The sequence below is a fragment of the Pseudomonas aestuarii genome, from assembly GCF_027988105.1.
GTDB classification, from domain to species: Bacteria; Pseudomonadota; Gammaproteobacteria; order Pseudomonadales; family Pseudomonadaceae; genus Aquipseudomonas; species Aquipseudomonas aestuarii.
This window is the reverse complement of record NZ_JAQJZJ010000016.1, coordinates 1-56364: the sequence shown is the minus strand read 5'-3', so window position 1 is coordinate 56364 and position 56364 is coordinate 1. Positions and strand designations below refer to the sequence as shown.

Genomic DNA, 56364 nt, shown 5'->3' with positions numbered 1-56364 from the left:
CCTGGTGCAGCAACTGGTGGTAGGCATGCTGGCCGTTGCAGCCGACCCCGCCCCAGATTACCGGGCCGGTGGCGCAACGCACCGGCTGGCCGTCCTGCAGCACGCTCTTGCCGTTGGACTCCATGTCCAGTTGCTGCAGGTGTTTGGTGATATTGCGCAGGTAATGGTCGTACGGCAGGATCGCCTGGCTCTGGGCGCCCCAGAAGTTGCCGTACCAGATGCCCAGCAGGGCCAGCAGTACCGGCATGTTGCTCTCGAAGGGGGCGGTCAGGAAGTGCTGGTCCATGCTGTAGGCACCGGACAGCAGCTCCTTGAAGTTGGACATGCCGATCGACATGGCGATCGGCAGGCCGATGGCCGACCACAGCGAATAACGCCCGCCGACCCAGTCCCACATCGGGAACACGTTCTCTTCGTGGATACCGAAGGCCACTGCCGCCTGGGTGTTGCTGGAGACTGCAATAAAGTGCCGATACAGCTCGGCCTCGGGGCCGCCCTGGGCCAGGTACCAGCTGCGCGCGGCCTGGGCGTTCTTCAGGGTTTCCAGGGTGCTGAAGGATTTCGAGGAAACGATGAACAGGGTGGTTTCGGCGCGCAGCTTGGCGGCCAGTTCGTGGAAGGAGCTGCCGTCGATATTGGCCAGGTAGTGGCAGCGTACACCGCGCTGGGCGAAGGGCAGCAGGGCTTCGGAGACCAGTTGCGGGCCGAGGAAGGAGCCGCCGATGCCGATGTTGACCACGTCGGTGATCGGCTTCTCGCTGTAGCCACGCCACAGGCCATCGTGCACCCGCCCGACCAGTTCGGTCATCTGATGCAGGACACGCTGGACCTCGGGCATCACGTCGTCGCCATCGACCAGCACCTTGTCGCCGATTGGCCGGCGCAACGCGGTGTGCAGGGCGGGACGTGCTTCCGAGGCATTGATCGGCTCGCCGTCGAACTGCGCCCGTATAGCCTGCTCCAGTCCGCATTCCTTGGCCAGACTGACCAGCAGGTCGCGGGTTTCAAGGGTGATCAGGTTTTTCGAGTAATCGAGAAACAGGCCACAGCTACTCAGGGAGAGGTGTTCGAAACGCTGTGCGTCCCTGTTGAACGCCTCGCGCATGCTGAAGCTCTGCATGCCGGCTCGGTGCGACTCGAGGGCCTTCCAGGTGGGCAGGGCGGTGACATCGAGGGGGTGCTGATAGTACGCCATGTGAGGTGGCTTCCTTGTGCTTGAGCAATCTTGGGTGAATCGACGCCAGGGTAACGAAAAGGCGATGCCCGTATTGGCGGTTGCCCTAACTGAATAGTCAGAATACGCCGTCTGTAGGGGCCGTCGGGCGGCGTTCCGCTGTCGCCCATGCACTACAAGACTGCTGCATGGTCAACAAACAGCGCAAAAACCCGGCAAGAGCGGGCCTCAGTGTAACTGGCGTGAGCCTGGATAAGGCAAGCGCTAGCGCAGCGACTTGCCGCCGGTTAGCCAGGCGGCAGGCTAGCGCGCGTCTGCTGCCGCGGCCCATCGCAGGCTCACGGGGGCGTCGCTCACAGCGTGGGGTCGAGGTCGAGCGTCAGGTTGTCGATCAGGCGGGTGCTGCCGAGAAAGGCCGCACTGAGAATCACCAACTGGCGATCGCTGGCGGTTGCCGGGCGCAGGCTATTTGCTTCGCGAATTTCCAGGTAGTCCGGGCGCAAACCCGCGGCCAGCTGTTGCTGACGTGCTGCCTCGACCAGGCTGGCGAAATCGCGCTCACCGGCGCCAAGCGCAGTGGCGATCTGTTGCAGGCTGCGGTACAGGGTCGGCGCGGCGGCGCGTTGTTCGGCATTCAGGTAGCCATTGCGCGAAGACAGCGCCAGGCCATCCTCGGCACGGATGGTCGGCTCGCCGATAATCTGCACCGGTATGTTCAGGTCATGCACCAGGGTGCGAATCACCGCCAGCTGCTGGAAGTCCTTCTGACCGAAAACTGCCAGGTCCGGCTGTACCAGGTTGAACAGCTTGGTCACTACGGTGGCGACGCCGTCGAAATGGCCGGGCCGACTGGCGCCGCACAGCCCCTCGGAGACACCTTGCACGCTAACCTGGGTCTGGCTGGCCATACCGCCGGGGTACATCTCGTCCACATCAGGGTTGAACAGCAGGTGACAGCCGGCATCAAGGAGTTTCTCCTGGTCGGCTGCCAGGGTGCGCGGGTAGCTGCTCAGGTCTTCGCCAGGGCCGAACTGCAACGGATTGACGAAGATGCTGGCAACCACGAAGTCGGCGCGCTGGGCGGCTTTCTCGACCAGGGCAATATGCCCGGCGTGCAAGTTGCCCATGGTCGGGACGAAACCGATCTGTTTGCCTTCGGCGCGAGCCAAGGCAACGGCTGCGCGCAGTTCGCGGATGGTTTTAACCGTGTTCATGCAGAGAATCCGTGTTCGCTGGCTGGGAAACTGCAGTCCTTGACTGCCTTGACGTAGGCGCTGAGCGCATTCTGGACGCTGCTTTGCCCGGCCATGAAATTCTTCACGAACTTGGGCATGCGCCCACTGAGGGACAAGCCGAGCATGTCGTGCAGCACCAGTACCTGGCCGTCGGTGGCGCCGCCGGCACCTATGCCAATGACCGGGATCTTCACCGCCTGGCTGATTTCCGCCGCCAGTTCACTGGGTACGCATTCGAGCAGCAGCATGGCCGCGCCGGCTTGTTCCAGGGCCATGGCGTCGGCGCGCATCTGGCGCGCCTGGGCTTCCTGGCGGCCCTGGACCTTATAACCGCCGAGGATATTCACCGCTTGCGGGGTCAGGCCCAGGTGCGCGCAGACCGGTACGCCGCGCTCGGCCAGCTGGCGGATCGGCTCGGCCAGCCAGGCGGCGCCCTCGAACTTGACCATGTGAGCGCCGGCTTGCATCAGCAGCGCGCAGTTGTGCAGCGTCTGCTCGGTGGTGGCGTAGGCCATGAAGGGCAGGTCGACGAGGATCAGGGCGCCCTGGTTGCCGCGTTTCACGCAGGCGGTGTGGTAGGCCATGTCGGCGACACTCACCGGCAAGGTACTGTCGTGACCCTGCAACACCATGCCGAGGGAGTCGCCAACCAGCAGCACCTCGACTCCAGCCTGGCAGGCAGTCTGGGCGAAGGTGGCGTCGTAGCAGGTCAACATGGCGATTTTCTCGCCACTCTGCTTGAGGCTTTGCAGGGTGGTCAGGGTAATGACAGGCATAACAATCGTCCTCACTCAGGCGTTCAGCAAGCAATAGGGCTGCTTCAAAGTGGCCTGCATTGGCCTCGGTGTGCACCGGTGCGGGGCAACGGGACGCCTATAGTCATGATGGGGACGCGCGAAGTCAATTGCAGGTGTTACCGACCTGTTACTGGCGTTACCGCCAATTTGCCCACCTGGGGGCTTGCCGTGGGGGCAATCCATTGCGCAGTCGCGGTCTACTCGGGCAGGCGTTCCAGGCCTTCGAAGGGGCAGGCGGCGAGCAGATCCGGCAAGGCACGACCGTCGGGCAGGCGCAGGTCGGGGGCCAGTTCGGCCAGCGGGTAGAGTACGAAGGCGCGGGCGTGCATGTGGTAATGCGGCACGCGCAGGCGCGGCTCGTCGAGCAGCAGGTCGCCGAATAGCAGGATATCCAGATCGAGGGTGCGCGGCCCCCAGCGTTCGGCCTTGCGCTCACGACCCTGATTCAGCTCGATGGCTTGCAGGGCGTCGAGCAGTTGCAGTGGGGGCAGTGCGGTCTCCAGCGCCGCCACGGCGTTGACATAGCGCGGCTGATCGGCCGGGCCGAGCGGGTCGCTGGCATAGAAGGAGGAGGTGCCGACCAGCTGCGACTGCGGCAGCGCGGCCAGCGCCGCGAGGGCGCCGCGCAGTTGCGCGAGCGGCTCGGCAAGGTTGCTGCCGAGGCCAAGGTACACCCGCTGCATTATTCGCGGGCAGTAGGTTTGGGCGCACCATCGGCGCCTGGCGCGCGTTTGCGCTTGCTGCCACTGCGCCGCCGTTTGCGTGGGGCATCGCCACTGGCCTCCTGGCTGAGGTCGCGGATCATGCCGCGCCGATCGCTGTCGCTGGCGTCCTGATAGGCCGTCCACCAATCGCCGAGCCCGCCGGTTTGTTCGCCGGCGCTTTCGCGCAGCAGGAGGAAGTCGTAACCGGCGCGAAAGCGCGGGTTTTCCAGCAGCAGGTCGGAGCGCTTGCCACTGCGTCGCGGCAGGCGTTCCTGCATATCCCAGATCTCGCGGATCGGCATGGTGAAACGCTTGGGGATGGCAATGCGCAGGCACTGTTCGCTGATCAGTTCGTGCGCTGCTTCCTGCATCGCCGGGATCGCCGGCATGCCACGGTCCTGCAGCTTGATCACGCGTGCCGGCAAGGCGGGCCAGAGCAGGGCGGCGAACAGGAACGCCGGAGTTACGGTTTTCTTCTGCTGAATGCGCAGGTCGGTGCTGATCAAGGCGTTGCGGATCAGGGCGTCGGTATAGTCCGGGTCGGCCTTGAGCGCCGCGGCGCTGGCCGGGAACAGTTCACCGAACAAGCCGTAGTCGACCAGCAGTTCGTAGGTGAACTCGGCATAACCGGCGAGGAACAGCTTGAGCACTTCTTCGAACAGGCGCGCCGAGGGGATTTCCCGCAGCATCGGCGCCAGCTTGTAGATCGGCACGGCGCTGTGCTTCTCGATATCGAAGTCCAGCTTGGCGGCGAAGCGCACGGCCCGCAGCATGCGTACCGGGTCTTCCTGGTAACGCTGGGTCGGGTCGCCGATCAGGCGGATCAGGTGATTGCGGATGTCGTGCACACCGTTGGCGTAATCGAGAATGCGCTCGGTAGCCGGGTCGTAGTACAGCGCATTGATGGTGAAGTCGCGGCGCTGGGCGTCATCTTCCAGGCTGCCATAGACGTTGTCGCGCAGGATGCGTCCGCTCTCGTTGCGCGAAGACAGGTTGCTGTTCTCTTCCTCGTCGCCCTCGGGGTGATTGGCGCGGAAGGTGGCGACTTCGATGATTTCGCGGCCGAAGTGCACATGTACCAGCTTGAAGCGGCGGCCGATGACCCGGGCGTTACGAAACTCGGCACGCACCTGCTCCGGTGTGGCGCTGGTGGCCACATCGAAATCCTTGGGGTCGATGTCGAGCAGTAGGTCGCGCACGCAACCGCCCACCAGATAGGCCTGGTAGCCAGCGTGTTGCAGGCGCTCGACCACGCTGGTGGCGTAGCGACTGATTTCCCCGCGGTTGATCGGGTGCTGGCTACTGCTCAGCACTTCGGGAGTGCTGTGCGGGTGTTTGCCACGGCGCAGGGGCGAGCGGAGAGACTTGAACAGCTTTTTCAGCATGGGATGCACTGTTTGACGAAATGACAGGCCAGGATAAACGCTGACCACTGGAATGGCGCGGATTCTAGCATTGTGTCGGGGGATGGTGTAGGAAGCAGCAGGAGAGAGGTGTTTTGCACAAGCTACTGGGGGAGCCGAAGCTCCCCCCCAAGTAGGTGCGTGCTTTGTTTTTATTATTATGGCGGGCTTGTTGTTTTTGTTGAGTTGCCCGTTCCATCCAGTCAACGACTGTCTGGAATCCTCCTAAGCCAGGAGTCAATAGCAAACGGATTGTTTTGAATGCTGACGCTGCCATGATCGTGTTGTGACCCAACCAGTACGGGATCTGCCTCGAGGCAGTTTTGTTGTTCTCTGTCTGGTTGCGGGGCAAGCCCCAACGGCAATTACTTTCCAAAAGAATCAGTTAGCTGCGCCTCCGCCGTGTTGTTTTTATTGTGCTGGAGTCGGTACGTCTTGTTTTTATTATCGGGTGCAGTACTTGTTATTGTTGTTGTCCAATACATAAAGCATGAGCCGTGCCAGGTTTTGTGAATCCCAGTAATACAAGGGCTTAAGCCGATTCACGGGTGGGCGTTCGGGATGAAAATGCCATGCGCTCGTTACCTTAAGCCCCGGACTTTGTTACGCGGTGTTGGGGCGGTAACAGCGAGGGGAACCTTGCGCTCGACAATCGGTCTCCGTGTTTTGGCCGGCAGCTCGGCTAATCTGCGCTCGCAGTCATTCTCGCGCAGGTGCTGCGGCCCATGGCTCACCGGTTGCTCAAGGTAATCGCGATCGGGCTTTTGTAGGATGGGCGTAGCGATACCCATCGACCGGTTGCATGCCGCCGGGCTGGTTGAGTGGCCGCCCATCGTTGTGATGGGTATCGCTGCGCTGAACGCCACGGCCTGGGTGTCGCTGCGCTCAAGCCTGCGCGGCCCGCGCCATCCTGCGGATGGCGGGCGCAGGCGGGGGCGCGACCGCTTTGTGCTTGGCCGGCTAGCCGGTGGCCGCGCCGGTCTTGCGCCGTGGAATACCCAGGCGCTGGCGGCGCTCCCACAGGCACTTGCGGCTGATGCCGAGCTTGCGCGCCAGTTCGGTTTCGGTCATGTGATCCTGGTGTTCGAGGACGAAGTGCTGGAAATAGTCTTCCAGCGAAAGATCCTCGGTCGGCTCGTGGCTAGTGCTGCTGGACTGTGACGGCAGGCCGATGAAGTCGTCGTCATCCAGGTCGTCCAGCTCGATGTCGATGCCCAGCAGCTCGGCCGAGATCGCCGAGCTTTCGCAGAGGATGACTGCGCGCTCGATGGCGTTCTCCAGTTCGCGCACATTGCCTGGCCAGGTGTAATGACGGATTGCCTGTTCGGCATCCGCGGCGAAATGCAGGTCCTCGCGGTCCATGCGCGTGCATTGACGCTTGAGGAAGGCATGGGCGATTTCACTGACGTCGCTGCCACGCTCGCGCAATGCCGGGAGTTTCAGGGCGATGACATGCAGGCGGTAATACAGGTCTTCACGGAATTGGCCGACCTTGGACAGGCCTTTCAGGTCGCGGTGAGTCGCCGCGATCAGCCGCACATTGACTTTTTGCGACTGCACCGAGCCGACCCGGCGGATCTCGCCTTCCTGCAACACGCGTAGCAAGCGGGCCTGGGCCTCCAGCGGCAGCTCACCGATCTCGTCGAGGAACAGGGTGCCGCCATCAGCCGCTTCGACCAGACCGGCGCGTCCGGCACTGGCGCCGGTGAAGGCGCCTTTCTCGTGGCCGAACAGTTCGGACTCGATCAGGCTTTCCGGGATGGCCGCGCAGTTCACTGATATCAGTGGGGCCTTGGCGCGCTTGGACAGGTTGTGCAGGGCGCGTGCGACCAGTTCCTTGCCGGTGCCGGACTCGCCCTGGATCAGCACGTTGGAGTCGGTCGGTGCGACTTTGCGGATCTTGCTGTACATCTCCAGCATGGCCGGGCAAGAGCCGATGATGCCGATCTCGCCATTGCTGTTGTCGACGACTTTTTCGCTGCTGCGGCCAGGGGTGGCGCTGGCCGGTGTATTTGGCGCCTGCCTGGCTTCCTGGCGGTCGCGCAGGATGCGCGCCACGGCCTGGAGCATCTCGTCATGGTCGAAGGGTTTGGCGATGTAGTCGACCGCACCCATCTTCATCGAGTCGACGGCAGAGCGCAGGCTGGCGTAGCTGGTCATGATCAGCACGGGCTTGCCTTGGGCGAGCTTGATCAGCTCGGTGCCGGGGGCGCCGGGCAGGCGCAGATCGCTGACGATCAGGTCGAAGCTGGGAATGCTGAAGCGCTCTTGCGCTTCCTGGACCGAGCCGGCTTCGCTGACCTGGTACTGGTTGCGCTCGAGCAGGCGGCGCAGGGCAGAGCGGATAATGGTTTCGTCTTCGACGATCAAAATATGGGGCATTAATTCGGTCTCTCGACGGTCTCAGGTCGCTGGTTCAATTCGCTATGGACGTCGCTTCGACATGCCGCGGCAGCGTCACCCGGATCCGGGTGCCGCGTTGGTGCTCGGGGTCGAGCGGGCTGTCGATTATTATTTGGCCATAATGCTCTTCCACAATGGAATAGACCAGCGCGAGGCCAAGCCCCGTGCCTTTGCCTGGGTCTTTGGTGGTGAAGAAAGGTTCGAACAGACGGTCGATGATCGCCTTGGGAATGCCACTGCCTTCATCTTCCACGATAAGGTCGACGGTGTGCTCCGAGGCTTCGGTTCTGACCCGGATCGCGGCACCGGGTGGCGAGGCATCGCGGGCATTGGATAGCAGGTTGATCAGCACCTGGGCGAGGCGTTGCGGGTCGCCCTCAACCCAGTGGTCGGCGTCGCACAGATTGAAGAATTCCACTTCGACGCTGCGCCGATTGAGCGACAGCAGGCCGATGGCCTCCTGCGCCACCTGGGCTAGGCACACCGGTTCGTCGGCCTGTTGATGGCCGCCCGAATGGGCGAAGCTCATCAACGACTGGAGGATGCGCGAAACCCGCTTGGTCTGCTCGAGGATCTGGCCGCTGATCTCGGTCAGCTCGCCGTCGCCTTCGCGTTCCTCGCGCAGGTTCTGCGCCAGGCAGGCGATGCCGGTGATCGGGTTGCCGATCTCGTGGGCGACCCCGGCCGCCAGGCGGCCGATGCTGGCCAGGCGCTCGGAATGCACCAGCTTGTCTTCCAGGTACTGGGTTTCCGTGAGGTCTTCGACCAGCAGCACCAGGCCGCTGTTGCCCGGTGTCAGCGGTTCGTCGATTGCCGCCTTGTGCAGGTTGAGCCAGCGGGTCTGGCCGTCCAGGCCCAGGCGCTGCTTGTGCAAGTGCTGGTCGGGCAGTTCGATGAAGTGCTGCAGCAGTGCGCGCCAGGGTTCGCCAAGCGCCGACAGGCGTGAGCCGACGATGCGGTGCGCCGGAATCTCGGTCAGTTCCTCCATGGCCTTGTTCCACATCAGGATTTCCTGATCCTTGGCCAGCGAGCAGACGCCCATCGGCAGCTCCTGCAGGGTCTGGCGGTGGTAGCGGCGCAACGCGTCGAGCTCCGCGGCCAGGCCGGTGAGGCGCGAATGGTAGTCCTCCAGGCGGTTCTCGATGAAGTGGATGTCTTCGGTGACGAAGGTTTCGCTGCCGGCTTTATAGGGTAGAAAGGTCTCGGCGATGTCCTGGGCCACGCTCGGCCCCATCAAGCCGGAGAGGTTGGCCTCGATGCGGTCGCGCAGACGGCGCAGGGCATAGGGGCGGCTTTCGTCGAAGGGCAGGTGCAGGTCGCGCAGGGCCTGCTCGACTTCACGCTGGGCGGTCTTGGCGCCGAGCGGTTTGGCCAGTTGGGTGGCGAACTCCTGGGGCGATTGGGCCAGCAGCTCGCGCCGTTGCGGGCGCCGCACGTTATCCACGGCGCAGGCTTCGGCGGCACTCTTCTCCTCGGCACTGGCTTCGGTGAACAGCGAGACCAGGGTGAATACCAGGACGTTGGCGGCCAGCGAGGCGATGGCCGCCAGGTGCCAGCTGCTGTCGTCCAGCACATAGACCAAGTTGAGTGCGGGGATGTAGAAGCCTTGCAGGTTGCCCAGCATCGGCAGCAGCATGCTGACGGTCCAGACGCTGATGCCTGCCAGCAGGCCGGCGATATAACCGCGGCGGTTGGCTGTCGGCCAGTACAGCACCGAGAGTACGCCGGGGAGGAACTGCAGGGTGGCGACGAAGGCGATGATGCCCAGGCTGGCCAGATCCTGTTTGGCCCCCAGCAGCAGATAGAAGCCGTAGCCGGCCATGATGATGGCGAAGATCAGGGCGCGCCGGGTCCACTTCAGCCAGCGATAGATATTGCCTTCGGTGGGCGGCTGATAGAGCGGCAACACCACATGGTTGAGCACCATGCCGGACAGCGCCAGGGTGGTGACGATGATCAGTCCGCTGGAGGCCGACAGGCCGCCGACATAGGCGATCAGCGCCAGGGTCTGGCTGTTGACCGCGATGCCCAGGCCGAGGGTGAAGTATTCCGGGTTGGTGGTGACGCCCAGCTTGAGGCCCGCCCAGAGAATCAAGGGCACCGCCAGGCTCATCAGCAGCAGGAACAATGGCAGGCCCCAGCTGGCGCTGACCAGCGCCCGCGGGTTGAGATTTTCGGTAAAGGTCATGTGGTACATGTGCGGCATGACGATGGCCGACGCGAAGAACACCAGCAGCAGGGTACGCCAGGGGCCTTCCTGCAGCGGCGTGTGCAGGCTGGCCAGGGCGGCCTGGTTCTGCACCAGCCAGCGCTCCAGGTCCTGCGGCCCATCGAACACGCCATACAACGCATAGATGCCGATGATGCCGATGGCGGTCAGCTTGACCACCGACTCGAAGGCGATGGCAAACACCAGGCCTTCGTGTTTCTCGCGGGTGGCGATATGGCGGGCGCCGAACAGGATGGTGAACAGGATGATCAGTCCGCAGTAGGCCAGCGCCACCCGTTCCTGCACCGGCTCGCGGGTGAGGATGCCGATCGAGTCGGCCACCGCCTGGAACTGCAGCGCCAGCAATGGCAGTACGCCGATCAGCATGAATACGGTGGTCAGGGCGCCGGCCCAGGTGCTGCGGAAGCGGAAGGCGAACAGGTCGGCCAGCGACGACAACTGGTAGGTGCGGGTAATGCGCAGGATCGGATAGAGCAGCACCGGCGCCAGCAGAAAGGCCCCGGACACCCCCAGGTAGCTGGCGAGAAAACCATAGCCGTACTGATAGGCCAGGCCCACCGTGCCGTAGAAGGCCCAGGCGCTGGCATAGACGCCGAGGGACAGGGTGTAGGTGAGCGGATGGCGGATGATCGCGCGCGGGATCAAGCCGTGTTCGCTGGCCCAGGCGACGCCAAACAGCACCAGCAGGTAGGCGGCGCTGATCAGGATCAGCTGGCTAAGGCTAAAGCTCGTCAGCATCACGTTGACCCTGCGAAAAAAGGTGAATGGCGGTCATTTGGCCCTGGGTTTCGCCGGCAGGGATCAGAGTTCATCGGCATCGCGTTGACTCTGCAGGATAAAGGTCACCACGATGAGGATCAGCCAGAGCAAATAGGGCCGGTACCACGCGCCGTTGGGGTCGATCCACCAGTCCATGATCGCTGGGGAGAACAGGTAGATCCCCACTACCAGGATCAGAACCAATCGATAGATATACATGCCGCATCTCTTTGCGTGAGTGGCGCGATGGTAACGGATGTGCGCCGGCCTGCGTAGGCCGGTGCCACTTGCCAGAGCAAGGCGGCAGCGTTCATCCGGCTAAATGATCACGCTAGCGAAGGCCTATGCTGCTTGAGCTGAGAGCGGCAGAAATAATATCTTGACCACTGCATCAGGTGCCTGCGAGAGTCTTCGCAGGATTGATGCACACTGCAATTACCTGCCAAGGAAAGGCCGATATGTCACCCAAAGAACAGCAGCTCAGCGAACTCCTCGCCCACACCTCGCGCAGCCTCACCCACCTGACCGCCGCGATAACCTCCCTGTCATTCGACCTGATGCGCAGCGCCGACATCAGTGTGCGCGGCGCCGGATCGCGGATGATCATCAGGCTGGAGGCGGTCAGCAAGGAGCTCGACCAGCAGTGGGCACTGATCAGCGAGCTGACCGAGGAGGTGCAGCCTGCCCGTGCCGATGCCGTCGAGGAAGTCCAGCTGCATTCGGCGCTCTAGCAGCCCTCAGTCGGGGTCGCGCTCCGCCCACTTGGGCTCGCCGCTCGGTTGCCAGCTCCGCAATAGCTGCAGCAGTTCGGACGGCGACTCGCCGAGTTGCAGCATGGCGCGGTGCTGGGCGCGCACGAAGCGTTCGCTGACCAGGTGATCGAGGAATTCGCCGAGTTTGCCGTAGAAACCGCCCGCATCGAGCAGGCCGAGCGGCTTGTGGTGATAGCCGAGTTGCCCCCAGGTCCACACTTCGAACAATTCTTCCAGGGTGCCGAGGCCACCGGGCAGGGCGATAAACGCATCGCTGAGTTCGGCCATGCGGGCTTTGCGCGCATGCATGCCCTCCACCACTTCCAGGCGGCTCAGGCCTTGATGGCCAATTTCGGCGCGTTCCAGGCTCTGCGGGATGATGCCGATGACTTCACCGCCGGCGGCCATGGCCGCATCGGCGACCACCCCCATCAGGCCAACCGCGCCGCCACCATAGATCAGGCGCAGGCCCTGTTCCGCAAGATGACGCCCGAGGTCTGCCGCCGCCTGGCGGTAGATCGGCTGGGCGCCGGGGCTGGCGCCGCAGAACACGCAAATTGAACGCAAAGTCATGCTCGCTTCCTGGCAGTGAAAGGCTGCACAGGTTAGCCAGTCTGCGCGCGTCTACCAAGCGATAAGGCTGTTCATTCGGCGCTGCTGCCGCAGGCGCCTGCGGCATAGGCGACGAGCAGGCTGCGTAGCAATTCATCCAGATGCATGGCTTTTCTCCTGTTGCCTGGTAATCAGGCTACAACCCTGAAGGGGGTTCAGGCTGGTTGATTGTCTCGATGATGACGATAGCTTCCGGGCGGCGCAGGGCAAGTGGATAACTATTCCAGCGAGTTGCCCACAAAGACTGTGGAGCGAGCTGTGGATAAGGTGGGTGTAGACGTGTGCAGGCCTAGTTGCGCGGCTGTCCAGGCTGCTTGTGTGTTTTTTGACCAGTCTGGTTTTTATTGTGAAAACAGATGCTTGGCTGAGTTATCCAAGGGCTGGGGATAAAAGCACAAAGTTGTCCACGACTATTGTGGGTAGGCCTGTGGGTAACTCTGTATGCCTGGCCGAAGGCCTTGCTAGTCCTGGCTTTGCGCGGATTGATCAACTTTTGATCAATCCAGTCGGGTACCCCGAGAGGGCATGGCCCGCCGCTTCTGGTCAAGGAATAATCCAGTCATTTCAGGGAATTGTCCGGCGTACCAGGTCCATCCAGGATAGTTATCCAGTGCAGCTGTGGAGCGATCTGTGGATAAGCTGAGCGCGCTTGTACCCAGGCCACACAGGACTAGGCATGGCACTAGTTGCTGGTTTTTTGCTCAATTGCAGCCTGGGTTACCGATCCAGCGCACCGCGCTGCGTCGAGCGGCCGAGCAGTTGCAGGGCGCGGTCGGCAAATCGCTGATCAGACGCTGGTAATCGTCCTTCGCAGTTGGTGGATGGAAAGCGTCATCCACCCGCTGTTGCAGACCTTGCCCAGGGATATAGGCGCTACGTGGCCAGGAGCCATACGCCGGTGAGCGCCGAGGCGCCACCTGCAAGGCGCAGCAGTGGCGCCGCCGCTTGCGGCAACATGCGCACCATGAGGTAGCCACCGGCGTGCAAGGCGGCGGTGGCGATGACGAACCCGAGCGCGTAACCCCAGGGGCTGGTCAGGGCCGGCAGTTCCAGGCCGTGTGCCACGCCGTGGGTCAGGGCGAACAGCGCGGTCAGGCCGAGTGCCAGGGCCATCGGCAGGCGTACCGCGACCGCCACCAGCAGGCCGAAGGCCAGTACCGAGCCGGCGACGGCGGTTTCCATCAGCGGGATGTGCATGCCGGCGAAGCCGAACAGGCCGCCGAGCAGCATGCTGACGACGAAGGTCAGGGGCAGCGCCCAGCGCGCCGCGCCAGTCTGCTGCGCGGCCCAGAGGCCGACGGCGAGCATGGCCAGCAAATGGTCGAGGCCCAATAGCGGGTGGGCCAGACCGGCCAGCACGCCGGCATGCTCATGTCCGCTGTGGGCGAAGGCCGCGGTCGGGCTGAGGAACAGGGCGAGGGCGAACAGCGATGTGCGCAGGGTCATGGGGGTCTCCTTACGGGGGGAAGTGGCTCGGCTCAGGCGACGTTAAGCATGCCGTGACGTTCGATGAAGGCGATGATCTCGTCGAGACCCTGGCCGACTTTCTGGTTGCTGAAGACGAAGGGCTTGGCGCCGCGCATCTTCAGGGTGTCGCGTTCCATCACCTCCAGCGAGGCGCCGACCAGGGGGGCCAGGTCGATCTTGTTGATCACCAGCAGGTCGGATTTGCAGATGCCCGGGCCGCCCTTGCGCGGCAGCTTGTCGCCGGCCGAGACGTCGATCACGTAGATGGTCAGGTCGGACAATTCCGGGCTGAAGGTGGCCGAGAGGTTGTCGCCGCCGGATTCGACGATGATCAGGTCGAGGCCGGGGAAGCGCCGGTTGAGTTGGTCAACCGCCTCCAGGTTGATCGAGGCGTCCTCGCGGATTGCCGTGTGCGGGCAGCCGCCGGTTTCCACGCCGATGATCCGTTCGGGCGCCAGGGCCTGGTTGCGCACCAGGAACTGGGCGTCTTCCTGGGTATAGATATCGTTGGTCACCACGGCCAGGTTGTAGCGCTCGCGCAGGGCCAGACACAGGGCCAGGGTCAGGGCGGTCTTGCCGGAGCCGACCGGGCCGCCGATGCCGATACGCAGGGGTTGGCTGTTCATGTTTTTTTCCTTATCAAGAGCGGAACAGACGGCTGTACTGGCGCTCGTGCGCCATGCTCGCCAGGGCCAGGCCGAAGGCGGCGCTGCCCCAGCGTTCGCGAGGCCGTTGGGTGGCTTGCTGCTGCGCCAGTTCGAGCACCGGCAACAGCTCCGAGGTCAGACGTTGCGCGGCCTGCTGGCCGAGCGGCAGGGTTTTCATCAACACCGCCAGTTGGTTCTCCAGCCACCCCCACAGCCAGGCCGCCAGGGCGTCCTGGGGGCTGATCTGCCAGGCCCGGGCGGCCAGCGCCCAGGCGACGGCCAGGCCGGGTTCCTGCAGGTCGGCAAACAGCGCGCGGGCAGCCGGGTCCAGCTCGGGCAAGCCGCTCAGCAGTTGCTCGAGGGAGTAGCCCATCTGCCGGCTTTCCTGGCGCAGTTCGCGGGTTTCGCGGCTGGCGCGCTGCTGGGCGGCGAGGCTTTGCAGGGTCATCCAGTCGCCGGCGACTGCAGCCGTGCAGTGGGCCAGCAGCAGCGGCGCCTCGAAGCGCGCCAGGTTGAGCAGGAGTTGATCGGCGATCCAGGCTTTGGCGCTCTCGGCGTTAGTCACCTGTGCTTGCTCGACCGCCATTTCCAGGGCTTGCGAGTAGCTGTAGCCACCGATGGGTAATTGCGGGCTGGCCAGCCGGAGTAGCGCCCAAGACTTATTCACCGGGGCACCTCGCGCTGAAGCAGGCGCGCTGCGCTGGGAGCGGCAGGCAATGTGCTGATTGCGGGTAGGCCGGCCCGAGCAGAACCCAGACCTCGTTCACTTGCGCGCCCCGAACTGATGCAGGCGCGGCGCGTAGCTGAATTCGGCATCGCCGGCATGGGAGTGGTGGTGACCGCCGCCGTAGGCGCCTTGCTCGGGCTGGTAGGGTGCCTCGATCGGCGCGACCTTGGCGCCCAGTTGCTCGAGCATGGCCTTGAGCACGTAGTCGTCGGGCAGGCGCAACCAGCCGTCGCCAAGCTGCAGGGCGACGTGGCGGTTGCCCAGGTGATAGGCCGCGCGCATCAGCTCGAAGGGATCGGCGCAGGTGACGTGCAGCAACTGTTCGCTACGGGCGCAGACGCGCACGATGCGGCCGTCTTCGGCCCTCAGGCATTCACCGTCGTGCAAGGGCGGCTGGCCGCGTTCGAGGAACAGGCCGACGTCTTCGCCACTGCGGCTGAAGCAGCGCAGGCGGCTTTTGCTGCGGGCCTCGAAGGTCAATTCGAGTTCCGCGTCCCAGTGCTCCTGGGCGGCGATGCGTTGGTGGATCACCAGCATGGGGGCAGTTTCCGGCAGGATGATGCCGCTCTACAGAGCAAGGGCCTTGCCAAGCGGCGCGGGCCCAGGCCGGCAGCGGCCTGCGCGGCGAATGGCGGGCGGAATTGGGGCGTCAGGCGGGGTTTTTTGGTGCGCGCCTGGGATGCCCGCTTTGTTTTGGTGCGATTAGCGCTGGCCTGTCCAGGCGCTGGCGCTTTTCTCGGCGGCCGCCCGGCACGCTGCCCTGGCTTTTGCCGCGGATTATGTGCGCCAGCGGCGCGAGGTTGCGTCAGTCACATGGGCCTGGGAAATGCCGCAAGCCCTTGGGGAGCTGGGGCGGGCCTGCTGCACGGCGCGGGCCTGCGCTCTGTCGTAAATCGCCAGGCGCGCGGGTATGCTTGCGCGCCTTCAAAGTGAGCGTCGGCGGTTTGCTCGCGCGGTTCGGGAGTATCTGTAACTATGCTGGTTGTGCTGGCGATTCTGCCGATCTTCGTGTTGATCGTACTGGGCTACCTGCTCGGCTGGCGCCAGTGGCTGAGCGCCGAGTCGGCGGCCGGCCTGGCCAACATCACCTTCAAGCTGTTTATGCCGACGCTGCTATTCGCCGGCATCGCCAGGGCTTCCCTGGGCGATGGCCTGTCGCCGATGCTGCTCTTGGCCTATTACCTGCCGGTGCTGCTGGTGTTCGGCCTGGTCAACCTGTTCGCCCACAGGCAGCGCGGCACGGCTACGCCGCTGGGCCTGAGCGCCGCCTTTTCCAATAACGTGCTGGTGGGCATTCCCCTGGTCACCAGCCTGATGGGGCCGGAGGGATTGGTCTATGTCTTCGCCATCCTGGTGTTCCACAGCCTCACGCTGTTTTCCATGCACAGCTTCTACGCCGCGTTCGGTGGACAAGAGCGGGTCAATGGCTGGGCGCTGCTGAAGAATCTGGCCAATCCGATGATCATCGGCTTGTTGCTGGGCGCGCTGCTCAATCTGTCCGGCTTGCGGGTGCCAGAGCCATTGTGGCGGGTGGTCGAGTGGCTGGCCCAGGCGGCGCTGCCTTGTGCCCTGATCGTGCTGGGCGCCAGCCTGTCACGTTATCGCCTGCGCCCCAGCCGCACGGTGCTGGGGCTGGCGTTGGCCAAGCTGCTGCTGTTCCCGGCCATGGTCTGGTGGTTGAGTGCCCAGTTGCCCGGGCTGAACGAGGCGGCGCGCAGCGTGCTGGTGCTGCTGGCCGCGTGCCCCAGCGGGGTCAATATCCTGGCCTTCGCGAAAACCCCGGAAGACACTCGCAACGTCAGTTCGGCGGTCTTTCTCTCCACCGTGCTGGCGGCGCTGACGCTGCCGTTGTGGATGCTCGCGGTACTCTGAGCCGCGTGACTCAGCCGCGGTGCCGCTGCTCCAGCAGGCGCGTGGCAGCGCCTGCGGCGACATGGCGATCCTGCGGCCGGGTTTCTGGCTGACTGTCTTTCGCTTCACCGAGCAAGGGCATCGGGTGCTGATTAGGCAATGCTGCCGCATTGCCGGCGAACAGGCCCAGCAGCAGGCTGATGAGGATGATGCGTTGCATGATTGGCTCCTCCAGGTGGGGATCAAGGGCTACGGGAGCCAATACTAGGGACCTGGCTGCGAATAAGAAGTTAAGCGCTCTGATAGTGGCCATCGATCCTGCTGATTGTGGCGCCGGTGCCCTGCCTGCATGTTTGCGCCGACTTCGGGTTATGGTTGGCTGCACCTTGCGCACCTATCGGCGTTGCTGCCCGCGGCGCCGATCCATCTGTTTCAAACAGGGATGATCAGTTATGTCGACTACCGCTGCGCCACGTTACCCCCTGGTGTTGGTGCCGGGCTTGCTCGGCTTCATCCGTTTGCTCGGTTATTCCTACTGGTTCGGCATCATCGCGGCGCTTCGCCGCGAGGGCGCCAGGGTCTTCCCGGTGCTGGTGTCCGCGGTGCACTCCAGCGAGGTGCGAGGCGAGCAACTGCTCGAACGGATCGCCCGGATACTCAAGGAAACCGGTGCCGACAAGGTGCACCTGATCGGTCATAGCCAGGGCGCGCTGACTGCGCGCTACGCCGCCGCCCTGAAGCCCGAGTGGGTGGCTTCGGTGACCTCGGTCGCCGGTCCCAATCATGGTTCTGAACTGGCTGACTTTCTCCAGCGCAAGGCGCCCCATGGCAGCTGGCGCGAGCGGTTCCTGGCCGCCGTGCTACGCGGCGTGGCCCGGTGCATGGCCTGGCTGGAGACCGGCTACCAAGGCCCGCGCCTGCCCGTCGATGTCGCCGCCGCCCAGCAGTCACTGACCACCGAGGGCGTCGCCGCCTTCAATCGGCAGTTCCCCCAAGGTTTGCCGGCCACCTGGGGCGGCGAGGGTGCGGCCGAGGTCAATGGCGTGCGCTATTACTCCTGGTCCGGCACCTTGCAACCGGGCATCACCGATCGTGGCGGCAACCGCTTCGACGGACCAAACCGTGCCTGCCGAATATTCGCCCGCACCTTTCGCCGCGAAGCCGGGCATTGCGACGGCATGGTCGGGCGCTACAGCTCGCACCTGGGCACGGTAATCGGCGATGACTTTCCGCTCGACCACTTCGATATCGTCAACCAGACCTTCGGCCTGGTCGGCAAGGGCGCCGACCCGGTTGGGTTGTTCGTGGCGCATGCCCGGCGCCTGCACGACGCCGGGTTGTAAGGGCGCGAGGAGCCTTGCCGCGCCAGGGTAAACCGGGCTGTCAGGCTTCCGCTGCAGGCAGATTGCCCCGTTAAAGTTGGCTTTATCGAATGTTCAACTAGAGTTTCGGAATAACCAATCTTTTGCGGGTAGGTGGCATGCCTAAGGCCATACGGGGGTTCGTGCGAGCGGTGGACGCGATGAATCGGGTCATCGGCCGCTTCGCCATGTACCTGATTTTCGCCATGCTGGCAGTGCTACTGTATTCCTCGGTCAGCAAGACCTTCGCCGATCCGGCGATCTGGACCCTGGAAGTCGCGCAGTTCCTGATGGTCGCCTACTTCCTCCTGGGCGGTGGCTACTCCATGCAGCTCGATGCCCATGTGCGCATGGACCTGTTCTATAGCCGTTGGTCGCCGCGCACCGCCGCGATGATGGATGCCATCACCATTGGTTTCCTGATTTTCTATCTGGTGTTCCTGCTCTATGGCGGAATCTCCTCCACGGCCTATGCCCTCCAGTACGGCGAAACCAGCTACTCGGCCTGGTCGCCGTATATGGCGCCGATCAAGATCATCATGACCTTCGGTGTGGCAATGATGCTGCTGCAGTCTATCGCGACCTTCTTCAGGGATCTCGCCGCGGCCCGCGGGGAGACGCTTTAATGAGTTACGAACTCATCGCGCTGTTGATGTTCTCCACGATGATGCTGCTGCTGCTCACCGGCAAGCGGGTGTTCGGTGCCATTGGTTTCGTCGCGGTCGCCGCCGCCCTGCTGCTGTGGGGCGACGGTGGTGCCGAAGTGGCCTTCAGCGCCGCTATGAAGTTGATGAAGTGGTACCCGCTGCTGACCCTGCCGATGTTCGTGTTCATGGGCTACATGCTCTCCGAGTCCGGGCTGGCCGATGACCTCTATCGCATGTTCCACGTCTGGATGGGGCCGTTGCACGGTGGTCTGGCCATTGGCACCATCGCCCTAATGGTGGCGATCTCGGCGATGAACGGGCTGAGCGTGGCCGGCATGGCCATCGGTGCCAGTATCGCCTTGCCCGAGTTGCTGCGCCGCGGGTACGACAAGATCATGGTCACCGGGGTGATCCAGGCCGGCAGTTCGCTGGGCATCCTCATCCCGCCCAGCGTGGTGCTGGTGCTGTACGGCATGATCGCCCGTCAGCCGGTGGGCCAACTGTGGCTGGCCGGGGTCTTTCCCGGGCTGATGATGGCGAGCATGTTCGTGCTGTATATCGTCATTCGTTGTCGTCTGAACCCGGCGTTGGGGCCCGCCCTGCCCGAAGAGGAGCGCCAGCAGATCAGCTGGGGCGAGAAAGTGCGCTTGCTCAAGGCCGGCATCGCACCGCTGTTTATCTTCTTCTCGATGACCGGCTTGTTCCTGATGGGCATCACCAGTCTGGTCGAGAGCTCGGCGGTGGGCGCGGCGGCGGCCACTCTGGCCGCCCTGGTCAAGCGCAGGCTGACCGCCCAGGTGATGGAGGAAACCCTGCGCAAGACCCTCGGCATCACCTGCATGTTCATGTGGATCATCCTCGCCGCCCTGTGCTTCGGCGCGGTATTCGATGGCCTTGGCGCGGTGAAGGCCATCGAGGGGTTCTTTATCGACCGCCTTGGCCTGGGTCCATGGCAGGTGCTGATCATGATGCAGTTGTCGTTCATCATCATGGGCATGTTTCTCGATGACACCGCCATGCTGGTGATCGTTGCGCCGCTCTATGTGCCGTTGGTCGGCGCCCTGGGCTTCGACCTGATCTGGTATGGCGTGCTTTACACCATCACCTGCCAGATCGCCTATATGACCCCGCCCTTTGGCTACAACCTGTTCCTCATGCGCGCCATGGCTCCGCCGGAAGTGACCTTGAGGGACATCTACGTCTCGGTCACGCCCTTCGTGCTGGTGATGATCCTGGCATTGATACTGGTGATGGCGTTTCCGCAACTGGCGCTGTGGCTGCCGCAGTGGCACTACGCACGTTGAACCCACGAATTCAGGAACGGCAGTAAATAACGATTGGAGTGTTACGACGAACCACCCCGGTACAGCCACCCATGAGGATCAAGTTGCCCACCTGAAACGCTGCACCGACCTAGCCGGGTCGCAGTGGTGCTATGCGGATGCATGACATCTGAATCGACACTATTGGAGATAACCGCATGAGTACGAGACGCAGTTTCCTCAAGACCGCCGCGGTCACCACTGGCGCGGTGGGGGCCACCGCTCTGGGGTCGGCGCACATCTATGCCGACGAGCCGAAGAAGATCACCTGGCGCCTGCAAACCTATGCCGGCCCGGCCCTCGGCGAGCATGTGATCAAACCGTCCATCGATGCCTTCAACCAGGCGGCCAACGGCCAGATGGAGATCCAGCTCTACTACGCCGACCAACTGGTGCCCACTGGCGAACTGTTCCGCGCCATGCAGCGCGGCACCATCGATGCGGTGCAGAGCGACGACGATTCGATCGCCGCGCCGGTGGATGTTTCGGTATTCGGTGGCTACTTTCCGTTCGCCACCCGCTACAGCCTGGACGTGCCGGTGCTGTTCGAGAAGTACGGCCTGCGGCAGATCTGGGAGGAGGCCTACGGTGAGGTTGAGGGCGTCACCTGGCTCGGTGCCGGTGCCTGGGACCCGTGCCATTTCGCCACCGTCGAGCCGATCAGAAGCCTGGCCGACCTCAAGGGCAAACGCATCTTTACCTTCCCCACCGCCGGTAAATTCCTCTCCCGTTTCGGCGTGATCCCGGTGACCCTGCCCTGGGAAGATGTCGAGGTGGCGGTGCAGACCGGCGAGCTGGACGGCATCACCTGGTCGGGCATCACCGAGGACTACACCGTCGGTTGGGCCAACGTGACCAAGTACTTCCTCACCAACAACATCTCCGGGGCCTGGATCGGCTCCTATTTCGCCAACTCGGAGAAGTGGGCCGAAGTCCCCGAGCACCTCAAGACCCTGTTCAAACTGTGCATGGACAGCTCCCACTACTACCGCCAGCACTGGTACTGGGGCGGCGAGGCGCAATTGCGGGTCGAAGGCGGCAAGCTTGAGCTGACCACCATCCCCGACGCCGAGTGGGCCACGGTCGAGGCCGAGGCACACAAGTTCTGGGACGAGATCGCCAAGAGCAGTCCGCGCAGCGCCAAGGTGGTGGAGATCTTCAAGAAGTACAACGCGCTGATGGCCAAGGCCGGCCCGCCCTATCGCTACTGAGCCACAGGCCATTGCGCCCGCACCCCTGCCGACGAGGGTGCGGGCGTGATGCGTTACGGGGCGGCATCGCTGGCGCAGGCCAGGATGCTCGGACCCAACCAGCCGACAGTGGAGGTCGGCAATAACAAGACCAAGGGGTGCATATGCTCAATCCGCGGGATGTAAAAACCAGCGAGGACGCCAGGCGCATCGTCGAGGAGCGCGGTCTCAGTCACATCAAGGTCGGGGTGTTCGATAACGACGGCGTGATGCGCGGCAAGTACCTGAGCCGCAGCAAGTTCTTTTCCGCACTGGACTCAGGTTTCGCCTTCTGCGACGTGGTGCTCGGCTGGGACGTCAAGGATCAGCTCTACGACAACGCCAGCTACACCGGCTGGCACACCGGCTACCCGGACGCTCCAGTGCGCGTTTTGCCGCATACCTGCCGCGACATTCCCTTCGAGAATGGCATGCTGCTGTTTATCTGCGAGTTCGCCGAGGCCGCCGAGCAGGTCTGCCCCCGCGCCACCCTGCGCAGGGTGATCGAACGTTGTCAGTCTATGGGTTTCGATCCCTTCGCGGCGCTGGAATACGAATTCTTCATGTTCGATGAGACCCCGGAGTCGGCGCGGGAAAAGGGTTATCGCAACCTCAAGCCCTTCACCCCGGACTGGTTCGGCTACTCGATGATCCGCAACTCGGTGCATGCCGAGCTGTACCACGAAATTCTCGAAATGGCCGAGCAGATGGACTTCCCCATCGAAGGCCTGCACACCGAAACCGGCCCCGGCGTGCTGGAAGCGGCCATCGCCTATGACCATGCCGAAGCCGCAGGAGACAAGGGCGCGCTGTTCAAGACGTTCATGAAGGTGCTGGCCCAGCGCAACGGCCTGATGGCTACCTTCATGGCCAAGTGGTCGGGCAAGTACCCGGGGCAGAGCGGGCATATCCACGTGTCCCTGCGCGATCGCGCCAGCGGCAAGTCGGCCTTCCATGACCCCAGCCAGGCGCACAACATGAGCCTGGTTCAGCGTCAGTTCCTGGCCGGCCAGCAGCGCCTGATGCCGGAGTTCCTGTGCATGGTGGCGCCCACCCTGAACAGCTATCGGCGGATGATTCCCGGTTTCTGGGCGCCGACCGACGCTACCTGGGGGGTGGAGAACCGCACCGCGGCGCTGCGGGTGATTCCCGGTAGCGACAAGTCGCAACGTCAGGAATATCGCCTCGGCGCGGCGGATGGCAATCCCTACCTGACCCTCGCCGTGGCCATCGGCTCCGGCCTGTACGGGGTGATGCAGCAGTGGCAACCGAGCGACCCGGTGGTTGGCAATGCCTACGCCCAGCAGCATCCGCCGGAGCTGGCCCTGCCGCGCACCCTGTGGGATGCGGCGCAGCGTCTGAAAGCCTCCACCGCGGCCCGCGAGTTGTTCGGCGATCCGTTCGTCGAGCATTTCGCCGCCAGCCGCGAATGGGAGGAACGTGAATACCGTCGGCATGTCAGCGATTGGGAGCTGGATCGCTACTTTGAAATCATCTGAATCACCGGGCTGCATCCGCCGCCCTGGTGGCGCTGGGTGCATGCCCGGGTGATCCGTTCTGGAGTGTGGTAATGAGCAAGCTGCAATGCATATCCCCCATCGACGGCTCGATGTATGTCGAGCGCGAGCTGGCAACGGGCAGCGAAATCCAGGCGGCCCTGGCCACGGCCGCATTGGCGCAGAAGGGCTGGCAGCAGACCCCGCTGGTCGAGCGGGTGGCCATCGGCCGCCTGGCCATCGCCGCCTTCGCCGCCAGGGAGGAGCAACTCGCCGAGGAACTGTGCTGGATGATGGGCCGACCGATCCGCTATGCCGCGGGCGAGATCCGCGGCTTCGTCGAGCGCGCCAGCTACATGGCCGATATCGCCGAGAGCGCCCTGGCCGATATCCAGTTGCCCGATCAGCCCGGCTTCACCCGCTTCATCCGCCGCGAACCGCTCGGCGTGGCCCTGGTCATCGCACCCTGGAACTATCCCTACCTGACGGCGGTGAACGCGGTAATGCCGGCGCTGCTGGCCGGCAATGCGGTGCTGCTCAAGCACTCGGCGCAGACCCCACTGTGCGCCGAGCGCATGGTCGAGGCCTTCAGCGAAGTCGGCCTGCCGGAGGGGGTCTTCCAGTACCTGCACCTGAGCCACGCCGATACCGAGCAGCTGATCCAGGCACCGGCGATCCAGCATGTCTCCTTCACCGGCTCGGTGCCGGGCGGGGCCATGGTCGAGCGCGCGGCGGCGGGGCGCTTCATCAGTGTCGGCCTGGAACTGGGCGGCAAGGATCCGGCCTACGTGCGTGCCGATGCCGACCTGGCGCATGCGGTGGCAACCACGATCGACGGCGCCTTCTTCAACTCCGGGCAATCCTGCTGCGGTATCGAGCGCATCTACGTGCACGAGTCGCTGTACGACGCCTTCGTCGAACAGGCGGTGGCACTGGTCAGGCATTACAAACTGGGCCGCTCCGACGACCCGGAAACCACCCTAGGGCCGCTGGTGCGCGCCGAGGCGGCAGATTTCGTCCGGCGGCAGATCAACGAGGCCGTGGCCCAGGGCGCGCTTGCCCATATCGACCCGGCCGGCTTTGCCCTCGATCGCCCCGGCTCGGCCTACCTGGCGCCGCAGGTGCTGACCGACGTCTATCACGGCATGCGGGTGATGACCGAGGAGTCCTTCGGCCCGGTGGTCGGCATCCAGAAGGTCAAGGATGACGAGGAGGCGCTGGCGCTGATGAACGACAGCGAGTTCGGCCTCAGCGCCGCCATCTTCAGCCGCGACGTCGAGACCGCCCTAGCCCTGGCCGAGCGGGTCGAGGCCGGCACCGTGTTCCTCAATCGCTGCGACTACCTCGACCCGGCCCTGGCCTGGACCGGGGTGAAGCACTCCGGGCGCGGCTGCAGTCTGTCGACCATCGGTTACGAGCACCTGACCCGACCGAAATCCTTCCACTTCAAGACCCAGTTATGAGGCGTCCCATGGACCTGAATCAATACCGCATGAACTGGAATTACCCGACCTCGATCCACGTCGGCGCCGGGCGCATCACCGAACTGCCGCAAGCCTGCCGCAGCCTCGGCATGAGCGCGCCGCTGCTGGTCACCGACCCCGGCCTGGCCGCCCTGTCGATGATCGATCACGCCCTGCTGCAATGCCGCGACGACGGCCTCAAGGCCGGGCTGTTTACCGCGATCAAGAGCAATCCCACCGGGCAGAACGTGACTGACGGTGTCACCGCGTTCAAGGCCGGCGGCCACGACGGTGTAATTGCCTTCGGTGGCGGCTCGGCACTGGATGCCGGCAAGGCCATCGCCCTGATGGTCGGCCAGAGCCGCCCGCTGTGGGATTTCGAGGACATTGGCGATAACTGCAACCGCGTCGACGTCACCGGCATGGCGCCGCTGGTGGCAGTGCCGACCACCGCCGGCACCGGCTCGGAAGTCGGTCGTGCGTCGGTGATCACCGACGAGGCCGAACACATCAAACGCATCATCTTCCACCCCAGGATGCTCCCGGCCCTGGTCATCCTCGACCCGCAACTGAGCATCGGTCTGCCGCCGAAGATCACCGCCGCCACCGGCATGGACGCGCTGTCGCACAGCCTCGAGGCTTACTGCTCGCCGCTGTTCCACCCCATGGCCGAAGGCATCGCCCTCGAAGGCATGCGCCTGGTCCAGCAGTACCTGCCGCGCGCGGTGGCCAAGGGCAGCGATGTCGAGGCCCGCCTGCAGATGCTGGTGGCCTCGACCATGGGCGCCACCGCCTTCCAGCGCGGCCTCGGCGCCATGCATGCCCTGGCCCATCCCCTCGGCGCGCTGTATGACGCCCACCACGGCCTGCTCAACGCGGTGTTGATGCCCTACGTGCTGCAAGCCAACCGCGCTAGCATCGAGCCACAAATGGAACGCCTCGCGCGCTACCTCAACCTGCCCCGGCTAGGCTTTATCGGCGTACTCGACTGGGTGCTGCACCTGCGCAACGAAGTCGGCATCCCCCACAGCCTGGCGCAGATCGGCATCGACGACAAACGCATCGAACAGGTCGGGCAAATGGCCGCAGTCGACCCCTCGGCGGGGACCAATCCGATAGCCTTTAGCGCGAGCGAGTACAGTCGGCTGTTCGAGAAGGCGTTGCACGGGAGCCTCTAGCACAACCGCCGCAGGCCTGGCTGGGCGGCTTATGCGCCATCGCGTTTTGCGCACTGCAATGCCAGCGTGCAGGTGGTTTCGGTGCCTGCCTTCGATAACTGCAGGGGCTTAACGGAGGTTCGTTGCGCCCAGAAAATATAAGGCTATCTTGTTGTTTATTAAGGGGTTACTCGTCAGTTGCCATTGCTGGCTGGCCGCCTGGTCGTGCAGGGATAACAGCGAACTATAATTATTACACCTCTGAAGCAAATCTCTCCAACGGGAGAAGGAGGTGACAAATGGCCATTCAAGATACCTACCGGGAAATTGAACAGACCCTAGGTCGGGTACCCGAGTGGATCAAGCAGATGCCGGAAGGTGGTGCGAGCGGATTCTGGGGCGTGGCCCGGGACTTCTGGCTGGCGGAGACCAAGATTCCCAATAAGTACAAGGAATTGATTGGTCTGGCAGTGTCCGGTGCGACCCGTTGCAGGTATTGCACCCTGTTCCATACCGAAGCCGCGCGCTTGTTTGGCGCGAGCGAGGAGGAGATTGCCGAAGCCAGCTTGATGGGGGCGGTGACCATGATGGGCAGCACCTTTATCAACGCCCAGCAGATCGATTACGAGCAGTTCCGCCAGGAAACGCTGGATATCGTCCGGTATGTCAAAGATCACTCGCAATCCAAGGCCGCTTAGGCCGTTGCGGGAACGAGCCCTTCGCCAGCTCGCGAAGGATAAGCTGCTTGCCATCACCGCCGATGGTCCGAGGACCACCGCGCGGTGGCAAGCGGCTGTCATGCGCGTCATCGGCGAGTTGATGCAAGACGGCAATAGCGTCGGGGAGGAAAACCAGGACCTGCGCATTCCCTTCGCCAAGGCGCTGAATGACCTCTACGCCGGGCAGCGGTCCGAGGACGAGTTAACGGAAATGGTATTGCTCATGCTGGAGGTGGAAACCGCCGGCTGGCGCCGGGACCCGTCTCATCCGCGCATGGAATCCGGGGAAGGCTGACGCTCTTGTCCAGGGGCTGTGGACGGCGGTGCTTGTAATCGGCAGACTTTAGTGCCGCGGGCTACAGACGTTCGGCAAAGCGGTGCAACGGTTTCGACGAGGTGGAGTGGGGTACCGTCGCTGCCGCTGATGCTACAAGTGGACATGCCGGTTTTCTCTGCACTAGCCGCCTGACGATCAAGCTCGTCGCCGCGACGCCTCGGGTTTTGCTTCGGCGGGGCTTGGCGCAAGGGTACGTCTGATCGAGCGTGGCAACGCGAGAACAAGTGTAGCCGTCAACGGCGGCTTGCCTGCCTGCACCGGGTTGGATGGGTCGATCCGGCGCTTACTTCGGCGGCTTGGGCGGCAGCGACTGGACAAACCGATGACACCTGGCCACCCAGGCCGCGAGGTCCGCATCGTCTGCGAAACCGGGGGGCTCGACAAAGACATAGCCTTTCATGGCTTTGCCGGTGAAGTCCATTTCGCGCACATGGGGCAGGGACAGTGCCTGTGCATAGTCCACGGGGCCTACCCGGGCCATGAGTTCATCCCCGAGAATGCCAACGAACATATAGCCCTGGGACAGGAAGGCCAGGCCGCCAAACATCTTCTTCTCGACGATCCCGCGGTGCTCTTGCAGTGACTCTCGCAGCCGTTGTGCAAGACCTTCGTCATAGGGCATTGGGGTTTCCTCTGGCTGCGCTAGCAGGCCGACGCGGCTTGAGTCTGGTTTCGTCGCCGGATCAGCCTAGGCTGATCAACATACGGGCTATGGCCGTATGAACAAGGGGTAGGGGTTGATCGCCGTGCCTTTCCACCACTGCTTCTCGGGCCCCAGTTCGAAAATGGCGAAATGCAGGTGCGGTGCAAGCGGGTTGGCGTTGCCGGTGGCACCGACGTAGCCGAGCAGGTCGCCGCGCTTGAGTTCCTGGCCCTCCACCAGGTCGGCGGCGTAGCTGTCCAGGTGCGCGTAGTAGTAGGCGAAGGTGCCGCTGGCATCATATTGGTAGACGGTGAGGCCGCCGGGCACGCTGGTGAAGAGTTTCACCACTTTGCCGTCGTCGACCGCGACTACCGGGGTCTTCAGCGGTGCCATGATGTCGAGCGCTTCATGGATGCGGTCGGTGCCGCGCTTGTCGTTGAAGGTGTCGCTCAGTTGCGCCGAGACTATGCCGGTCACGGGAATCAGCAGCGCGCCGGGATGCACCTGCAAGGATTCAGCGGGCATGCTCTGCACGCGGGCCTCCTCGATTGCCGGGCGTAGCGTGCTCGGCTGCTGCGCAATAGGGCTGTCGGCCGGGGGCTCGGTGGTCGGCGCTAGTGGCATCTCGATGGGCATCGTCTCGGCGCTGGTGCTTATGGCACTCGCAACCTGAGCCATCGCCGGTGCGACCAGCGTGACATCGGGCTCCTGCGTGGTGGGCGCCACGGCTGCCGGCGCAGACGGCACGTATTCGCCAGGGCTGGGCTGGGTGATCACTGCCACGGCAGGGGTGGCCAAGTCGTTCTGCAGGACATAGAACAGGCCTGCGGCGCCGGCCAGGGCGCCTGCGGCGAAAATCAGCATGCTCTTCATGGCGGCGTCTGGTTACTCTTGCAGGAGGGCGGGGAGCCCAGGCGATACGGCATGGCCCATCGCCGTGACGTTCCAGTTGGTGAGGCGGATGCAGCCGTGCGATTGGGTCTTGCCGATCTTCGACGGCTCCGGTGTGCCATGGATACCGTAATGCGGCTTGGACAAGGCGACCCAGGCGACGCCGACGGGATTGTTCGGGCCGGCCGGGATGGTCGCCTTGGCGTGCGCGGGGTTGGCGTCCCAGAACAGCCCGGGGTTGTATTTGAACACCGGATCTCTGGCCACGCCGAGGATCGTCCAGTCACCGAGCGGCAGCGGGTCGCGACCGCTACCGGTGGACGCGGGGAATTGCGCGATGATGGCATCCGCGGCATCGAAGAGGGTGACGGTCGAGTCGGACTTGTCGACGACCACCCGTGCCGCCTTGGGCAGGGGCGCGGCGTCGGCGAGGTTGGGGACGACGATGGCCTCGCCGGCGCGACTCAGATCCTTGCCCGGATTCAGTTGTGCCAGCAGCGCGGGGCTGGCGTGAAACCGCTCGCCGAGCGCTTCGGTCAGGTTGCGATAACCCAGGGTTTCCAGCGCGGCCTTGTCCATCATGTCGGCAGGGATCTGCTGGAAGGGCCCGGCGGCATCGGCGTCGGTGATGGTATAGGTCACCAGTACTGGTTCGACGTCGGCGTTGAGTGCAACCCAGGTGGCTTCGTCCATGACGCCGCTGACGGGCAGGCCGTTGTTTTTCTGGAAGCCGCTGATGGCGATACGGGTGTTTGAGCCGAAACTGGCGTCGATTTCACCCGGAAAGAAGCGCGCACGGTCGAGCAGGATCTGCGCGCGCAGCACGGCGACGTTGTGCTGCTTCGGGCCGACCTCGCCGCGCAGGTTGGCGTCGTTGGCGAACTCGGCGGTGAGCGGCGACGCAGCGACGCTGACCTCGGTGCTGAGTGGTTCGGCGCCAGCGAAGGCGAAGGGTACGGCCGCTGCCTGAATAGCCAGGGTGATAGCGCAGGTAAGCAGGGTTGTGGTTTTCAAGATGCGATCCTCAGACGAACGAGCAGGGCGAACTTCGGCGTGTCTGAGCAAGCTCGGCACACATTCAGCGTGTTGTGGGGAATCGACCCGCCATTAATGCACGGTAATGGCGGTTGCAGGCGTGAGCGGTAGTGAAAAACGTCCGGCTGCTGCTCAAGACCCTCGCATTCCTCACATATAGCGGCATATGGGGGGGGGCGAGTGAGGTGTTCATCGACAGTCATTGGATCAGGCCAGCGCGGATGAGTTCCCTACGGGCCGTTTGCGTGGCGATGACGCGAGCGGCTCAGCCTACTCGGACTGCGCGGCTTTCATCGATTCATAGGCCGGTGCGGCGTAGATGCCGATTGCCACGGCCAGCTCCAGCACTCGCTCGAGGTCGCTGCGGTAAACCAGCACGGCTTGCAGTTGCTCATCCAGCGGCTCGCTGAAGTCCACCAGTACATAGCCGCCGGTTTCCGGCGACAGGCTGCCGAGTTGCACCTGGATGCGGTTTAGCGCCTTGAGCGGCTCGACCTTGACCAGCTGTTTGGGCTTGAGCACGAAGCTGACTTGCTGGCCGAAGGACTCGACGATCTGCTGGAACAACTGGTCGTAACTGTCGGCCTGGAACAGCACGGTATCCGGCAGGCTGCCGACCACTACCCATTCGCCGAGCGGGATCGGGAAGCTGTCGTCGTAGTTGATGTCCGGGTTGGCGGCGAGGAAGGCCTGCGGGTCGGCGTAGGCCTGGGCCGCCTCGTCGGCGATGCGTGCGACGTCTTCGGCCAGCATGCAGCCCGAGCTTATCTTGCCAATCAATTCTTCGAGCTGGGCTTTCATCGGTGCGGTCCTGTAGGGCGGTTGGATAGTGGGCGCAAGGATAAGGGCAATGCGTCGTTTCGACGTAGCGAAAAATAGCCTGGACGCTAGCCGCGCTATGGCTCTCGGGCATTTCGTCGGAGCGGTGGGGGCAACCAGTTCCAGGGTCGCGATAGCGCGCGCCCGCAAAAAGCATCGGGGCATGCTCCGCTGCTACGCTCGGTGAGGAGTGCACATGAATATAGGATCTATGGCCCGCCAGTTCAGCGCAGTTGCGCCTCGGCCAGGGTGCGGCTGTGCGGGATGCGGCCGACGTCCCAGTGGCTGACCGCCCAGGCCAGCAGTTCGGCCGGGCGGGCCTGCTCCAGTTCGCCGGGGAGCGCTTGGCCCAGGGCGCGTAGCGCGCGAACCAGCAGCGGCGCGGCCTGGTCGGTGGGCAGCGGTGGCGAGCGGTAGGACTTGCCCAGTTTGTGGCCGTCCGGCTGGATGATCAGCGGCACGTGCAGGTAGCGCGGTTGGGCCAGGCCGAGCAACTCCTGCAGGTACAGCTGGCGCGGGGTGGAGTCGAGCAGGTCGGCGCCGCGCACCACGTCGGTGACGCCTTGCCAGGCATCGTCGAGCACCACCGCCAGTTGGTAGGCGTAGAAGCCGTCACGCCGGCGGATGACGAAGTCGCCGATCTCGCGCCCCAGGTGCTGGTGGTACTCGCCCTGCACCCGGTCGATAAAACCGTAGCTCAACTCTGGCACGCGCAGGCGAATCGCGGCGTTGTGTGGCGCATGCCCGGCGTCGCGGCAGGTGCCGGGGTAGATGCCGTGGTAGCCCTGCAGCTGCTTGCGCGAGCAGGTGCAGGCATAGGCCAGGCCCTGGTGCAGCAAGCGCTCGACCAGCGCCTGGTACTCGGCATGCCGCTGGCTTTGCCGCACCAGTTCACCGTCCCATTGCAGGCCGTAGCTCTCCAGGGTTCTGAGGATTGCGTCCTGGGCGCCGGGTACTTCACGCGGCGGGTCGAGGTCTTCCATGCGTAGCAGCCAGCGACCGCCCACCGAACGCGCGTCGAGGTAGGACGCCAGCGCCGCGACCAATGAGCCGAAGTGCAGGTAACCACTGGGAGTAGGGGCAAAGCGACCGATATAAGCGGGAACGTTCATACGGGCGACTATAGAGGCATATGCGGGGACAGGAGAAGCCGCCCGGGCGTTGCCGCGCAGGGTCGGTGGGGATAGCGCAGAGAAGCAGAAGCAACACGGGGCGCCGAAGCGCCCCGTGGGTCAGGTCAGGAACCGACCTGTTTTTCCTTGATTTCCGCCAGGGTCTTGCAATCGATGCACAAGGTGGCGGTGGGGCGGGCTTCCAGACGGCGGATGCCGATCTCGACGCCGCATGAGTCGCACCAGCCGTAATCGTTGTCGTCGATCAGTTGCAGCGTTTCGTCGATCTTCTTGATCAGCTTGCGCTCACGGTCACGAGCACGCAGTTCCAGGCTGAATTCTTCTTCCTGGCTAGCGCGGTCGGCTGGATCGGGGAAGTTGGCCGCCTCGTCCTGCATGTGGTGCACGGTACGGTCGACTTCCTGCATCAACTCTAGCTTCCACTTGTTGAGGATGCCGGTGAAGTGGGCGCGCATAGGATCACCCATGTACTCCTCGCCCTTTACTTCTTTATAGGGTTCGAAGCCACGAATCAGTTGGCTGCTTTTTGCTTTTGCTTTTGCTTTGGTGGGCATGGATGACCGCCTCTCACTCTCTCTAATCCACTGCGCAGGATGTTATCCATTGCCGGAAATGCTCGGCCCTGCGGCTGCAAGCGGGCGAACTTACCAGAACAACACCAGCGGCGCTACTCCCGGTTGTCGTGGTTGCTGCCGTTTCGCGCAAGGCTTGGGTAGAATCCGCGCCTCAACCTCTCACAAGGCAGGTCCATGGCCCAGTCCTACAGTGCGCGCAGCCGCGCTATCGAACCCTTTCATGTCATGGCCTTGCTGGCCCGCGCCAACCAGTTGCAGGCCGCCGGTGTCGATGTAATCCATCTGGAGATCGGCGAGCCGGACTTCACCACCGCCGCGCCGATCGTCGCCGCCGGCCAAGCCGCCTTGGCGGCCGGGCATACCCGCTATACCGCTGCGCGAGGAATACCGGCGCTGCGTGAAGCGATTGCCGGCTTCTACGCACAACGTTATCGACTGAGCATAGACCCTGAGCGGATTTTGATTACCCCGGGTGGCTCCGGTGCGCTGTTATTGGCCACCAGTCTGTTGGTCGACCCGGGCAAGCACTGGCTGCTGGCCGACCCGGGCTATCCGTGCAACCGGCATTTTCTGCGTCTGGTCGAGGGCGCCGCGCAACTGGTGCCGGTGGGCCCGGAGGTGCGTTATCAGCTGACCGCGGACCTGGTCGCGCGCTATTGGGACAAGGACAGCGTCGGCGCGCTGGTTGCCTCGCCGGCCAACCCGACCGGTACGCTGTTGTCCAGGGAGGAGCTGGGCGGGCTGTCCCGGGCGCTGAAGGCGCGCGGTGGTCATCTGGTGGTCGACGAGATCTATCACGGCCTGACCTATGGCGTAGACGCCAGCAGCGTGCTGGAAGTGGACGACGAGGCCTTCGTGCTCAACAGCTTCTCCAAATACTTCGGCATGACCGGCTGGCGTCTCGGTTGGCTGGTGGCGCCGCCGGCGGCGGTGGCGGATCTGGAGAAACTGGCGCAGAACCTCTATATCAGCGCGCCGAGCATGGCCCAGCATGCCGCGCTGGCCTGTTTCGAGCCGGCGACCCTGGAGATCTTCGAGCAGCGCCGGCATGAGTTCGCCCGTCGTCGCGACTTCCTGCTGCCGGCGTTGCGCGAGTTGGGCTTCAAGGTTGCCGTTGAGCCCGAAGGCGCCTTCTACCTCTATGCGGACATCAGCGCCTTTGGCGGCGATGCCTTCGCCTTCTGCCAGCACTTCCTGGAAACCGAACATGTGGCCTTCACCCCGGGCCTGGATTTCGGTCGTCACCTGGCCAGCCAGCATGTGCGTTTCGCCTACACCCAGGATCTGCCGCGCCTGCAGCAGGCCGTCGAACGGATTGCCCGTGGCCTGAAAAGCTGGCGGCCCGATGCACTTTGAACCGGCGCTGGAACAGGGGCGACTGCTGCGCCGCTACAAACGCTTCCTGGCCGATATCGAAACGGCCAGCGGCGAGCTGCTGACCATCCATTGTCCCAACACCGGCTCGATGCTCAACTGCATGAGCGAAGGCGCGCGGGTCTGGTTCAGTCGTAGCAATGATCCCAAGCGCAAGCTGCCGGGCACCTGGGAAATCGGCGAAACGCCGCAGGGCCGCCTGGCGGTGATCAATACCGCACGCGCCAACAGCCTGGTCGAAGAGGCGCTGCGCGGCGGCTTGATCACCGAGTTGGCCGGCTTCAGCGCCTTGAAGCGCGAGGTGCCCTATGGCCAGGAGCGCAGCCGCATCGATTTCCGCCTGGATTACCCGCACGGCGCCGCGTTCGTCGAAGTCAAGAGCGTGACCCTGGGCTATGCCGACAGCCGGGTGGCGGCGTTTCCCGATGCGCGCACCGAGCGCGGCGCCAAGCACCTGCGTGAACTGGCGACGCTGGCGCGTGATGGGGTTCGTGCCGTGCAGCTGTATTGCGTCAACCTGACGGAGATCGATGCGGTGCGCCCGGCCGAGGAGATCGATCCGGCCTACGCCGCGGCTTTGCGCGCCGCGGTCGAGGCGGGTGTCGAAGTAATGGCTTACGGCGCGGATATCAGCCCGCAGGGGGTTCAGTTAGTGCGTCGGCTCGAGGTGCATTTGTAAGCCAGTAAAGGGGACCGAAGCTGTGGTAGCCCGGATGCAATCCGGGCTACGGGTCTGAACTTAAACGAGTAACCCACTGTGGGCGGGGCTTCAGCCGCGACTGCCGCCGCGCGCAGCTCGCCGCTGAAGCGCCTGCCACGGGGGCGTGGGTTGTTCGGCCTTGCGTAGGAAGATAGGTCCGAGCAATTCAGCAGTCGATCCAGATCCCTTCGTGATCTTCCGCGCAGCTCAGCGCGTGCAGCGATTGCCCGGCGCAGGGGCCGGCCACGCATTCGCCCGAGTCGATGAGAAACAGTGCGCCGTGGGTGGCGCACTGGATCAGGCTGGCGCTGTGGTCGAGAAACTGGTCTGGCAGCCAGTCCAGAGGGATACCCTTGTGCGGGCAACGGTTGCGGTAGGCGAACACCTGGCCGTGCTTGCGCACGGCAAACAGCTTTTCGCCGTCAATCACGAAGCCCCGGCTCTGACCTTCGGCCAGCTCATTCGGGGCGCATAAACGCATCATCGGCATCTCCAGAGTAGGCGGGCATTATCCCGGACTGCGCGGGCTTGCCAAGCGCAGTCCGCCCGCAGGCGCAGAAAAACTGGCGCTTGCACTGTCCCGCCGCACGGGATTGACTGGCGGCCTGGGGCACAGCCTTTTATCCTGCCCGCCACCCTTTGACCGCAGAAGCCCAGCCCACGCCATGAATCCCGTCATTCAGCCGCGCTCACTGTTTATCGCGCTGGGCCTGTTGCTGGCACTCGCGCTCTGGTTATCCCTGGCGCTGGGGCCGGTCAGCCTGCCGCTGGCCGATACCCTGCAAGCGGCACTGCGCCTGCTCGGCATGCCCGTGGGGGGCGTCGAGCTGGAGCAGGCCGAGCTGATCCTCGGGCAGATCCGCATGCCGCGCACCCTGCTGGGCCTGACCGTCGGTGCGGTGCTGGCGCTGTGCGGAGTGGCGATGCAGGGGCTGTTCCGCAACCCCTTGGCCGACCCTGGCCTGGTCGGGGTCTCCAGCGGTGCGGCGCTGGGCGCGGCGGTCGCGATTGTCGCTGGCGCGGCGCTGGGCGGCCTGCCGGAGGTTTTCGCGCCTTACCTGTTATCGCTTTGCGCCTTTATCGGTGGCCTCGGGGTCACTGCCCTGGTCTATCGCCTGGGTCGCCGCGACGGTGAGACCAGCGTGGCGACCATGCTCCTGGCCGGCATCGCCCTGACCGCGCTGGCGGGCGCGGCCATTGGCCTGTTCACCTACCTGGCGGATGACACCACCCTGCGCACCCTGACCTTCTGGAACCTGGGCAGCCTCAATGGCGCCAGCTATGCGCGGCTGTGGCCGTTGCTGCTGGTCACCCTGGCGGTGGCGCTGTGGTTGCCGCGGCGGGCCAGGGCGCTGAATGCCTTGCTGCTCGGCGAGTCGGAAGCGCGCCACCTGGGTTTTGCCGTGGAGCGGATCAAGCGTGAACTGGTGTTCTGCACCGCCCTCGGCGTCGGCGCCGCAGTGGCGGCGGCGGGGATGATCGGATTTATCGGCCTGGTAGTGCCGCACCTGATGCGCTTGCTGGTCGGCCCGGATCACCGCGTGCTGCTGCCGGCCTCGGCGCTGGCGGGCGCCAGCCTGCTGCTGTTCGCCGACCTGGCTGCGCGGCTGCTGCTGGCGCCGGCGGAACTGCCGATCGGCATTGTCACCGCATTGATTGGCGCGCCGTTCTTTCTCTATCTGTTGCTGCGGGGGCGGGCCTGATGCTGCGAGCGGAAAACCTGGCGGTGCAACGCGGTTCCCGGACCGTATTGGCGGATATCGACCTGGAGCTGCGGCCCGGCGAAGTGCTCGGTGTGCTCGGCCCCAATGGTGCCGGCAAGAGCACCTTGCTCGGTGCGCTCTGCGGCGAACTGCCGCCGTCCCGCGGCCAGGTATGGCTCGCTCAGCGCCGCCTCGGTGACTGGCCGGGCGCCGAGCGCGCCCGGCGGCTGGCGGTGTTGCCGCAAGCCTCGACGCTGAATTTTGCCTTCCGCGTCGAGGAGGTCGTGGCCATGGGCCGGCTGCCCCATGCCAGCGGTCAGCTGCGTGATGCGCAGGTCGTCGACGAAGCGCTGCAGGCGGCGGATGCGGCCCACCTGGCCGGGCGCAGCTACCTGGCCTTGTCCGGCGGCGAGCGCCAGCGCGTGCACCTGGCGCGGGTGTTGGCCCAGCTCTGGCCGGGTGGCGAGGGGCAGACCCTGTTGCTCGACGAACCGACCTCGATGCTCGATCCCCTGCACCAGCACACCACCCTGCAGGCCACTCGGGCCTTTGCCGAACGGGGCGCGGCGGTGCTGGTGATCCTGCATGACCTGAACCTGGCCGCGCGTTACTGTGACCGTTTGCTGCTGCTCGATCGCGGTCGGTCGCATGCGCTGGGCAGTCCGGAGCAGGTCCTGCGCGCCGAGCCGCTGCAGGCGGTATTCGGCCTGGAAGTACTGGTGCAGCGCCATCCGGAGCGCGGGCATCCGCTGATCGTGGCGCGCTAGAGTCATCTGCTGGGCGCAACTACTGCTTGCCCGCTGCTACTCTTTGCCTAGGTTGATCTGCAATCGCTACGAGACCGGGAGGATGACGCTTCAGCCATCCCCCAGTGCCCAGCTCTGCCAGCCCTCTAAAACAACAAGGATTTCCATATGCGCACGTTGCTTGTATTCGTCGCCATCCTTCTGGCCGGTTGCCAGGCCTCGCTGCCGCCGCTGCCTGCCTGGCAAAGCCCCGCAGGGCGCGAGCATGCCGATCCGGGCCAGATCGTCGATCTGCACACGGGGCAGCGCCTGAGTCCGCAGCAACTGATCGAACACCTGGCCCCCGCGCCCCGCGTGCTGGTCGGTGAGGCGCATGACAATCCCGATCATCACGCGTTGCAGCTCTGGTTGCTGCAGGCGCTGGAGACGCAACGGGCGCAGGGCAGCCTGCTGCTGGAAATGCTCACCTCAGAGCAGCAGGGCCGGGTCGACGCGGTGCGCGCACGCATGGCCGAGGGTCAGCCGGTCACCGATCTGCCGGCGGCATTGGCCTGGCAGGCGGGTTGGTCCTGGAAGCTGTATGGGCCGATTGTGCGACATGCCCTCGCCCAACCGTACCCGCTGCTGGCCGCCAATCTGAATCGCGCGCAAGTGCGCCAGGTCTATCGCAAGCGTCCGGCGTTGAGCGGCGCACTGTCCACCTCGGCGCTGGTGCAGGGGCCCTTGCTGGCGCAGATCGGCACCTCCCATTGCGGCAAACTGCCGAAGAGCAAGCTGCCGGCCATGCTTTCCGTGCAGCAGCAGCGCGACCGGCGCATGGCCACGGCGCTGGAGGCGGCGCCACAGCCCGGCCTGTTGTTCGCCGGCACCTTTCACGTGCGGCGCGACTTGGGCGTGCCGCTGCACTTGGTGGACCTGGGTGATAAAGCCGCCAGCCGGGTGCTGATTCTGGCTGAAGAGGGCCAGACGGTCAGCGCCGCTGCTGCCGATTACGTCTGGTACACCCCGGCGTGGCCGGTGCGCGACTACTGCGCCGATTTCGCCAGCTAGGCGTTGGATTTTTCACGGCGGTCCGGCCGTGAGCAGGCCGTTGAAAACGTAGGCGAGGCCGCCAGCGCACTACCGATGGCGGCCCCGCAACAATAGGCGAAAACGGACTGGGCTCGCACGCGAGCCTGTGTTTAACGCAGCGATGGCAACGCCGGTAGTTGTTCAACAGCCTGCTAGACGTTGCCTGGGCTTTCCGTCTCCTTGGCGGGGCGGATTTTGCGGCTGCAGCGCAACGCCGTCCGGTTGCAGCTACGAGCAGCGCCTCGCGCCAGCCAATGCGAACCTAACCTTGCCACCGCCTGACAGGCTTGGTGCCTCAGCCTGCGCGGCAAGAGGCGTGCGCCGGTGCGCGCCCCCTACCATGGTCGCGCAGTGCGCCAGGCGAATAATCGGCCACACTTAGCCTCAGGAGGTACGGGCTATGGCCAATCGCACACTGCGGGCACAGCGGCTGGTGGCATTGTTCATGCTGGGTTGTCTGTTGTTCAGCTATCCCTTGCTGGCGCTGTTCGATAGCGGTGGCGAGGTGTTCGGTATTCCGCTGCTGTTTGCCTACCTGTTCGTGGCCTGGGCCCTGCTGATTGTGGCGATGATCCTGGTCGTCGAGTGCTCGAGCCGATGAGGAGGCGCTGCCCATGCCGCTCGCTGGCCTGATCCTGCTGACCTCCTGCGCCTACCTGGGCATCCTCTTCGCCATCGCCTACTGGGGTGACAAGCGCGCCGATGCCGGCCGCTCGATCATCGCCAATCCTTACATCTATGCGCTGTCGATGGCGGTGTACGCCACCTCCTGGACCTTCTACGGCAGCGTTGGCCGGGCGGCGGTCAGTGGCGTCGGCTTTCTGCCGATCTACCTCGGGCCGACCCTGATGGCGGCGCTGTTCTGGCTGGTGCTGCGCAAGATGATCCGCATCAGCAAGGCCAATCGCATCACCTCGATCGCCGACTTCATCGCCGCGCGCTATGGCAAGAGCGCGCTGCTGGGCGGACTGGTCACGCTGATCGCGGTGGTCGGGGTGATTCCCTATATCGCCCTGCAGCTCAAGGCGGTGTCCAGCAGCTTCCTGATTCTCTGGCAGTACCCGACTATCCAAATGCCGAACTCGGGCCAGGCGCTCGGCCCCCTGCAGGACACCGCGCTTTATGTGGCGCTGCTGTTGGCGACCTTCACCATCCTGTTCGGCACCCGCCACCTCGACGCGACCGAGCGCCATGAAGGCATGGTGGCGGCTATCGCGTTCGAGTCGCTGGTCAAGCTGCTGGCTTTTCTGGCGGTCGGTCTGTACGTCACCTTCGGCCTCTACCATGGTTTCGCCGACGTATTCGAGCAGGCCGCGCGTTTGCCCGATGTCGACCAGCTGCTGACCCTCGGCGGCCCTGCCGGGACTTATGGCTCCTGGGTTTCGCTGATTTTTCTGTCGATGCTGTCGATCCTGTTTCTGCCGCGCCAGTTCCAGATCAGCGTGGTCGAGAACGTCAACGAGAACCACGTGGCCAAGGCCATCTGGCTGTTTCCGCTGTACCTGCTGGCGATCAATATTTTCGTCCTGCCGATCACCTTCGCCGGCTTGATGCATTTTCCCGCCGGCACGGTGGATGCCGATACCTTCGTCCTCACCCTGCCCATGGCCCTGCGCCAGGAGTCGTTGGCGCTGCTGGTGTTCGTCGGTGGGCTGTCGGCCGCCACCGGCATGGTCATCGTCGAGACCATCGCGCTGTCGACGATGATCTGCAACGACCTGGCGATGCCGCTGCTGCTGCGCTGGAAGGCCCTCGGCCTGGCGCAGCGGGCGGACCTCTCGGGCTTGCTGCTGGGCATCCGCCGTGGCGCCATCCTGCTGTTGATGCTGCTCGGCTATGTGTATTACCGCGCGGCGGGCGAGGCCTACGCGCTGGTCTCGATCGGCCTGGTGTCGTTCGCCGCGGTGGCGCAGTTCGCCCCGGCGATGCTCGGCGGCATGTACTGGAAGCAGGGCACCCGCGCCGGCGCCTTGAGTGGCCTGTCGCTGGGCTTTCTGTTGTGGCTCTATACCCTGTTGCTGCCGGCGTTCGCCAAGTCCGGCTGGTTGCCGTTGAGTTTCATCGAGCAGGGGCCGCTGGCCATCGCCTGGCTCAAGCCGCTGGCGCTGTTCGGCCTGGCGGGGCTGGACGAGATCGGCCACTCGCTGTTCTGGAGCCTGCTGGCCAACCTCGGCGCCTATGTCGGCGTCTCGCTGTTCGGTCGGCAGAGCAGCCGCGAGCATGCCCAGGCGCTGCTGTTCGTCGATGCCTTCAAGGTCGCCGGACGCGGCTCCAGCCTGTGGCGCGGCAGCGCCTCGGTGACGGAGGTGATTGCCCTGGTCGGGCGCTTCCTCGGTCCGGCGCGGGCCCGCGAGGCCTTCGCCGGCTACGCGGCGCAGCGCGGCCTGGCGTCCGCTGCCGAGTTGGTGCCGGATGCCGATCTGGTGCACTTCGCCGAGCAACAACTGGCGGGTGCGATTGGTGCCGCCTCGGCGCGGGTGATGCTGGCCTCGGTGGTGCAGGAGGAGCCGCTGGGCATGGACGAGGTGCTCGGCATCCTCGACGAAGCCTCCCAGGTGCTCGCCTACAGCCGCCGCCTGGAGCAGCAGTCGCACGAACTTGAAGTCGCCACCGGCGAACTGCGCGCGGCCAATGCGCGGCTGCAGGAACTCGATCGCTTGAAGGACGACTTCATCTCCACCGTGACCCACGAACTGCGTACGCCGCTGACCTCGATCCGCGCCTTCTCCGAGATTCTCAACGACAACCCCGAGCTGGACCCAGCACAGCGCGCGCGCTTCGTCGGCATCATCGTCAAGGAGAGCGAGCGCCTGACGCGGATGATCAACCAGGTGCTGGACCTGGCCAAGCTCGAGTCGGGCCGTGCCGAATGGCACACCAGCGCGCTCGACCTGAAGGAGGTGATCGAGGACGCCCAGGCCACCACCAGCCAGCTGTTGCAGGAACAGGGCGTGGCACTGTGCCTTGAGCTGCCGGCGCAGATTCCGCCGGTGCTGGCCGACCGCGATCGCCTGCTGCAGGTGCTGCTCAATCTGATCGCCAATGCGGTGAAGTTCTGCGACCGCGAGGCGGGGCGCATCGGCATCGCCGTGCAGGTGCTGCCGGAGGCGTTGCAAGTGGACGTGCGTGACAACGGCTGCGGTATCGACCCGGCCGATCAGCAGACCATCTTCGAGAAGTTTCGCCAGGCCGGTGACAACCTCACCGAAAAGCCGCAGGGCACCGGTCTGGGGCTGCCGATCAGCCGGCAGATCATCGAGCACTTCGGCGGCCGGTTATGGGTGAACAGTGCGCGCGGACAGGGGGCGACCTTTTCCTTTACTCTGCCCTTGGGGCAGGCGAATGCGGCCGCGTCAGACGCGGGCCGCGAGACGGAGTATGGAGTATGAGCAAAACCGTATTAATCGCCGACGACGAACCGAACATCGTCATCTCGCTCGAGTTCCTGCTCGAGCAGGCCGGTTATCAGGTCATGGTGGCGCACGACGGTCAGGAGGCCCTGGAGTCCATTGAGCGGCAACCGCCTGATCTGGTGCTGCTCGATGTGATGCTGCCGCGTCTGAGCGGTTTCGACGTGTGCCAGAAGATCCGCGAGAATCCGGCTTGGCAGCACATGCGCATCGTCATGCTGACGGCCAAGGGCCGCGAGGTCGAAATCAGCAAGGGCTTGGCGCTGGGGGCCAATGCCTACATCACCAAGCCGTTCTCGACCCAGGAGTTGCTGGCGCAGATCGGCGCGCAGCTGGCGGTCGACTAGTCGATGAGTCCACGTCTGCGTTTCGCCTTCTGGCTGTCCATCCTCAGTCTGCTGCTTGGCAGTTTGCTGGCGCTTGCCGGCGGGCTGTTGTGGGCCGACCTGAACAGCCAGGAGCGCGCCGCCGTGCTCTCGCTGCTGGCCGGGCGTGGCGCGCTGTTGGTGGTGCTCTGCGGGCTGCTGCTGATTCCGTTCGGCGTGCTCCTGCGCCTGTGGCTGGCAGCCTACCCGGAGGTGGTGATCCGCCTGAGCGAGGAGGTCGGCATCATCCACCGGGTCAACCCCGCGCACCGCGTGGCTCTTACGGGCAGCCGCGACATGCGTCGGCTGGGTGCTGCCCTGAATGCCTTTGCCGAGGCGCATTGCGCCCTGCAGCGCGAGGTGGCGGTGCGTATCGAGGAAGCCAATGCCCGTCTCGAGCAGGAAAAGAATCGTCTGGCCGCGCTGATGTCGGAGCTCGACCAAAGCGTGCTGGTGTGTAATCGCGAGGGCCGCATCCTGCTCTACAACAGCAGCGCCAGCCTGTTGCTGGAGCCGGACGCCGCTGGCCCGGCTGGTGCGCCGGTTGGGTTGGGGCGCTCGATCTTTGGCATTCTCGACCAGCGCCTGATCGTGCATGCCCTGGAGCGGGTCAGGCAGCGTCTGCAGCAGGACAATCCCAGTCCGGTGGCGCATTTCGTCACGGCCCGTGGCGCCAATCTGTTGCGGGCGCAGATGGCCCCGGTGCTGGATCAGCAGGGCGAGCTGATCGGTTTCGTCCTGATCCTCGATGACATCACCCGCTCGGTCGAACTCAACAGTCGCCGCGATGCGCTGTTGCAGCAACTGACCGAAGGTACCCGGGCGGCGCTGGGCAATATTCGCGCGGCTGCGGAAACCGTCGAGCAATACCCGCAGATGGATGCCGAGCACCGCCAGCGCTTCGGTAAGGTGATCAGCGATGAGGCGCAGCGGCTTTCCCAGCATCTCGAACAGGTGCTGAGCCAGCATGCCGACCTGCTGCGCCCGCAGTGGCCGCTCGAGGACATGCTGGCGACCGATCTGCTGCTTGCCCTGCAGCGTAATTTTGCCGCCACGCTGGGTGTCACCGTCCGTTACCAGGGCGGCGACGAGTCGCTCTGGTTGAGCCTGGACAGCTATTCCCTGGTGCAGGCGCTGACTCAGTTGATGGGCGCCATGGTCGCCACGCTGGGCATTCGCGAGGTGACGTTCGAACTGGCCGTCGAAGGCCGTTTCGTACGCCTGGCCCTGCGCTGGAGCGGGATGGCGCTCGACCCCCAGCAGTTGCATGAGTGGGAGCAGCGGTCGTGCAGTCCGGTTGCCGAAGACGATGCCGCCGCGTCTACCCTCAAGGAGGTGCTGGAGCGGCACGGCGGCGAACTCTGGTGCCAGGCCGATGCGCTCAGCGGCGATAATCGCCTGTATCTGCAGTTGCCGGTGAGCCAGCCGGAAGTGCAGGCGCCGCTTCCCGCCCGGGTTCAGGGGCGCCCGGTGTATTACGACTTCGACCTGTTCAGCCAGCCGGGGCAGACCCCCGAACTCGACGAACTGCCGTTGCGCGAGTTGGCCTACACCGTGTTCGACACCGAAACCACCGGGCTAGCGCCATCCGAGGGTGACGAAATTATCTCGATCGGTGCGGCGCGTATCGTCAATGGCCGGCTGCTGATGCAGGAATGCTTCGAGCAATTGATCGACCCGCACCGCGCGATTCCGCGCGAGTCACAGCTGATACATGGCCTCTCGCCACAGATGCTGGCGGGGCAGCCGAGCATCGGCGAGGTGTTGCCGTTGTTTCAGCGCTTTGCCGAAGATACGGTGCTGGTGGCCCACAACGCCGCCTTCGACATGCGCTTCCTGCAACTCAAGGAGGCGCAGACCGGCATCCGCTTTATCCAGCCCGTACTCGATACCTTGCTGCTGTCCGCCCTGGTGCATCCGGGGCATGCCGCCGACGAACATCGCCTGGAGCAGATCGCCGCCCGCCTCGGTGTGCCTGTGGTGGGCCGGCATACCGCGCTGGGCGATGCCATGGTCACGGGCGAGGTGTTCCTCAAGCTGATCCCCTTGCTGGCCGAACGTGGCATTCACACCCTCAAGCAGGCGCGCGAGGCATCGCGCAAGACCCTCTACGCCAAGCTCGAATATTGAGCGCAGGTTAAGCGCCGGGCTCGACGCGGCGTAGGGTGGTCGGGCAGTGTCCCGCTTCGGCTCACCACCGCGTCCTCACTTAGGCGCTGGACGATCGGGCGGCGAGCACTTTCTGCTGGGCAAATTCTGCCGGGCAAAAAAAGACCCGGCAAGAGCCGGGTCAAACCGTGATTAGCCTGATGAGGAGATAATCTGAAGAGGCCGATTGCAGGTCTCTTGAGCTTATCCGCCGATCTCGCGACCAGCTGTTGCCAATGATAGAGATTATCATTTGCAAGTCAATCGCCTTTGCCGAAATAATTCCTGGCCGTTGCCTGGGGCGGGACAGAAACAGCAAACCCGGCGCATGGCCGGGTTTTCGAGTGCGACGCGCAACAGGCTGTCAGGCGGTTTCAGGCAGGCGCAGCTGGGTCACTTCCTTGTTCAACAGGTCGATCCGCCGCGCCATGCTCTCTATCAGGCTGTGGGCAATACGCGGGTTGCTCTGCATCAGGCTGAGGAACTGCTCCTTGGGGATCACCATCACCGTGCAAGGTTCGTCGGCTAGCACGGTGGCACTGCGCTTCTCGCGGGTGAAGACGGCCATGGCGCCGAAGATCTCGTCTTTCTGTACGTCACCGACCTTGTGCCCGTCGACATAGGCGGTGGCGTGGCCCTCGATGATGATGAACACATGATCGGCGGCATCGCCCTGTTGGATCAATTCTTCACCGGCGGCGAAGTGCTGGAAGCCTGTCGCGGGACGGATTTCCGGTTGCTTGAGGCGCGCCAGAGCGTCAGATAGCAGGGCGGTGTGGCCGATCAGGTACTGGATGAACAGCTCCTGGCGCGGCTCGCTGACATAGATGTGCTTGAACACCTCACTGCGCGAATAAGGGATCAGGCTGAGCGACTCTTCGCTGCTGTAGCGGCAGCTGGGCAGATCGATGCCCTGGCGCAGGCCGACCAGGTCACCTTCCTGTAGGTAGAACAGCGGGCGGTCATCGACCGAGGCATGCAGCAAGCCATTCTCGATAATGAACAGCTGGTTCTCCGGCAGTTCTTGAGCCAGGTCCTCGGCGCGCTCCAGTTGCAGGGCGTCCCCGCAGGGGGTCAGGCCTTCCAATAACTGGGTGGGGATGCTTTGCAGTCGGTTGATCAGTTGGTCGGCGTAAGCCGGTTGCTCCCCGAGTAAATACATGAGCGTAATTCCTTGAACTGGCTAGTCTGGCTAAAGCGCACGAACGTCCCTGAGACAATAGGCGGTGCCAGGTCATAGGTAAATCACTGTGCGCGGAGGTTGTGAGCTAGCTCTTGTTGTCTGTCGGACAAACATCGAGCCGACCATTCAGTTCGGCTTTGTGGGCGGGCGGCAATTCACTCCAGTGCACATCGAGCAAGGCGCCCTCAATGGCATAGAGCAAAACCTTGGATGCGCGAAAACCGCGCGCACGTACCGCGCGGTAAGCATCGACCGCACCTAGCCTGCGCAGATCGTTGGCGCTGTGGATGCCGACGGCATGCAGCCATTGTGCGGAGGTTTTGCCAAGGTTCTTCAAATGTTGTAATTCGTCATTCATCGAGCCTCCTTGCGCTGTTGGCGAGCAGTTGATCAAACACTCAGTGCGCGATGCCTACCAGCAAGTGTAGTGGCCAACGGACAAAGCGTGGCTGCTTGATATCGCCCCAGGCCCTGAGTAGCGCAGGCTCCAGTTCGCTGACCGGATCGCGGCCCTGTTGGCGCTCCCAGTATTGCACAGCCGACCAGGTGCGCAGATAGCCGGTCAGCTGGGGAAAACTCCAGTGTGCCTCGATGGCAAACTCAGGTGGTTCGAGGCGCGGGAAGGGCATCTGGATATCACGGTAGCCACTGTCGACGCTGGCGCGCCCTGGTGGCCAATAGCCGCCGAGAGTGTTCCGGTAAAAGTCGTCGATCAGTTCATCCAGAGGGCTATCTATGCGCATCAGGCTGTAGCACCAGGCGCCGAACAGGCCGCCGGGTTTGAGTAGTCGCCTGACCTCGGCGAAGAAAGCCGGGGTGGCGAACCAGTGCAGGGCCTGGGCGACCACGATCAAATCGAGGCTGGCGCTGATCAGGGGTTGGGCTTCGGCCTTGGCGGCGAACAGGCTGATGCCGGCGGGCGTTTCGGCGGCACGCAGTTGATCGAGACTGGCATCGCAGGCCAGCACTTGGGCAAAGTGCCGACGCAATGGCACGCTTGCCTGGCCATTGCCGCAGGCGATGTCCAGGGCGTATTGCCGTTCGGAGCAGTGGCTGGCCAGCCAGTCGAACAGGGCGGCCGGGTAGTGTGGGCGGAAACTGGCATAGGCCCCGGCATTGGCGCCGAACAGTTGGGCAATTTCGCTCATGTTCATCGCGTGCGGTAGCGCAGGCGCGTGCCGAAATTAACCGACATGAGTATCTCGTCGGCGCTCAGGTCGGCTGGGAAGTAGGCGCCGGAAATCTGTGCATGGGCCAGACTGGCGCCTTCAAGTAGGGCTTCGCGCAAATCAAGCCCGCGCAGATCCGTGCCGCGAAAGTAGGCGTCGCTGAAGTTAATGCGCTTGGCGTCGATAGCGCGTAAGTCAAGTCCGCGAAAGTCGCCATTGCACAGGTCCACCTCGCCGTCCTTGGGTTTCTGGGCATTGAAGCCGGCAATGTCTTCATTTTGCAGCAGGTGGTAGAGCGGGCTATCGAGGTGACAAGGCTGGCTCATGAGCGGGACGTCCGTGGTGGGGTCCCTGCCAGTATAGAAGCCGCGACGCGCTTTGCCCGTCGCGGCTGTTTAGCTGTCGCGGCGCTTACAGCCCTGGCAGGTGCTGACGAATCCGCGCGACCAGGCTGTCCAGGCTGGCGCTTTCATGGGTGTCGACCCGCGTGCTGTGGGCGAGTTCGTCCTGGCCGAGAGCCTCGCGGTTGGCTTGCTGGGCCTTGATCACGTCCATCGTCGCGTCGGAGGGATCCTGGGCCTGATCCTGGCGTAGTGCCAGCCAGCTGGCGATCACGGCGTCGGGGGCGTGGCAGTCGAGAATCAGGAAGGGCACGCCGGTGTCTTCGGCAATCTGGCAGGCCGCCTGGCGCTGCGCCTGCTTGAGGTAGGTGGCATCGATCACCACCGGGAAACCGGCGTGCAGCGCGGCATCGGCCAGTTGATGCAGGCGTTGGTAGGTTGCATCACTGGCGGTCTGGTTGTAGATGCCGGCGCCCAATTGGTCTTTGTCGGCGCTGTTCTGTTCGCCGAACAGGCGCTTGCGCTCGACGTCCGAACGTAGGCGGATGGCCCCCAGGGCTTCGACCAGGCGCATGGCCACGTGGCTCTTGCCAACAGCGGAAACCCCATGGGTAATGGCCAGCAAGCGCGACGGGATAGCGCTGTAGCTCTCCGCCAGCACGGCGTAGCGGCGGTATTGGCGCAGGATTACTGCGCGCTGGACCGCATCGGTCTCCTGGCCGAGGCGGAACAGGCTGACTTTGCCACGCACCATGGCGCGGTAGGCCTTGTAGAAGTTCAGCAATTCAAGCGCCGCATAGTCGCCGGTACGCTCCAGCCAGGCGCTGACGAAACGTCGGGAGAAGGCCTTGAGGCCACGGTCTTCCAGGTCCATGGCGAGGAAGGCGGCGTCCGAGGCGATATCGATCAGGCGAAAGGGTTCGTTGAATTCGATGCAGTCGAACAGCACTACCTCGCCGTCGAGCAGGGTGACGTTGCCCAGGTGGATATCGCCATGGCATTCGCGAATGAAGCCTTCGGCCTTGCGCCGCGCCAGCAGTGGCTCGAGCCGGGAAAAACTGCTCTCAGCCCAGGCTTGCAGAGCATCGAGTTGCTGCAGGTCGGCCTTGTCCGAGAGCAGTGGGCGGATCTGTTCGAAATTCTGCCTGACTGGCGCCATTACCGCTTCTGGTGAACCCAGCTCATGGGTCAGGGGTACCTGTGGTGCGTCGAGATGGAACAGGGCAATCTGTTCAGCCAGCGCATCGACATGCGCCTCACTGAGTTCGCCGCGTGCCTGCACCTCGGCGAGCAACTGGTCCTGAGGGAACTGGCGCATTTTCAGGGCGTACTCGATGACTGGGCCATCGCCACCCAGTTGCGGTGCGTCGATACTGCCGCTGATCGGCAGGACTTCCAGGTACAGGCCTTGAGTGAGGCGCTGATTGAGACGTAACTCTTCCTTGCAGAAGTGTTCGCGAGCGGCCAGTTCGGTGAAGTCGAGGAAGCCGAAATTAACCGGTTTCTTGATCTTGTAGGCGTAGGGGCCGGTCAACACCACCCAGGAGATATGCGTCTCGATGACCTGGAAAGCCTCTACCGGATGGGGGTATAGGGCCGGGTTCTGCAGGGCGGCAATCAGGGCTTGGCTCACGGGCGATCCTTGGCTTTCAAACAAATAAGAGGCGGGCATTATGGCCGTTGAGAGCCGCTGTGCAAACCGCCGGACTGCGCCTGCTTGTCCTCGGTAAAGTGCGTATAATGCCGCGCCATGACTCGTACCCGATCTCCTCGTTCTCGTTCAAAGCGCCGCTCGCGTGGCATGCGCCCCTGGTTGGGCTGGGCTTTCAAGCTTGGTCTGGTTGGCTTGGTGGTGTTCGCCGGCTTTGCGGTTTACCTCGATGCAGTGGTGCAGGAGAAGTTTTCCGGCAAGCGCTGGACCGTCCCGGCCAAGGTCTATGCCAGGCCGCTGGAGCTGTTCGTCGGCCAGAAACTGACCAAGAGTGACTTCCTCCAGGAGCTGGACGCCCTCGGTTATCGCCGGGAGAGTGCGGCCAATGGTCCGGGCGCCGTGTCGGTAGCCGGTAATAATCTCGAGTTGCACACGCGCGGCTTCCAATTCTATGAAAGCCGTGAGCCGTCACAGCAGGTCCGCGTGCGTTTTTCCGGCGATTACGTCGCCGGCCTGAGCCAGGCCAATGGCAGCAGCCTGGCTGTGGCTCGATTGGAACCGATGTTGATCGGTGGATTGTACCCGGCCCATCAGGAAGACCGCTTGCTGATCAAGCTGGAGCAGGTGCCGCCCTATCTGGTGGAAACCCTGGTAGCGGTCGAAGATCGCGAGTTTTTCAATCATTGGGGTGTGTCGCCCAAGTCGATTGCGCGCGCCGTTTGGGTCAATGCCACGGCCGGGCAGGTTGTCCAGGGCGGCAGCACCTTGACTCAACAGCTGGTGAAGAATTTCTACCTGAGCAATGAGCGCAGCCTGATCCGCAAGGCCACCGAGGCCATGATGGCGGTGCTGCTCGAGCTGCATTACGACAAGCAGGATATTCTCGAGGCCTATCTCAACGAGGTTTTTCTGGGCCAGGACGGCGCCCGCGCGGTGCATGGTTTCGGCTTGGCCAGTCAGTACTTCTTCAGTCAGCCGCTGGCCGAGTTGAAGCTCGAGCAGGTGGCTCTGCTGGTCGGTATGGTCAAGGGCCCAACCTATTACAACCCGCGGCGCAATCCCGAACGGGCCATGGTGCGGCGTAATCTGGTGATTGATGTGCTGGTCCAGCAGGGCGTGGTAACGCTCGAGCAGGCGGTTGCGGCCAAGCAGAAGCCGCTCGGCGTGACCCAGCGCGGCAGCATGGCCGATAGCTCGTACCCGGCGTTCCTCGATCTGGTTAAGCGCCAGTTGCGTGAGGATTACCGCGAAGAGGATTTGACCGAAGAAGGTCTGCGTATTTTTACCAGCTTTGACCCGATTCTCCAGCTCAAGGCCGAAAGCGCCCTGGCCGACTCGCTGAAACGCCTGTCCGGGCGCAAGGGGGTGGACAAGGTTGAGGCCGGAATGGTCGTGACCAACCCGGAAACTGGCGAAGTGCAGGTGCTTATTGGGAGTCGCCAGCCGGGCTATGCCGGCTTCAATCGCGCCCTGGATGCACTGCGACCGATCGGCTCCTTGGTCAAGCCGGCGATCTACCTGGCTGCATTGGAACGTCCAAGCCAGTACACCTTGACCAGTTTTCTGGAGGATAAACCCTTCTCGATCAAGGGGCAGGACGGCCAAGTCTGGAGCCCGCAAAACTATGATCACAAGTCTCACGGCACCGTCTACCTGTACCAGGGGCTGGCCCACTCCTACAACTTGTCCAGTGCCAAGCTGGGGCTGGAACTGGGCGTGCCGAACGTACTCAAAACTCTTGAGCGTCTGGGAGTTGCGCGCCAATGGCCGGCCTATCCATCGATGTTGCTGGGCGCTGGCGCGCTGACTCCAATGGAGGTGGCGGGTATGTATCAGACCATGGCCAACGGCGGCTTCAACACCCCTTTGCGAGGTATCCGTAGCGTGCTGACTGCCGACGGTGAGCCACTCAAGCGCTATCCTTATCAGATTCAGCAACGTTTCGATGGCGGGGCGATATACCTGCTGCAAAACGCCATGCAACGCACCATGCGTGAGGGGACCGGACGTTCGGTCTACAGCCGCTTGCCCAGCTCATTGGCATTGGCTGGCAAGACCGGCACCAGTAATGATTCGCGTGACAGCTGGTTCGCCGGCTTCAGTCAGGATTTGCTGGCGGTGGTCTGGCTCGGTCGCGATGATAATGGCCCGACACCGCTGACGGGTGCGAGTGGCGCCTTGCAGGTGTGGACGGATTTCATGATCAAGGCCGATCCGCTGCCGCTGGATATGCCGTTGCCGGATAACGTGGTCCAGGCGTGGGTAAATGCCGCCAGTGGCCAGGGATCCGATCCGAGCTGCCCGAATGCCGTGCAGATGCCGTATATTCGCGGCAGTGAGCCCGTCCCTGGTCAGGCCTGTGGTATTCAGGCCCCGGTCGATTCGGTGATGGATTGGGTACGTGGTTGGTTGGATTAAGTGAAGAGGGTGTGACGTGATTAAGTGGTTGATTCCTGCTTTAACCGCCTCGGCAGTGCTGGGCGGTTGTGCCAGTGTGCCGCGCGGCTCCATCCCTGTTGTCGATGCCAGCTCTTCTGTTTATGGCCAGCAGCAGGCTGGTGCGGGTGGTTATGGCCGTTCGACTGCCCAGTCGCCGCAGAGCCAGCCGCAGGATTCCGGCGTGGTGGTGATGGTGCCCGGTGCCGCTGGCAGTTCGGCGCCGATTCAAACGTTTCCGGCCCCGAGCTCGCCGATTGGTGGAGATGGGGGCGGCCAGCCTTTCAGTACGGCCCCCGTCATCAGCGAGTCAGGTTACGGCTCGCCGTCGCCTTCGATGCCGAGTGGGATACCGAGCGCCGGCGGCTTGGCCGCCGATGAACAGCTGGATGGTCCGGTGCTGGCATTGCTCACCGCCGCCCAGCAGCAGCAAGGCAGTGGTGACCTGAATGGTGCCGCGTCCAGTCTGGAGCGTGCCCAACGTATAGCTCCACGCGAGCCGCAGGTGCTCTATCGTCTGGCTGAAGTGCGTTTGGCCCAAGGCGACGCGGCCCAGGCCGAGCAGTTCGCTCGTCGTGGCCTGAGCTATGCCAGTGGCCGCCCAGCACTGCAGGCCAGCTTATGGAACCTGATTGCCCAGGCGCGTGAGCGTCAGGGCGATCCCGTCGGGGCGGCGCAGGCCCGTGAGCGGGCGCGGGTCAGCCTCTAATGGACGCTCGTGTACCGGCGATTGCACAGCAGTTATTGCTGATCGAGCGTGAGTTGCGGTTGCAGGGCTGGTGGGATGATCAGGCGCCGAGCGACCAGGCGCTGGCCAGTCAGCAACCTTTTTGCGTCGATACGCTGGCGTTCGAGCAATGGCTGCAGTGGATTTTCCTGCCACGCATGAAGAACCTGCTCGAGAGCGGTGCCCCGCTGCCAGAGGCGTGCGGCATTCAACCAATGGCTGAACAGGTCTATGGCGAACGCAGTGAGCAGGCCCGCGTTCTAATCAGGTTGCTTGGTGAGTTCGACCAGCTGATTTGTGGTGCGGCCTGAGGCCGCATCCCCTCCAGAGCATTGTCCGCGTGGCGGGTTACTTGCAGTTCTTGCCGATGGCCTGCTTGGCTTCACTGATGCGCTGCTGCCGTTCTTCTTCGTTCAGGCGACGTACTTCGCCGTCGACTTCGACACGCACGCGCGGATTGTTTTCCAGCTGTGACAGACTGGTTCGCACGGTTTCGCAGTATTTCTTACGCTCTATTTCCTGGCTTGCGACTTCCTGCTTCACTTTCTCATCGATAGCGGCTTGCTCCGGGTCGGCGATGCGCTCGAAGGTTGGCGTTGCAACAGATTCGACAGTCTTCGCTGGTGGGGCGGCGGTATTGATGGTGGTGGCTTGCTGGCCTTGTGGCGGCTGCGCGCCAAAATGAGTGACCCCTTGTGCATCGACCCATTTGTATACCTGGCTGGCCATGACGCTTGCGCTCAGGGCGAGCAGCAAGCTACTGGTGAGGATCATACGGCGCATGCTGTTTCCTTTTTAAGAGCGGCGATACCTGGTGGCTACTATAACCAAAACGGTGGAATCGTCATCCTGCGCTGTGTCACAGCACGTGGGCATTTGATCGACTATTTGCCCCTGCTCCGCAAGCGCAAGCCACGGGGTGCTGGCTCAGTTCGGTAGATCAGCGAAAATACCCCCCTGATTGCAGAATCCATCACGGATGACTTGACTTGCCCTCGACGAATCAGAACAATTCGACGTTCGCTGTAGTGGAGTCCGCCGCAAGCAGGCTTTAGCTCAGCAGACATGAGGCGCGTACCCGCGCCGACCTGTTTCACCCGTAACGCGTTACCTCGCGCTGGGTGGGAAGACTCCGCAACACTTTGGAGTATTCCCAATACTTGCTCAGTAGTAGCTGACGTAGTCGGCGACCACCGTCGCTCATGCTCTGCTTGGCAGTAAACCTATTTTAGACCGCCTCCTTCTGGGCGGTTTCTGGCGTTTTAGAGGTGAACAACGTGGAGCTTTTATCCGGCGCTGAAATGGTCGTCCGCTTCTTGCGTGACGAAGGCGTTAAGAATATTTATGGCTACCCTGGTGGTGCCCTGCTGCATATCTATGACGCCCTGTTCAAGGAGCCGGAAGTCAATCACATCCTGGTTCGTCACGAGCAGGCGGCGACGCACATGGCTGACGGTTATGCCCGTGCCACTGGTAAAGCCGGCGTGGTGCTGGTGACCTCCGGGCCTGGTGCGACCAATGCCATTACCGGCATTGCCACCGCCTACATGGATTCCATTCCGATGGTGGTGTTGTCTGGCCAGGTGCCGAGCAACATGGTTGGGACCGATGCCTTCCAGGAAACCGATATGATCGGTATCTCCCGGCCGATCGTGAAGCACAGCTTCATGATCAAGCATGCCTCGGAAATTCCAGAAGTCATGAAGAAAGCCTTCTATCTGGCGCAATCCGGTCGTCCCGGTCCGGTTGTCGTGGATATTCCGAAGGACATGACCAATCCAGCGGAAAAATTCGAATACGTCTACCCAAAGAAGGTCAAGCTGCGCTCCTACAGCCCGGCACTGCGTGGCCATTCCGGTCAGATCCGCAAGGCGGCGGAACTGCTCCTGAGCGGCAAGCGGCCGATCCTCTATGCGGGCGGCGGCGTGATCATGGGCGGCGCAGCATCACCGCTGACCGAACTGGCGCAGATGCTCAACCTGCCGGTGACCAATACCCTGATGGGCTTGGGTGGCTACCCAGGTACCGATCGTCAATTCCTCGGCATGCTTGGCATGCACGGCAGCTACACCGCCAACCTGGCCATGCATCATGCGGATGTGATCCTCGCTGTCGGCGCCCGTTTTGATGATCGGGTTATCAATGGGGCCAGCAAGTTCTGCCCGAACGCCAAGATCATCCACATCGACATCGACCCGGCTTCGATCTCCAAGACCATTAAGGCGGACATCCCGATCGTTGGCCCGGTGGAGAGTGTGCTGACCGAGATGGTCGCGATTCTCAAGGAGATCGGCGAGACCCCAAGCAAAGAGGCGCTCGCCAGTTGGTGGAAGCAGATCGAGGAGTGGCGTGGCAGTCGCGGCATGTTCCCCTACGACAAGGGTGACGGCAGCATCATCAAGCCGCAGACCGTCATCGAGATGCTCAGTGAAGTGACTCATGGCGATGCCTTCGTCACTTCCGACGTCGGTCAGCACCAGATGTTCGCGGCCCAGTACTATCGCTTCAATAAACCCAATCGCTGGATCAACTCCGGCGGCCTGGGCACCATGGGTTTTGGTTTCCCTGCGGCAATGGGTGTCAAGCTCAGCTTTCCCGATGCTGACGTAGCTTGCGTGACTGGCGAAGGCAGTATCCAGATGAACATTCAGGAGCTTTCGACCTGTCTGCAGTACGATCTGCCGGTGAAAATCGTCAACTTGAACAATGGCGCCCTCGGCATGGTGCGTCAGTGGCAGGACATGAACTACGGCAGCCGCCATTCGCATTCCTACATGGAGTCGCTGCCCGATTTCGTCAAGCTGGCGGAAGCCTATGGCCATGTCGGCATGCGTATCACCGATCTGAAAGACTTGAAGCCGAAGATGGAGGAGGCGTTCGCGCTGAAAGACCGTCTGGTGTTCCTCGATATTCAGGTCGATACCAGTGAGCACGTCTATCCGATGCATATCAAAGACGGTGCGATGCGCGATATGTGGCTGAGCAAGACGGAGCGTACTTAATCATGCGACACATTATTTCCCTGCTGCTGGAAAACGAACCAGGCGCCTTGTCCCGTGTGGTCGGTCTGTTCTCGCAGCGCAACTACAACATCGAAAGTCTGACCGTGGCACCTACCGAAGACCCGACCTTGTCGCGCCTGACGTTGACCACGGTAGGCCACGATGAGGTGATCGAGCAGATCACCAAGAACCTCAACAAACTGATCGAAGTGGTCAAGTTGGTCGACCTGTCAGAGAGCGCGCACATCGAGCGCGAACTGATGCTGGTCAAGGTCAAGGCGACCGGCGCCCAGCGTGCCGAGGTCAAGCGCACCACCGATATCTTCCGCGGACAGATTGTTGACGTAAATACCAGCGTCTACACCATTCAGCTGGCCGGCACGAGCGACAAGCTGGACAGCTTTATCCAGGCAATTGGCGCCGCCGCAATCCTGGAAACCGTACGTAGTGGTGTCACGGGTATTGCCCGTGGCGACAAAGTACTCAGCATCTAAATCTTTAGCGAACGGCCTTAGAGGCCAGGTAATAAGGGGAATTTTCCATGAAAGTGTATTACGACAAAGACTGCGACCTCTCGATCATCCAGGGCAAGAAAGTCGCCATCATCGGTTACGGTTCCCAGGGCCATGCCCAGGCGTGCAACCTGAAAGACTCCGGCGTTGACGTCACTGTCGGCCTGCGCAAAGGTTCTGCCACTGTAGCCAAGGCCGAAGCCCATGGTCTGAAAGTGACCGACGTTGCTTCTGCTGTAGCGGCTGCAGATCTGGTGATGATCCTCACTCCGGACGAGTTCCAGTCCCAGTTGTACAAGAACGAAATCGAGCCGAATATCAAGAAAGGCGCCACCCTGGCCTTCTCCCATGGTTTCGCGATCCACTACAATCAGGTTGTGCCGCGTGCCGACCTCGACGTGATCATGATCGCACCCAAGGCTCCGGGGCACACCGTGCGTTCCGAGTTCGTCAAGGGCGGCGGTATTCCTGACCTGATCGCTATCTATCAGGATGCTTCCGGCAATGCCAAGAACGTCGCACTGTCCTACGCTTCGGGCGTGGGCGGCGGTCGTACCGGCATTATCGAAACCACCTTCAAGGACGAGACCGAAACCGACCTGTTCGGCGAGCAGGCTGTTCTCTGTGGTGGTTGTGTCGAGTTGGTCAAGGCTGGCTTCGAGACTCTGGTGGAAGCTGGTTATGCACCGGAAATGGCCTACTTCGAGTGTCTGCACGAGCTGAAGTTGATCGTGGACCTCATGTACGAAGGCGGTATCGCCAACATGAACTACTCAATCTCCAATAACGCCGAGTACGGCGAGTATGTGACCGGTCCGGAAGTGATCAACGCCGAGTCCCGTCAAGCCATGCGCAACGCTCTCAAGCGCATTCAAGACGGCGAATATGCCAAGATGTTCATCCAGGAAGGCGCTGCCAACTACCCGTCGATGACTGCCTATCGTCGCAATAATGCGGCCCATGGTATCGAGGTGGTAGGTGAGAAGCTGCGCTCCATGATGCCGTGGATCACTGCCAACCAGATCGTCGACAAGACCAAGAACTAAGGTCTGTCCATGTGAGAAAAAACGCGGCCAATGCCGCGTTTTTTCATTCTGATCCAAGGCTTCTGGTATAAAGCCTGATTATTGAGTCAAAGCTGGCGGCGAACCCTGATTGGCAACGTCTGTCGAAATTCTCCAAATCAGTTGCAAGGTGTTGTTCATGAGCGAACGTCCAGAAGAGCCCCAATCGGCCCCAGACGCCGAAAGCTTGCTACCCATCGATGAGCATGTAGAGGAGGGGCACGATGCCGAAGGTCGCAAAGTCCGTCATCGCGGCATCTACCTTTTGCCCAACCTGTTCACTACCGCAAATCTGTTTGCTGGCTTCTACTCCATCATCAATGCAATAAACGGCAACTTCTATGTGGCTGCGGCTGCCGTGTTCGTGGCCATGGTGCTGGACAGTCTCGATGGTCGGGTGGCGCGACTGACCAATACACAAAGTGCGTTCGGCGCCGAATATGACTCATTGTCCGATATGGTCGCCTTCGGCGTAGCGCCCGCTTTGCTGGCCTTCGAGTGGGCGCTGGGCAGTATGGGTAAGGTTGGCTGGATGGTCGCTTTCATCTACGTCGCTGGCGCGGCACTACGCCTGGCTCGCTTCAATACGCAGATAGGTAGTGCAGACAAGCGCTATTTCATTGGCTTGGCTAGCCCGGCTGCGGCTGGCGTTGTTGCCGGTACTGTGTGGGCCTTCAGTGACTTCGGCATCCAGGGCTCCAACATGGCCTTTGTAATAGCCATCCTAGTGGCAGCTGCGGGCATGCTGATGGTCAGCAATATCAAGTACCACAGCTTCAAAGATCTCGATCTGAAGGGGCGGGTGCCCTTCGTGGCCATCCTGGCGGTGGTGTTGGTTTTCGCTGTGGTGTTCAGTGATCCTCCACGCATTCTGCTGATCATCTTCCTGGCCTATGCAGCCTCTGGACCGGTGCAGTACTTGTTGCAGTTACGGCGCCGTAAAACTGCGGAGTAAGCGCCGGTCATAGTATTGCCACAAGGCCGCTGATGGGTTTCATCAGCGGCCTTGTCGTATCTATGGCCTGTCTTCTGGCTATGTCCGAGTGCTGTATCAGCGTGTAAAGATGGTGTTTGCATGACAATGGGCATTAATATCCATAAAACTGAAATAATTGGTTGACGTAGTTTCTGCTGGGCCTATAATCCGCACCTCTTCTGGCGCAGGCCTCTCGGT

Annotated in this window: 54 protein-coding genes (1 of these 54 only partly in view); 27 read left to right on the top strand and 27 right to left on the bottom strand. The window is 63.2% G+C overall.

The window, feature by feature from the left end:
* From pgi to PH586_RS22630, 8 genes are all read right to left on the bottom strand, one after another.
* A protein-coding gene (gene pgi / locus PH586_RS22665) for a glucose-6-phosphate isomerase (RefSeq protein ID WP_271350078.1) crosses the window boundary here: on the bottom strand, positions 1-1195 show its 5' portion. Its footprint begins 470 nt before the window's first position; only the first 1195 of its 1665 coding nucleotides appear in the window; its start codon is at positions 1193-1195; the stop codon falls past the left edge of the window.
* Positions 1196-1527: 332 nt separating this feature from the next.
* On the bottom strand, positions 1528-2388 hold the full coding sequence (gene panC, locus PH586_RS22660) for a pantoate--beta-alanine ligase (RefSeq protein ID WP_271350077.1): 861 nt from the start codon (positions 2386-2388) through the stop codon (positions 1528-1530).
* Positions 2385-3185, bottom strand: a complete 801-nt coding sequence (panB, locus tag PH586_RS22655) for a 3-methyl-2-oxobutanoate hydroxymethyltransferase (RefSeq protein WP_271350076.1) — start codon at positions 3183-3185, stop codon at positions 2385-2387. The genes panC and panB overlap by 4 nt, the downstream gene beginning before the upstream one ends.
* A 218-nt stretch (positions 3186-3403) precedes the next feature.
* Positions 3404-3892 carry a 2-amino-4-hydroxy-6-hydroxymethyldihydropteridine diphosphokinase gene (folK, locus tag PH586_RS22650; protein WP_408637039.1) on the bottom strand — a complete coding sequence of 163 codons (489 nt, stop codon included), beginning with the start codon at positions 3890-3892 and terminating at the stop codon, positions 3404-3406.
* On the bottom strand, positions 3889-5295 hold the full coding sequence (locus PH586_RS22645; RefSeq protein ID WP_271350073.1) for a polynucleotide adenylyltransferase PcnB: 1407 nt from the start codon (positions 5293-5295) through the stop codon (positions 3889-3891). Before PH586_RS22645 ends, folK begins: the two co-directional genes overlap by 4 nt.
* 978 nt (positions 5296-6273) lie before the next feature.
* Positions 6274-7695 carry a sigma-54-dependent transcriptional regulator gene (locus tag PH586_RS22640; RefSeq protein ID WP_271350072.1) on the bottom strand — a complete coding sequence of 474 codons (1422 nt, stop codon included), beginning with the start codon at positions 7693-7695 and terminating at the stop codon, positions 6274-6276.
* Between the two features lie 34 nt (positions 7696-7729).
* Positions 7730-10684 carry a sensor histidine kinase gene (locus tag PH586_RS22635; RefSeq protein ID WP_271350071.1) on the bottom strand — a complete coding sequence of 985 codons (2955 nt, stop codon included), beginning with the start codon at positions 10682-10684 and terminating at the stop codon, positions 7730-7732.
* A gap of 63 nt (positions 10685-10747) precedes the next feature.
* Positions 10748-10924: a hypothetical protein gene (locus PH586_RS22630; RefSeq protein ID WP_003244646.1), complete on the bottom strand. Its 177-nt coding sequence runs from the start codon at positions 10922-10924 to the stop codon at positions 10748-10750.
* 239 nt (positions 10925-11163) lie between these two features.
* Here PH586_RS22630 and PH586_RS22625 point away from each other — a divergent pair, with 239 nt between their 5' ends.
* On the top strand, positions 11164-11436 hold the full coding sequence (locus PH586_RS22625) for a hypothetical protein (protein WP_271350070.1): 273 nt from the start codon (positions 11164-11166) through the stop codon (positions 11434-11436).
* A gap of 6 nt (positions 11437-11442) precedes the next feature.
* Here PH586_RS22625 and PH586_RS22620 read toward each other — a convergent pair whose 3' ends face one another.
* The 5 genes from PH586_RS22620 to ureE form a co-directional block, all read right to left on the bottom strand.
* Positions 11443-12030: an LOG family protein gene (locus tag PH586_RS22620; protein ID WP_271350069.1), complete on the bottom strand. Its 588-nt coding sequence runs from the start codon at positions 12028-12030 to the stop codon at positions 11443-11445.
* Between the two features lie 912 nt (positions 12031-12942).
* Positions 12943-13515 (bottom strand): HupE/UreJ family protein, encoded by a 573-nt coding sequence (locus PH586_RS22615; RefSeq protein ID WP_271350068.1) that lies wholly within the window; start codon positions 13513-13515, stop codon positions 12943-12945.
* A 32-nt stretch (positions 13516-13547) separates the two neighbouring features.
* Complete coding sequence (gene ureG, locus PH586_RS22610) at positions 13548-14162, bottom strand: urease accessory protein UreG (RefSeq protein ID WP_271350067.1); 615 nt, start codon at positions 14160-14162, stop codon at positions 13548-13550.
* Between the two features lie 13 nt (positions 14163-14175).
* On the bottom strand, positions 14176-14850 hold the full coding sequence (locus PH586_RS22605) for an urease accessory protein UreF (RefSeq protein WP_271350066.1): 675 nt from the start codon (positions 14848-14850) through the stop codon (positions 14176-14178).
* 96 nt (positions 14851-14946) lie between these two features.
* A complete protein-coding gene (ureE, locus tag PH586_RS22600; RefSeq protein ID WP_271350065.1) occupies positions 14947-15447 on the bottom strand; it encodes an urease accessory protein UreE in 501 nt (166 codons plus the stop codon).
* Between the two features lie 438 nt (positions 15448-15885).
* Here ureE and PH586_RS22595 point away from each other — a divergent pair, with 438 nt between their 5' ends.
* A complete protein-coding gene (locus PH586_RS22595; protein WP_271350064.1) occupies positions 15886-16782 on the top strand; it encodes an AEC family transporter in 897 nt (298 codons plus the stop codon).
* A gap of 10 nt (positions 16783-16792) precedes the next feature.
* Here the strand turns inward: PH586_RS22595 and PH586_RS22590 are convergent, their stop codons facing one another.
* The gene (locus PH586_RS22590; protein WP_271350063.1) at positions 16793-16981 is read right to left on the bottom strand and encodes a hypothetical protein; all 189 of its coding nucleotides are present in this window, start codon (positions 16979-16981) and stop codon (positions 16793-16795) included.
* A gap of 232 nt (positions 16982-17213) precedes the next feature.
* Between PH586_RS22590 and PH586_RS22585 the strand changes: the two genes are divergently transcribed.
* From PH586_RS22585 to PH586_RS22545, 9 genes are all read left to right on the top strand, one after another.
* Positions 17214-18104 (top strand): esterase/lipase family protein, encoded by an 891-nt coding sequence (locus PH586_RS22585; protein ID WP_271350062.1) that lies wholly within the window; start codon positions 17214-17216, stop codon positions 18102-18104.
* Positions 18105-18241: 137 nt separating this feature from the next.
* On the top strand, positions 18242-18748 hold the full coding sequence (locus tag PH586_RS22580) for a TRAP transporter small permease subunit (RefSeq protein ID WP_271350061.1): 507 nt from the start codon (positions 18242-18244) through the stop codon (positions 18746-18748).
* Positions 18748-20073 (top strand): TRAP transporter large permease, encoded by a 1326-nt coding sequence (locus tag PH586_RS22575; RefSeq protein ID WP_271350060.1) that lies wholly within the window; start codon positions 18748-18750, stop codon positions 20071-20073. The genes PH586_RS22580 and PH586_RS22575 overlap by 1 nt, the downstream gene beginning before the upstream one ends.
* Positions 20074-20249: 176 nt before the next feature.
* Positions 20250-21302, top strand: coding sequence for a TRAP transporter substrate-binding protein DctP (gene dctP, locus PH586_RS22570; RefSeq protein WP_271350059.1), 1053 nt, complete (start codon positions 20250-20252; stop codon positions 21300-21302).
* 143 nt (positions 21303-21445) lie between these two features.
* Positions 21446-22819, top strand: coding sequence for a glutamine synthetase family protein (locus PH586_RS22565; RefSeq protein ID WP_271350058.1), 1374 nt, complete (start codon positions 21446-21448; stop codon positions 22817-22819).
* Between the two features lie 71 nt (positions 22820-22890).
* A complete protein-coding gene (locus PH586_RS22560) occupies positions 22891-24279 on the top strand; it encodes an aldehyde dehydrogenase family protein (RefSeq protein ID WP_271350057.1) in 1389 nt (462 codons plus the stop codon).
* Between the two features lie 8 nt (positions 24280-24287).
* Positions 24288-25457: an iron-containing alcohol dehydrogenase gene (locus PH586_RS22555; protein ID WP_271350056.1), complete on the top strand. Its 1170-nt coding sequence runs from the start codon at positions 24288-24290 to the stop codon at positions 25455-25457.
* Between the two features lie 278 nt (positions 25458-25735).
* Positions 25736-26134, top strand: coding sequence for a carboxymuconolactone decarboxylase family protein (locus PH586_RS22550; RefSeq protein ID WP_271350055.1), 399 nt, complete (start codon positions 25736-25738; stop codon positions 26132-26134).
* Positions 26100-26450 carry a hypothetical protein gene (locus PH586_RS22545; protein ID WP_271350054.1) on the top strand — a complete coding sequence of 117 codons (351 nt, stop codon included), beginning with the start codon at positions 26100-26102 and terminating at the stop codon, positions 26448-26450. The genes PH586_RS22550 and PH586_RS22545 overlap by 35 nt, the downstream gene beginning before the upstream one ends.
* Before the next feature lie 325 nt (positions 26451-26775).
* Here the strand turns inward: PH586_RS22545 and PH586_RS22540 are convergent, their stop codons facing one another.
* The 6 genes from PH586_RS22540 to dksA form a co-directional block, all read right to left on the bottom strand.
* On the bottom strand, positions 26776-27114 hold the full coding sequence (locus tag PH586_RS22540; RefSeq protein WP_271350053.1) for a TfoX/Sxy family protein: 339 nt from the start codon (positions 27112-27114) through the stop codon (positions 26776-26778).
* An 87-nt stretch (positions 27115-27201) separates the two neighbouring features.
* Complete coding sequence (locus PH586_RS22535) at positions 27202-28008, bottom strand: M23 family metallopeptidase (protein ID WP_271350052.1); 807 nt, start codon at positions 28006-28008, stop codon at positions 27202-27204.
* Between the two features lie 12 nt (positions 28009-28020).
* Positions 28021-29040, bottom strand: a complete 1020-nt coding sequence (locus PH586_RS22530) for a L,D-transpeptidase family protein (protein WP_271350051.1) — start codon at positions 29038-29040, stop codon at positions 28021-28023.
* 291 nt (positions 29041-29331) lie between these two features.
* On the bottom strand, positions 29332-29862 hold the full coding sequence (locus PH586_RS22525) for a hypothetical protein (protein ID WP_271350050.1): 531 nt from the start codon (positions 29860-29862) through the stop codon (positions 29332-29334).
* A gap of 242 nt (positions 29863-30104) precedes the next feature.
* The gene (gluQRS, locus tag PH586_RS22520; protein ID WP_271350049.1) at positions 30105-30992 is read right to left on the bottom strand and encodes a tRNA glutamyl-Q(34) synthetase GluQRS; all 888 of its coding nucleotides are present in this window, start codon (positions 30990-30992) and stop codon (positions 30105-30107) included.
* Positions 30993-31117: 125 nt separating this feature from the next.
* Entirely contained in the window at positions 31118-31567 is a 450-nt protein-coding gene (dksA, locus tag PH586_RS22515; RefSeq protein WP_238042354.1) for an RNA polymerase-binding protein DksA, read from the bottom strand.
* Positions 31568-31762: 195 nt separating this feature from the next.
* On the opposite strand from dksA, the gene PH586_RS22510 reads away from it, so the two are divergent.
* Both PH586_RS22510 and sfsA read left to right on the top strand, forming a co-directional pair.
* Complete coding sequence (locus PH586_RS22510; protein WP_271350048.1) at positions 31763-32944, top strand: pyridoxal phosphate-dependent aminotransferase; 1182 nt, start codon at positions 31763-31765, stop codon at positions 32942-32944.
* Entirely contained in the window at positions 32934-33641 is a 708-nt protein-coding gene (gene sfsA / locus PH586_RS22505; RefSeq protein ID WP_271350047.1) for a DNA/RNA nuclease SfsA, read from the top strand. Before PH586_RS22510 ends, sfsA begins: the two co-directional genes overlap by 11 nt.
* A 187-nt stretch (positions 33642-33828) precedes the next feature.
* Here the strand turns inward: sfsA and PH586_RS22500 are convergent, their stop codons facing one another.
* Entirely contained in the window at positions 33829-34146 is a 318-nt protein-coding gene (locus tag PH586_RS22500) for a Rieske (2Fe-2S) protein (RefSeq protein WP_271350046.1), read from the bottom strand.
* Between the two features lie 181 nt (positions 34147-34327).
* Here PH586_RS22500 and PH586_RS22495 point away from each other — a divergent pair, with 181 nt between their 5' ends.
* From PH586_RS22495 to PH586_RS22465, 7 genes are all read left to right on the top strand, one after another.
* Positions 34328-35365, top strand: coding sequence for a FecCD family ABC transporter permease (locus tag PH586_RS22495; protein ID WP_271350045.1), 1038 nt, complete (start codon positions 34328-34330; stop codon positions 35363-35365).
* A complete protein-coding gene (locus tag PH586_RS22490; protein WP_271350044.1) occupies positions 35365-36132 on the top strand; it encodes a heme ABC transporter ATP-binding protein in 768 nt (255 codons plus the stop codon). Before PH586_RS22495 ends, PH586_RS22490 begins: the two co-directional genes overlap by 1 nt.
* A 147-nt stretch (positions 36133-36279) precedes the next feature.
* Positions 36280-37161, top strand: a complete 882-nt coding sequence (locus PH586_RS22485) for a ChaN family lipoprotein (protein WP_271350043.1) — start codon at positions 36280-36282, stop codon at positions 37159-37161.
* Between the two features lie 421 nt (positions 37162-37582).
* Positions 37583-37783 (top strand): hypothetical protein, encoded by a 201-nt coding sequence (locus PH586_RS22480; RefSeq protein ID WP_271350042.1) that lies wholly within the window; start codon positions 37583-37585, stop codon positions 37781-37783.
* 13 nt (positions 37784-37796) lie between these two features.
* Positions 37797-40571 (top strand): sensor histidine kinase, encoded by a 2775-nt coding sequence (locus tag PH586_RS22475; RefSeq protein WP_271350041.1) that lies wholly within the window; start codon positions 37797-37799, stop codon positions 40569-40571.
* A complete protein-coding gene (locus PH586_RS22470; protein ID WP_271350040.1) occupies positions 40568-40939 on the top strand; it encodes a response regulator transcription factor in 372 nt (123 codons plus the stop codon). The genes PH586_RS22475 and PH586_RS22470 overlap by 4 nt, the downstream gene beginning before the upstream one ends.
* 3 nt (positions 40940-40942) lie before the next feature.
* Complete coding sequence (locus PH586_RS22465; RefSeq protein ID WP_271350039.1) at positions 40943-43087, top strand: 3'-5' exonuclease; 2145 nt, start codon at positions 40943-40945, stop codon at positions 43085-43087.
* Positions 43088-43469: 382 nt separating this feature from the next.
* Here the strand turns inward: PH586_RS22465 and PH586_RS22460 are convergent, their stop codons facing one another.
* The 5 genes from PH586_RS22460 to PH586_RS22440 all read right to left on the bottom strand — a co-directional run bounded on the left by PH586_RS22460 (position 43470) and on the right by PH586_RS22440 (position 47431).
* Positions 43470-44267 carry a Crp/Fnr family transcriptional regulator gene (locus tag PH586_RS22460; protein ID WP_271350038.1) on the bottom strand — a complete coding sequence of 266 codons (798 nt, stop codon included), beginning with the start codon at positions 44265-44267 and terminating at the stop codon, positions 43470-43472.
* A gap of 106 nt (positions 44268-44373) precedes the next feature.
* Positions 44374-44646, bottom strand: coding sequence for a TfoX/Sxy family protein (locus tag PH586_RS22455; protein ID WP_271350037.1), 273 nt, complete (start codon positions 44644-44646; stop codon positions 44374-44376).
* A gap of 40 nt (positions 44647-44686) precedes the next feature.
* Positions 44687-45436: a class I SAM-dependent methyltransferase gene (locus PH586_RS22450; RefSeq protein ID WP_271350036.1), complete on the bottom strand. Its 750-nt coding sequence runs from the start codon at positions 45434-45436 to the stop codon at positions 44687-44689.
* A gap of 2 nt (positions 45437-45438) precedes the next feature.
* Complete coding sequence (locus PH586_RS22445) at positions 45439-45783, bottom strand: pentapeptide repeat-containing protein (protein ID WP_271350035.1); 345 nt, start codon at positions 45781-45783, stop codon at positions 45439-45441.
* 85 nt (positions 45784-45868) lie between these two features.
* Positions 45869-47431, bottom strand: a complete 1563-nt coding sequence (locus tag PH586_RS22440) for a bifunctional aminoglycoside phosphotransferase/ATP-binding protein (protein ID WP_271350034.1) — start codon at positions 47429-47431, stop codon at positions 45869-45871.
* Between the two features lie 117 nt (positions 47432-47548).
* Between PH586_RS22440 and mrcB the strand changes: the two genes are divergently transcribed.
* From mrcB to PH586_RS22425, 3 genes are read left to right on the top strand one after another with little or no spacing between them, the layout of a single operon-like run.
* On the top strand, positions 47549-49867 hold the full coding sequence (mrcB, locus tag PH586_RS22435) for a penicillin-binding protein 1B (protein WP_271350033.1): 2319 nt from the start codon (positions 47549-47551) through the stop codon (positions 49865-49867).
* A 16-nt stretch (positions 49868-49883) separates the two neighbouring features.
* Positions 49884-50594, top strand: coding sequence for a tetratricopeptide repeat protein (locus PH586_RS22430; protein WP_271350032.1), 711 nt, complete (start codon positions 49884-49886; stop codon positions 50592-50594).
* Entirely contained in the window at positions 50594-50923 is a 330-nt protein-coding gene (locus tag PH586_RS22425) for a YqcC family protein (RefSeq protein ID WP_271350031.1), read from the top strand. The genes PH586_RS22430 and PH586_RS22425 overlap by 1 nt, the downstream gene beginning before the upstream one ends.
* Before the next feature lie 37 nt (positions 50924-50960).
* On the opposite strand, the gene PH586_RS22420 is transcribed toward PH586_RS22425, so the two are convergent.
* Positions 50961-51395, bottom strand: a complete 435-nt coding sequence (locus tag PH586_RS22420) for a DUF4124 domain-containing protein (RefSeq protein WP_271350030.1) — start codon at positions 51393-51395, stop codon at positions 50961-50963.
* A gap of 494 nt (positions 51396-51889) precedes the next feature.
* Between PH586_RS22420 and PH586_RS22415 the strand changes: the two genes are divergently transcribed.
* From PH586_RS22415 to pssA, 4 genes are all read left to right on the top strand, one after another.
* Positions 51890-53614, top strand: coding sequence for an acetolactate synthase 3 large subunit (locus PH586_RS22415; RefSeq protein ID WP_271350029.1), 1725 nt, complete (start codon positions 51890-51892; stop codon positions 53612-53614).
* Between the two features lie 2 nt (positions 53615-53616).
* Complete coding sequence (gene ilvN / locus PH586_RS22410) at positions 53617-54108, top strand: acetolactate synthase small subunit (RefSeq protein ID WP_238042334.1); 492 nt, start codon at positions 53617-53619, stop codon at positions 54106-54108.
* 47 nt (positions 54109-54155) lie between these two features.
* Complete coding sequence (gene ilvC / locus PH586_RS22405; RefSeq protein WP_238042333.1) at positions 54156-55172, top strand: ketol-acid reductoisomerase; 1017 nt, start codon at positions 54156-54158, stop codon at positions 55170-55172.
* Between the two features lie 157 nt (positions 55173-55329).
* A complete protein-coding gene (pssA, locus tag PH586_RS22400; RefSeq protein WP_271350028.1) occupies positions 55330-56145 on the top strand; it encodes a CDP-diacylglycerol--serine O-phosphatidyltransferase in 816 nt (271 codons plus the stop codon).
* Positions 56146-56364 lie beyond the last annotated feature (219 nt).

Coding starts and splice junctions, on each gene's coding strand:
- PH586_RS22460 (WP_271350038.1), bottom strand. CDS start 44,267: ATGTATTTACTCGGGGAGCAACCGGCTTACGCCGACCAACTGATCAAC.
- PH586_RS22625 (WP_271350070.1), top strand. CDS start 11,164: ATGTCACCCAAAGAACAGCAGCTCAGCGAACTCCTCGCCCACACCTCG.
- ilvC (WP_238042333.1), top strand. CDS start 54,156: ATGAAAGTGTATTACGACAAAGACTGCGACCTCTCGATCATCCAGGGC.
- PH586_RS22450 (WP_271350036.1), bottom strand. CDS start 45,436: ATGAGCGAAATTGCCCAACTGTTCGGCGCCAATGCCGGGGCCTATGCC.
- PH586_RS22595 (WP_271350064.1), top strand. CDS start 15,886: ATGCTGGTTGTGCTGGCGATTCTGCCGATCTTCGTGTTGATCGTACTG.
- PH586_RS22560 (WP_271350057.1), top strand. CDS start 22,891: ATGAGCAAGCTGCAATGCATATCCCCCATCGACGGCTCGATGTATGTC.
- PH586_RS22510 (WP_271350048.1), top strand. CDS start 31,763: ATGGCCCAGTCCTACAGTGCGCGCAGCCGCGCTATCGAACCCTTTCAT.
- sfsA (WP_271350047.1), top strand. CDS start 32,934: ATGCACTTTGAACCGGCGCTGGAACAGGGGCGACTGCTGCGCCGCTAC.
- PH586_RS22590 (WP_271350063.1), bottom strand. CDS start 16,981: ATGCAACGCATCATCCTCATCAGCCTGCTGCTGGGCCTGTTCGCCGGC.
- ureE (WP_271350065.1), bottom strand. CDS start 15,447: ATGCTGGTGATCCACCAACGCATCGCCGCCCAGGAGCACTGGGACGCG.
- gluQRS (WP_271350049.1), bottom strand. CDS start 30,992: ATGAACGTTCCCGCTTATATCGGTCGCTTTGCCCCTACTCCCAGTGGT.
- pssA (WP_271350028.1), top strand. CDS start 55,330: ATGAGCGAACGTCCAGAAGAGCCCCAATCGGCCCCAGACGCCGAAAGC.
- PH586_RS22495 (WP_271350045.1), top strand. CDS start 34,328: ATGAATCCCGTCATTCAGCCGCGCTCACTGTTTATCGCGCTGGGCCTG.
- PH586_RS22420 (WP_271350030.1), bottom strand. CDS start 51,395: ATGCGCCGTATGATCCTCACCAGTAGCTTGCTGCTCGCCCTGAGCGCA.
- PH586_RS22445 (WP_271350035.1), bottom strand. CDS start 45,783: ATGAGCCAGCCTTGTCACCTCGATAGCCCGCTCTACCACCTGCTGCAA.
- PH586_RS22470 (WP_271350040.1), top strand. CDS start 40,568: ATGAGCAAAACCGTATTAATCGCCGACGACGAACCGAACATCGTCATC.
- PH586_RS22555 (WP_271350056.1), top strand. CDS start 24,288: ATGGACCTGAATCAATACCGCATGAACTGGAATTACCCGACCTCGATC.
- PH586_RS22480 (WP_271350042.1), top strand. CDS start 37,583: ATGGCCAATCGCACACTGCGGGCACAGCGGCTGGTGGCATTGTTCATG.
- PH586_RS22575 (WP_271350060.1), top strand. CDS start 18,748: ATGAGTTACGAACTCATCGCGCTGTTGATGTTCTCCACGATGATGCTG.
- PH586_RS22565 (WP_271350058.1), top strand. CDS start 21,446: ATGCTCAATCCGCGGGATGTAAAAACCAGCGAGGACGCCAGGCGCATC.
- PH586_RS22465 (WP_271350039.1), top strand. CDS start 40,943: ATGAGTCCACGTCTGCGTTTCGCCTTCTGGCTGTCCATCCTCAGTCTG.
- PH586_RS22500 (WP_271350046.1), bottom strand. CDS start 34,146: ATGATGCGTTTATGCGCCCCGAATGAGCTGGCCGAAGGTCAGAGCCGG.
- ureG (WP_271350067.1), bottom strand. CDS start 14,162: ATGAACAGCCAACCCCTGCGTATCGGCATCGGCGGCCCGGTCGGCTCC.
- PH586_RS22550 (WP_271350055.1), top strand. CDS start 25,736: ATGGCCATTCAAGATACCTACCGGGAAATTGAACAGACCCTAGGTCGG.
- PH586_RS22580 (WP_271350061.1), top strand. CDS start 18,242: ATGCCTAAGGCCATACGGGGGTTCGTGCGAGCGGTGGACGCGATGAAT.
- PH586_RS22620 (WP_271350069.1), bottom strand. CDS start 12,030: ATGACTTTGCGTTCAATTTGCGTGTTCTGCGGCGCCAGCCCCGGCGCC.
- PH586_RS22425 (WP_271350031.1), top strand. CDS start 50,594: ATGGACGCTCGTGTACCGGCGATTGCACAGCAGTTATTGCTGATCGAG.
- PH586_RS22645 (WP_271350073.1), bottom strand. CDS start 5,295: ATGCTGAAAAAGCTGTTCAAGTCTCTCCGCTCGCCCCTGCGCCGTGGC.
- ilvN (WP_238042334.1), top strand. CDS start 53,617: ATGCGACACATTATTTCCCTGCTGCTGGAAAACGAACCAGGCGCCTTG.
- dksA (WP_238042354.1), bottom strand. CDS start 31,567: ATGCCCACCAAAGCAAAAGCAAAAGCAAAAAGCAGCCAACTGATTCGT.
- PH586_RS22615 (WP_271350068.1), bottom strand. CDS start 13,515: ATGACCCTGCGCACATCGCTGTTCGCCCTCGCCCTGTTCCTCAGCCCG.
- PH586_RS22475 (WP_271350041.1), top strand. CDS start 37,797: ATGCCGCTCGCTGGCCTGATCCTGCTGACCTCCTGCGCCTACCTGGGC.
- PH586_RS22535 (WP_271350052.1), bottom strand. CDS start 28,008: ATGAAGAGCATGCTGATTTTCGCCGCAGGCGCCCTGGCCGGCGCCGCA.
- PH586_RS22455 (WP_271350037.1), bottom strand. CDS start 44,646: ATGAATGACGAATTACAACATTTGAAGAACCTTGGCAAAACCTCCGCA.
- PH586_RS22640 (WP_271350072.1), bottom strand. CDS start 7,695: ATGCCCCATATTTTGATCGTCGAAGACGAAACCATTATCCGCTCTGCC.
- PH586_RS22585 (WP_271350062.1), top strand. CDS start 17,214: ATGTCGACTACCGCTGCGCCACGTTACCCCCTGGTGTTGGTGCCGGGC.
- PH586_RS22525 (WP_271350050.1), bottom strand. CDS start 29,862: ATGAAAGCCCAGCTCGAAGAATTGATTGGCAAGATAAGCTCGGGCTGC.
- PH586_RS22490 (WP_271350044.1), top strand. CDS start 35,365: ATGCTGCGAGCGGAAAACCTGGCGGTGCAACGCGGTTCCCGGACCGTA.
- panB (WP_271350076.1), bottom strand. CDS start 3,185: ATGCCTGTCATTACCCTGACCACCCTGCAAAGCCTCAAGCAGAGTGGC.
- panC (WP_271350077.1), bottom strand. CDS start 2,388: ATGAACACGGTTAAAACCATCCGCGAACTGCGCGCAGCCGTTGCCTTG.
- PH586_RS22485 (WP_271350043.1), top strand. CDS start 36,280: ATGCGCACGTTGCTTGTATTCGTCGCCATCCTTCTGGCCGGTTGCCAG.
- mrcB (WP_271350033.1), top strand. CDS start 47,549: ATGACTCGTACCCGATCTCCTCGTTCTCGTTCAAAGCGCCGCTCGCGT.
- PH586_RS22630 (WP_003244646.1), bottom strand. CDS start 10,924: ATGTATATCTATCGATTGGTTCTGATCCTGGTAGTGGGGATCTACCTG.
- dctP (WP_271350059.1), top strand. CDS start 20,250: ATGAGTACGAGACGCAGTTTCCTCAAGACCGCCGCGGTCACCACTGGC.
- PH586_RS22545 (WP_271350054.1), top strand. CDS start 26,100: ATGTCAAAGATCACTCGCAATCCAAGGCCGCTTAGGCCGTTGCGGGAA.
- PH586_RS22635 (WP_271350071.1), bottom strand. CDS start 10,684: ATGCTGACGAGCTTTAGCCTTAGCCAGCTGATCCTGATCAGCGCCGCC.
- PH586_RS22540 (WP_271350053.1), bottom strand. CDS start 27,114: ATGCCCTATGACGAAGGTCTTGCACAACGGCTGCGAGAGTCACTGCAA.